This window comes from Arthrobacter sp. 135MFCol5.1, assembly GCF_000374865.1.
In the GTDB taxonomy this organism is placed as follows: Bacteria; Actinomycetota; Actinomycetes; order Actinomycetales; family Micrococcaceae; genus Arthrobacter.
On record NZ_KB895463.1, the window covers coordinates 55,496 to 109,552 of the forward strand.

Genomic DNA, 54,057 nt, shown 5'->3' on the forward strand with positions numbered 1-54,057 from the left:
TGATGGGCGATTTCATGGACGACGGTCACGGCCACTTCGTGGATCACATCATCCCGGGAGCCGCAGATCTCCAGGATGGGTTCGCGGAAGATGGTGATGCGGTCCGGCAGGGAACCGGCATCCCACCACGAGTCGCGTTCCGTCAGCGGCACCCCTTCATAGAGGCCCAGCAGGACGGCGTCCGGATCTTCCCCGGGGCCGGGAACATAATCGTCTTCGATGAAGACGGCCACGTTGTCCATGGCGCGGGCCAGGCGGTCGGGAATACTGTCCAGGGCATCCTGGACGGCGGTCTCGAACTCGTCCGGGGACATGGCGAATCCGGAGGGCGCGTCCGCAACCGGTTCGTTAGGGGCTGCTCCGTCCGGACTCGAGGGGACAATCGGCAGGCCCGGTGGCAGGCTGGCTGGCATAGTTCGACTCTAGCCCCGATGCGGGCGGCGCCGCCCGCCGGGCGCCCGGGTCCTGCGCCGGGTCAGGCCGACGCCCACGAGGCACACCAAGCCACCTGCCAGTCCCCAGGCGGCAGGAATCTCGCCCAGCAACAGCCAGGAGATAAGGACGGTGGTTCCTGGTACCAGGTACGTGGTGGCGGCCAGCTTGCCGGCATCCACCAAAGACAACGCGTAGGCCCATGTGGTGAAGGCGATAGCGGTGGGGAAGACCCCCAGGTACACCAGCCCCCAGGTGGCCTGCGGCGGAGCTGCCTGTACTTCGGCCGCGAGCTGCCCGGCGAAGGGCAGGCAGCACAGGGCACCCACCACGATTCCGAACCAGGTGGCCTGGGCCGCGGGGAACTTCCGCACCACCGGCTTCTGGATGATGACGCTGACTGCGGCGAGCACCGCGGCAAGGAGGCACAGCGCCACGCCGGCGAGGTCCGCCGTCGTACTCCCGCCCGGGGTGCGCGGCTGCCCGGAACCGATGGCAATCATCGCGACACCGGCAAAGGCCACCGTGCTGCCGATCAGCAGCCAGCGTGGAAAACCTTCCTTGAGGAAGATGCCGGCCATGATTGCCACCAGGATGGGATTGACGTTGATCAGCAGGGCGCTGGTGCCTGCGTCCAGGATGTGCTCGGCAGCGTTCAGCGCCACGTTGTAGCCACCGAACCACATCACTCCGTAGGCAAGGATGGGCAGCCACTCCCGACCCCGGGGCACCACGCGGCTTCTGAGGAGTTGCGGCAGCACCAGGATGGCCAGGACGACGGCGGCAACCGCCAGCCTGCCCAACGTCAGGGAGCCGGGGGAGAAATGCGGGCCGATCGCGCGGATTCCCACGAATGCCGAAGCCCACAGCAGCACGGTGACCGCCATGGCCGCCACGCCGAGGGCCCTCACCGGGACAGCCGCGGGAGCTGGGGGAGTGAGTGCTTTGGGTCCGGGGCTGGATGAGGGCATGAACCAAATGTAGCGGCGGCGGAGGCGCCCGGCTGGCGGGAATCGGACAACGAGGTACGGCGGTTGGGGGACTCCCCGGTGCCCGGCGGGGCCGGCCCTACGGGGCTGCGGCCCAGGCCAGCAGCTTGTCCGCCGGCCAGGTGGTGATGATCCGCTCAACGGGTACGTTGTTTCGGGCCGCCCGTTCGGCGCCGTACTGCAGGAAATCCAGCTGCCCGGGTGCGTGGGCATCGCTGTCGATCGAGAACAGGCAGCCGGCCTCCAAAGCCAGCTGGATCAGGGCGTCGGGCGGGTCCTGCCGCTCCGGCCGGGAGTTGATCTCCACGGCGACGTTGTGCTCTGCGCAGGCGGCAAAAACTTCCTTGGCATCGAATTCCGACGGCGGCCTGGTCCCTCGCGAGCCCTCCACCAGCCGGCCGGTGCAGTGGCCCAGGATGTTGGTCCGCGGGTCGGTGATTCCGCCGAGCATCCGCGTGGTCATGGTCTTGCGGTCAGCACGCAGCTTGGAATGGACGCTGGCCACCACGATGTCCAACCTGTCCAGCAGTTCCGGTTCCTGGTCCAGCTCTCCCGATTCCAGGATGTCCACCTCGATGCCTGCCAGGAGCCGGGTGGGTCCGCCCTTGCCGTTGATGCCCGCCACCACGTCAAGCTGGTCGCGCAGGCGTTCGGGCGAGAGGCCGTTGGCGATCGTGAGGTTGGGGGAGTGGTCTGTCAGGGCCACGTACTCCCTGCCCAGCACCTCCGCGGCGGCAAGCATCAACTCGATGGGGGAGCCGCCGTCGGACCATTCGCTGTGGCTGTGGAGGTCGCCGCGCAGCGCCTCCTGGATGTCCCTGCCGCCGGGCGCCAGCGGCTGCGCTCCCTTCTCCCGGAGGTCCGCCAGGTACTCGGGAACTTGTTCGTCCACGGCCTCCCGGATCACGGCGTAGGTCCGGTCGCCGATCCCCTTCATGGACTTCAGCCGCCCGGACCGTGCGCGGGACGCCAGTTCGTCCGGGTCCAGGGCGCCGATGGTGGCGGCGGCCTTGCGGAAGGCCTGCACCTTGAAGGTGGCAGCGCGCCCGCGCTCCAGCCAGAAAGCAATCTCGTTGAGGGCTGCGACGGCATCCATCCGTCCATCTTGGCCCCTGCAATGGCGGAATGGCGGTGTTTTTGGCCGATTTTGGATAATTCCTGCGAAGGCCCTATAGTTGTTGAGTCCAGTTCGGAGAAACGCAAAGGGCAAAGACGGAAAGCATCGCTTGACGCCTTTTATTTTGTGCCGAATGGGTTCTGGCCCCCATCGTCTAGCGGCCTAGGACACCGCCCTTTCACGGCGGCGGCACGGGTTCGAATCCCGTTGGGGGTACGCAAGGAACTGGTCAGGCAGGCAGAAAAAGTCTGGTAGGCTGGAAGCCTTGAAAAAAGCGGTAGAGATACTGTGAAAGCAAGAAACGCAAGGCCCTGTAGCGCAGTTGGTTAGCGCGCCGCCCTGTCACGGCGGAGGTCGCGGGTTCAAGTCCCGTCAGGGTCGCTCTGATTGTTGGAAGAAATTCCGGCTCTCATGGTGACTAGTCACCTAGGCTCTGTAGCTCAGTTGGTAGAGCGTTCGACTGAAAATCGAAAGGTCACCGGATCGACGCCGGTCGGAGCCACCACTGGGAAGCATCAGTTCTTCGGAACTGGTGCTTTTCTTCGTTTAAGGCGTGGCATCGTGCGCCATCCACGGGCATCAGTGCGACCCGCATCTTCGCGTCGCCAAGGGCCTATGGGGCGTGCAGATAAAGATCCGCGGCCCGTATGGGGCCCGGCCCGGAATCCCGGCCTCGAACGCTGCGCCCAAGTGTCCGGCATTGCCCCACTGGCTGCCCGGCCTCGAACCCGGCACGCGATTCTCCCCCAAGGGGCCCGCCGCAGAGGCGCTCTGGCTTCGGCTCAGCCAGTGGCCTGCGCAACATCCGGGCAGGTTGAAACAAAAAAATCGACCATGCCACGAAACATTTGACCTGCGCCAAACCGTTGTGGCACGCGCGCGCATTGGATTGCGTAAGCGCTTGCACCTTACCCGCCGGTAGGTCACTCGGAGCGCTGAAACAGGGTTTGAAATGGCTGCGGGATGCCCCATAGCGTGGATCGCGGCAAGGGGAAGCATGCTTCCCATCTGCCCGGGGCCCTACCCAGGCCCTGTTGATTCCCGACACACAAAGGCGTCTCCGACGGCACCTGAGGTGTTGCCGGGGCCGCGGATGTTCTCGGGGCAATGGGCATATGCCCGTCTTCCACGAACAGTTACAACTCCGCGAGAAGAGCAACAATGCACAAGCACCCCCAAAACCGGATGCTGCGGTGGCGCCCCGCCGCCGCAGCATTGGCCGCGGCCGTCGCCGCCTCGGCCTTCCTGGCCGTCCCCTCGGCACAGGCGAACGAGCCGTCCGATCCGCCCGCCGTGCAGCAGATGCCGGCACCCGCTCCGGGCTTCCCCCTCCCGACCGGACATACGCAGCAGGCGTTCGATCCGGCGTCGGACTTCACGTCCAAGTGGACCCGTGCCGACGCCAAGCAGATCATGGCCCAGAGCGACTCGACGGTCACTCCGGGTGAAAACTCCATGAGCCCCGACGTCACCATGCCGGAGATTCCCCAGGATTTCCCCACCATGAACGACGACGTCTGGGTCTGGGACACCTGGTCCCTGACCGACGAGAATGCCAACCAGATCAGCTACAAGGGCTGGGATGTCATCTTCTCCCTGGTGGCTGACCGCCACGCCGGCTACGGCTTCGACCAGCGCCACTGGAATGCCCGGATCGGTTACTTCTTCCGCAAGACCAACGCTGACCCGGCCAAGGACAAGTGGAACTACGGCGGCCACCTGTTCCTGGACAACACCTCCATCGGCAACACCGAGTGGTCCGGCTCCACCCGCCTGATGCAGGGTGACCACGTCAACGTGTTCTACACGGCCACCACGTTCTACGACATCGCCCAGCGCAATGCCGGTGGCGGCGGCATTGCCCCCGATGCTGCGATCGCGAAGGCCCTGGGCAACATCCATGCTGACAAGAACGGCGTCACATTCGATGGGTTCCAGCACACCAAGCTGCTGGAACCGGACGGCAAGATGTACCAGACCAAGGCGCAGAACCCCGGTTTCGCGTTCCGCGACCCCTACACGTTCGTTGACCCGGCCCACCCCGGCAAGACCTACATGGTCTTCGAAGGCAACACCGGCGGCACCCGCGGCGATTACAAGTGCAAGGACGAGGACCTCGGCTACAAGCCGGGCGATCCCCACGCCGAAAACGTCAGCGACGTCCAGAACAGCGGCGCCTACTACCAGACCGCAAACGTTGGCCTCGCTGTGGCCGACAACAAGGACCTGACCAAGTGGTCCTTCCTCCCGCCGATCCTTTCGGCGAACTGTGTGAACGACCAGACTGAACGGCCGCAGATCTTCATCCAGAATGAGGGTGGGAAGAACAAGTACTACCTCTTCACCATCAGCCACCAGTTCACCTATGCAGCCGGTATGCGCGGTCCCGACGGCGTTTACGGCTTCGCGGGCGACGGCATCCGTTCCGACTTCCAGCCGATGAACAACAGCGGCCTTGCCCTGGGATCCCCGACGGACCTCAACCTGGCAGCCAACGCACCGGAGAGCCCCTCCGCGAAGCAGAACGGGCGGCAGTTCCAGGCCTATTCGCACTACGTGCAGCCCGGCGGCCTGGTGCAGTCGTTCATCGACAACGTCAACGGCGTCCGCGGCGGCTCGCTGTCGCCGACCGTGAAGATCAACTTCCGCAACGGCGTCTCGCAGGTTGACCGCAGCTTTGGCCGGAACGGCCTTGGCCCGTTCGGTTACCTGCCTACCAACGTGCGGGTAGGCGGCGAGGGCCTCTACAAGTAGGCCTTTTTTGATCCACCGCCGGTAAATTCCGGCCGTATACCGCCCAGGCGGGGATGTCCTTGGGGGCTTCCCCGCCTGGGCCTTTTCCGTCGGGCAGAAGCTTGGGCGCGGCGCCCCGCAGTGTTTCCGGCGCATCTGCCGCAGGCTGGGGATAGGGTGGAATCAACAGAAGGGGGAGTGCCTGATGGAATACCAGAACCCACAACCCGTGGTGCCAAGCCGTCCTGCCGCCAGCCCGGTGACGAGTCCGGGGCCCGGGCGCACCGTAATCTCCGAAACCGCCGTGGCCAAGGTGGCGGGAATCGCGGCACGGTCCGTTCCCGGCGTCTATTCCCTTGGCTCGGGTCCGTCCCGTGCGCTGGGTGCCATCCGTGATGCCGTCGGCAGTTCGGACCATGCAGCCGGAGTCCACGCGGAAGTGGGCGAAACGCAGGTAGCCGTGGATATCACCCTGGTGGCAAGTTACGGGACCCCCTTGCACTCGCTGGCCAATGACGTCCGCGCCGCCGTTTACCGCGCCGTCGAAGAACTGGTCGGCCTGCAGGTCATTGAAGTGAATGTCGAGATCACGGACGTGTACGTGCCACCGCCGGTCAAGCCGGCGGCGCCGGCGGCTGTGGACCGGGAGGCGTTGCTGTGAACCTCACCGTTGCGGGTACGGCCATGGGCGCCTTCGTGGCCTTCATGTCATTGCAGTTCGGCTTGTGGGGATTCATCGCGTCCCTGCTCTTCATGGCTATCGGTGCCGTCCTGGGCCGCGCCGCCGAGGGGAAGCTGGATCTGCGCGGCGTGATCGATGCCATCATCGGCCGGCGTTCATCCTCATGAGTTCACCAGCGCCCGTTGCGAGTGGGCAGGCGCTCAGCGGCCACAACCGGATCAGTACACAGGCATTGACCAGCCTCGCCAAGGCGGCCGCCGCACAGGCCCTGGGCGTCGAGGCGCAGGACGTGCGGGCGGATTGGACGGACGACGACGGCCTGCTGGCCTTGTCCCTCGTGGCGCCCATCAGCATCCCGCCTTTGGAATCGGTTGTGCTTGATCCCGCGCGGGTCCAGGGATCCGGTGGATCCATCTGGGACCGCACGGTCAAGGCGAAGGCGGCCATTCTGCAGACGGTCTCGGAGCTCAGCTGTTCCAGGCTGAGCCGGGTGGATATCCGCATCAGCGGGGCAAAGATCAGCACAGGAGGGCGGGTGCAATGAGCGGCAGCGTGGAAAACCGCCGTGCAAGGGCTGGTGCCCGGGGGAACGACGGGCCGGACATGCGCCGGATCACCTACCGCGAGACGCATTCGACGCGCGCCGCGGTCTCGATCGCAGCTGCCGCCCTGGTCCTGGTGCTGGCCGGTTACGGCGTCCTCGAATCCGGTGTCCATGCCGTCGGGCAGCCTGCCTGGCTGATTGAGCCGCAGGTGGCGGCCCAACGGATCGTGGATCTGCCGTCCGGCGTACCGCCACTGCTGCTGGGAGCGATCGGCGGGGTGCTGGGCATGCTGGGTGTCATTTTCTTGCTCAACGGGATACTTCCGGGACGGCGGGCGCGCCACCAGCTGGCCGGCGTCCGTCGTGGCGGGTCCTCGGCCGCGGTGGTGGACGATGAAGTCGTGGCGTCCTCGATCGCACGCCGTGCCCGGCTGGCTGCGAATGTCACGCCGGAGCAAGTCATGGTGGTGGTCTCCCAGCGCCAGGTCCTGGTGAACGTCCGGCCCACCTCCGGTGTTGCGGTGGACCAGGGCCGCGTCCTTGCCGCAGTCAGCGATGAACTGGACCAGATGCAGCTGGAACCTGCCCCCGTTGCCCGCGTCAACGTGGCCCCGTCCGGGGTGATCGGCGCATGACCAGTACCCCTGCCCTGCTGAACCGGATCCTCCTCACTCTGCTGGGCGTTGTCCTGCTGACAGCGGGCCTGCTGCTGGTCTTGCTGGCAGTTGTGCCCGCAATCGGTCCGTGGTGGCACGCTTGGGCCTCCGGGGCGTGGGAAGGCATTACCCAGGCCTTCAATTCCACCCGTTTCCCCGGACAGCAGGAGAGCTGGCTGTGGATCGCGGTGGCCTTGGCGCTGCTGGTCCTCATGGGACTCATGGTGGGCTGGATTGCGCAACAGGGAAAGGGCCGGGCCAACGTCCTCGCGGCCGAGTACGACCCCGGTGATGTTCCCGGCGATGTCCGGATCGGAGGCGGCGTCGCCGAACAGGCGCTCAAGCAGGCCCTTGAGGGGCGTCCAGACCTTGCCGGTTCCACCGTCACCACCTATGACGTGAAGGGCTCGCCCGCGCTCAAGGTCCGGCTCTTGCCCCGCCAGGGTGTGGCACCACACCTGTTGGCTGCCGAGGTATCGGGGCTCCTGGACGCCTTGGACGCCGTGGTGGGCAAGGAGATTCCGGTCCTCATCCACATCGGTGCCGGGGCGCGGACGCGCTTCAGCCGGGCTGAGCGGGTCCGCTGAACTGCATGCGGGCCCGACTGTCAGTCCTCCTGCGGGTCAGTCCTCAAGGAGGTAGACGGTGCAGTCCACGGGAACTTCCCGCATCGCTGCCCGGTCGCTGGCCGGTTCAGGCCCGCTGGACAGCGCTACGGTGTAACCGTTGGGCACAGGTGCCGAGGCGAAGCCCAGGTTGGACAGGACTATGACATCTCCGTTCCGGAATGCCAGCAGCCCACTGTCCGGCGCGTGCTCATCTGTCCATTCAACGGTTCCCCTGCCAAGGTGGCGCGCCGACCTGAACGCAAGAGCGGCCCGGTAGAGCTCAAGGGTTGAACCTTCCTCGCCGTCCTGCTGGTCCGCAGCCAGGGGGCCGAAGCTGTCCGGCTGCGGGAGCCAGGGCGCCTGGCCGGAGTCCCCGCCGGAGAACCCGAACCCCGGTTCGCCCTGGGCCCATGGCAGCGGGACGCGGCACCCGTCGCGGCCGATCTCGGCGCCCTGGGTCCTGAAGAATGTCGGATCCTGCCTGGCCGCGTCGGGAAGGGTGGTGTGCTCCGGAAGCCCCAACTCCTCCCCCTGGTAGAGGTAGGCCGAACCCGGCAATGCCAGCGCAACCAACGTGGCGGCGCGGGCGCGGGCAAGGCCCAGGGCAGCGTCCGGTTGTTCGTCACCGGCGCCTATGCCCTTCGGGAACGTGGTCGGATCCTTGAGTCCAAACCTTGTGCTGTGCCGCACGGTGTCGTGGTTGCTGAGCACCCACGTGCACGGAGCGCCCACGGACGCGGCCGCTGCCAAGGACGCATTGATGGCGTCAGCCATCCGCCCGGCATCCCAGCCGGCCAGCAGGAAATCAAAATTGAAGGCCTGTTGCATCTCATCCGGCCTGACGTACCTGGCCAGGCGTTCGGCGGGTTCAACCCAGGCTTCCGCCACCATCATCCGGTCCCCTCCGTATTCGGCCAGGACCCGGTTCCAGTCGCGGTAGATCTCATGCACGCCATCCTGGTCGAAGAAGGGCGATGGCGGGTACATCGGCGAGACGGCCCGGTGCGGCTCCTCGGCATCGGTGTGGGCGTGGGGAGCGTCCCCGGGCAGGTGGCTTTCCCTGCGCGGACCCGTTGTTCCTTCCACCATGGCCGCGGCTCCGTCCCAGTCAGGAAGGCCTGCCTCTTTGACCAGTCCATGGGCCACGTCCACCCTGAAGCCGTCCGCACCGCGGTCCAGCCAGAAGCGCAGCACGGAGCGCATCTCCTCCTGTACTTCCGGGTTTTCCCAGTTCAGGTCGGGTTGCCTGGTGTCGAACAGGTGCAGGTACCACTGGCCGGGTGAGCCGTCAGCGTTGGTAAGGCGGGTCCATGCCGGTCCGCCGAAGATGGATTTCCAATTGTTGGGCGCCAGCCGGCCATCCCCCGATCCCGGCACTTCGTCCTTGCCGTCACGGAAGATGTACCGTTCCCGTTCCGGGCTTCCCGGGGCTGCCCGCAGCGCCGCCTGGAACCAGGTGTGTTCGTCGGAAGTGTGGTTTGGGACCAGGTCCACGATGACCTTCAGGCCGCGGCGGTGAGCTTCCTGCAACATCGCGTCGAAGTCCGCCAAGGTGCCGAAGAGCGGATCCACCTGGCGGTAGTCGGCGACGTCGTAACCGCCGTCGGCCTGGGGCGACTTGTAGAAGGGGGAGAGCCAGACAGCGTCCACGCCCAGCTTTTCCAGGTAGGGGAGCCGCAGCAGGACGCCCCGCAAATCGCCCATCCCATCGCCATTCCCATCGGCGAAGGACCGGGGGTAAATCTGGTAGACCACCGCGTCCGCCCACCATGCGGAGGGTACGGGACGGGGTACCGGAACGGATAGGTTGGGCATTTGGTTCCCCTAAGATAACTTTTTGATGTAAACGCTTGCATTCGCGACAGCAACCTTACTAGTGTGATGGTCACCACATCAACCTCACCTACAAGCGCACTGTCGACTTACTTGTCACTCAGCGAGGAGCTTCAAGCTAATGAAAACCCCGAGATTCCTGCTTCCGGCCGCCACGGCCGGCATTCTGGCCCTGACGTTGTCCGCCTGCGGCGGCGGCGGAGGGGGCACCACCGGCGGGGGAGGCAGCGATGCTGATGCCAACCTCGACGGCCGCGGCCCCATCACGTATGTCCAGGGCAAGGACAACAGCAACGTCGTCCGTCCGCTCATTGACAAGTGGAATGCCGCGCACCCGAATGAAAAGGTCACCTTCAAGGAGCAGACCGACCAGGCCGACCAGCAGCACGATGACCTGGTCCAGCACTTCCAGGCCAAGCAGTCCGACTACGACGTTGTTGACGTCGACGTTGTCTGGACCGCGGAGTTCGCGGCCAAGGGCTGGTTGCAGCCGTTGAAGGACAAGATGGCGATCGACACCAGCGCCATGCTGAAGCCCACCGTGGACAGCGCCACCTACAAGGGCACCCTTTACGCGGCCCCGCAAACCTCTGACGGCGGCATCCTGTACTACCGCAAGGACCTGGTTCCCACGCCTCCCAAGACCTGGGACGAGATGATGAGCATGTGCTCCATCGCCAAGCAGAACAACATTGGTTGCTACGCCGGCCAGTTCAGCAAGTATGAAGGCCTGACCGTCAACGCATCCGAGGCCATCAACTCCGCCGGCGGCTCAGTCCTGGACAAGGACGGCAAGCCCAGCGTAAACACGGCGGAAGCGAAGGCCGGCCTGGGCAACCTGGCCAAGGCCTACGCTGACGGGAACATCCCCAAGGAAGCCATCACCTACAAGGAAGAGGACAGCCGCCAGGCGTTCCAGAGCGGAAAGCTCCTGTTCCTGCGCAACTGGCCCTACGCCTTCAACCTGATCACCACCGAAGGATCTTCGGCTGTGAAGGACAAGACCGGCCTTGCGGCACTGCCCGGCAAGAGCGGCCCTGGTGCGTCCTCGCTGGGCGGCCACAACCTCGCCACCAGCGTGTACTCCAAGAACAAAGCCACCGCACTGGACTTCATGAAGTTCATGACCTCTGCGGAGACCGAGAAGTTCTACGCCACCCAGGGTTCCCTGGCTCCGGTCCTCGGCTCGCTCTATGAAGACCAGGAACTGGTTGCCAAGCTGCCCTACCTGCCGGTCCTGAAGACGTCCATCGAGAACGCCGTACCGCGTCCCGTAACGCCTTTCTACCCGGCTGTCACCAAGGCAATCCAAGATAATGCCTACTCCGCTATCAAGGGAGAAAAGACAGTGGACGCTGCACTTTCCGACATGCAGAACGCCATTCAATCCGCCGGTGCAGGATCGTAGTCCTGCCATGGCAACCGAACTAGGCCCGACGCCGGTTAAGTCACCGGCGTCGGGCGCTGCCCCTGTCCATCACGCGCCCAAGGGCGTAGGGGAAGACAACAGGATCGCAAGCCAGGGTCGCTGGGCGTCCTGGCTGCTCGCCCCGACCATCGTGGCCTTGGGCATTGTGATCGTGTACCCCATCATCAGCGCGATCGTGATGTCCTTCCAGAAGGACGCCGGCCTCGATCCCGCCACCGGCCTGTTCACGGCAGGCGGCTCGGCCGGCATCCAAAACTACGTCAACTGGCTGGCGCAACAGTGTTCCGCGCCCGCCGGCGGTACCGTCGCCTGCCCGCCGGGCACCTTGGGCGGCCAATTCTGGTCCGCCACTGCCACCACGTTCTTCTTCACAATCGTGACGGTGACGCTGGAAACGGTGCTGGGTTTCTGGATGGCTGTGATCATGGCCCGCACCTTCCGGGGCCGGAGCCTCGTCCGCGCGGCCGTCCTGGTGCCGTGGGCCATCCCCACGGCTGTGACGGCAAAGCTCTGGTTCTTCATCTTCGCTTTCGAGGGCATCGCCAACAAGCTGTTCAACACCACCATCCTGTGGACCGGCAGCGAGTGGCCGGCCAAGTGGGCCGTCATCATTGCCGACGTCTGGAAGACGACGCCGTTCATGGCACTGCTGATCCTTGCGGGCCTGCAGATGATTCCGGCCGAAGTCTATGAGGCGGCCAAGGTGGACGGTGCGTCCGCGTGGCAGCGGTTCCGGCTCATCACCTTGCCGCTGGTCAAACCGGCGCTGATGGTGGCGATCCTGTTCCGTACCTTGGATGCACTGCGCATGTTCGACCTGCCGTACATCCTTACCGGCGGCGCGAACAACACCACCACGCTGTCCATCCTGGTCATCAACCAGATCAGGCAGGGCTTCAATTCCGCGGCGGCGTTGTCCACCATCACGTTCATCATCATCTTCCTGGTCGCTTTCATCTTTGTCCGCTTCCTCGGGGCAAATGTGGTTGAGCAGAGCGGCGCAACCGGAAAGGGGAAGAAATGACCACGGCAACAGCAGACGCCACCGCCTTGCGGGCACGCCAGGACAAGGGTCGCAAAACTGCCCAGAACCGGGAGAAGTGGGCCCAGGGCAGGACCTACATCAGTGCCGTCGTCGTCCTGATCTGGTGCCTCGCACCGGCCTACTGGATGGTGGTCACCGCCTTCCGCGAGGTCGGGTTCACGTACGACACCTCGATCCTGCCCACCCATGTCACCATGGACAACTTCATCACCGCCTTCGATACGTCCTTCGGCAACAGGTTCGGACAGGCACTGCTGAACAGCGTGTTCATTGGCGGCGTGGTGACGGTCGTATCGCTGGTGATCGGCGTGTTTGCTGCCTACGCCCTGGCCCGGTTGAATTTCCGGTTCAAGTACCTGGTGCTCGGTTTCATCCTGGGTGCTTCCATGTTCCCGGGCGTTGCCCTGATCACCCCGCTTTTCCAGCTGTTCACCAACATCGGCTGGATGGGCACCTACCAGGCGCTGATTATCCCCAACATCTCCTTCGTGCTCCCGCTGACGGTCTACACCATGACCTCGTTCTTCCGGGAAATGCCGTGGGAGCTGGAGGAATCGGCCCGCGTTGACGGCTGCACCCAGGGGCAGGCATTCCGCAAGGTCATCATGCCCCTGGCGGCGCCGGCAATCTTCACCACGGCAATCCTGGCGTTCATTTCATCCTGGAATGAGTTCCTGATTGCCAGCCAGCTGTCCAGCGACGCAACCCAGCCGGTCACGGTGGCAATCGCCAACTTCGCCGGTGCACAGCCCAACCAGATCCCGTACACGGCCATCATGGCCGCCGGCACCATTGTCACCATTCCGCTGGTGATCCTGGTCCTGGTCTTCCAGCGCAAGATCGTCGCCGGCCTCACGGCAGGTGCGGTCAAGTGACGGATCACGGTGCCCGCCCCCGCACACCAGCGGGGGCGGGCAACCGCAGCCGGCTGGTCAGGTCGGGCGAGGATTTCGACATCATCATCGGTTTCCTTGGTTTTTGGGCAGTGGTCCTCCTGGTGGTCACTGTGTGGATGGAAATTACCGCGCAGCCGGCCATTGGCTGGGCCTTGGGCCTGCTGGCAACCCTGCTGGCCCTGTACGGAATGGTGCGCCTGCGGCGTAGGCTGCCGGCCCGCAAGTAGGCGCACTTAAAAACAGCGGTCCCCGCCACAGTTACCACTGCCCGGCCGCGGAATGGAAAAATACGAGGCTTGGGGGTAGACGCAGGGCCAGCCGGCTCTGCGCCGCGCAGGAGTTATGAGGGGACACGGTGGCACGGACAACGGAAAGGTCCCAACGGGGCGGCCATAATGGCGTCAGCATCGAGGACGTGGCAGCGGCCGCCGGAGTCTCAACCGCAACCGTCTCCCGCGCCGTCCGTGGGTTGCCCCGCGTCTCGCCGGCCACCAGGGAGAAAATCCTCGAAGTCGCGGGAAACCTGGGCTACGTGGCATCGTCCTCTGCTTCCGGACTGGCCACGGGACGCACCAAGACCATTGGCGTCCTGGCGCCGTTCGTGAGCCGCTGGTTCTTCTCCAAGGCCATTGAGGGTGCGGACCGCGAGCTGCACGCCCGGCATTACAACCTCTCCCTGTTCAACCTCGGCGGCCACGGCAGCAACCGCGAGCGGCTCTTCAGCAAGACCATGGTCTACAAGCAGATCGATGCCCTGCTGGTGCTCTGCATGGCGCTCAGCCACGAAGAAATCGAACACCTGCAAAAAATCGACATCCCGCTGGTGGTGGTGGGCGGCCACGTCGAAGAGTGCCCCTACATCGGCATTGACGACTACGCGGCAGCCTCAACGGCGGTCCGGCACTTGATCGACCTGGGCCACCGGGACATCGCGTTGCTGCACGGCGACGACGAGACCGACCTCAACTTCGACGTCCCGAGGGTGCGCATCCTGGCGTTCAAGGACGTCATGGCTGCCGCAGGCCTTGCCACCCGGCCGGAGTGGGACGAATGGGGCGACTTCACGGTGCGCAGCGGCCAGGAAGCCTTCCGCCGCCTTTGGTCCGGTTCCGGGCCGAAGCCCACAGCAATCTTCTGCGCGTCTGACGAAATGGCCATGGGGGTCATCTTCGAAGCCAACCGCCTCGGCGTTAACATCCCCGGCGAACTGTCAGTGGTGGGGATCGACAACCACGACTTCGCGGAGGCCATGGGCCTCACCACCGTTGGGCAACGCCCGGATGAGCAGGCCGAACTGGCCACCAAGATGCTCCTGGACGAACTGGACGGGGACATCGGGTCCGTCCGGTCCGCCGTTGCTCCGCATGAACTGATTATCCGGCGCACCACCGCGCCGCCCAAGGCGTGAAACGGCCTCAAGAAGCGCGGGCAAGCTGCCGGATAGGGATCCAGCGCGAGGCGAGCCTGCGATAGGCGGCCGCGGCGCCGGTCATGTCGCCCTCAGCCAGGCACTCGATGCCCAGCCTGATGTCCATGGGTGATTCGTCCGGGTACACCTTGTCTGCGACGGCACCATAGTCCAGCTCCACCATGGAGTTCACGTGGAACAGCTCCAGCCATTCGGTCAGCTGTGCCAGGTCGTCAAGCATGTCAAGGTCCGGGGCGGCCAGCGCCAGGTTGGCCACGGCGTAGCGGGCCCGCTCCAAGGCGTCTGTGATCGGGGCCCAGACGCGGACCGTAAGGATGCGGCCGGCGGCTTCCACGACGTCCTTGCGGTCGGACTCCATGAACAGCGAGAACCAACTGAACGGGATGCCCCAGGTGGAGGCCCGCGTGTGCACGCGGACGGATCCGTCCCGTGCCTTCACCAGGTCGATCCGCTCCTGGTGCCGGTCGCGCTGTTCCTCAGGGATCAGCAGCTCCGCCAGCGGGCCGTGGATCCCTTCCATCAGGGCGTTGGCGGCCAGCCCGGCGCGCAGGACCAGCTGGCTGGGGCAGTACAGCAACACTGGCGCGGTGCCGGCGGCAGCGCCGTCGTCGGCCGTTCCGCCGTCCGGTGCCGGCGCGGTGGTGACGCGCACCAGGTCGGTGCGCCCGGTGGGAAATGGATCACCGCCGGAGCGGGTGATCCGTCCCAGCGAGGCCAGCAGTTCAGCGTTTTCGACGGCGGCACGGGACGCGGCGCGCTCGCCGGCGGCCTGGAGGGCGGGTCGTTGTTCCGCCGGAAAGGCGTCCAAGGGTTCGTAGACGCGCAGTGTGGAGGAAAATGGCAGGCCTGCCTGGCCCCGGTAGAGGTTTCCCGTCATGACGGTCTCCTTGGATGGGCGCAGGGGGCTGTCATCAGTCCGCCAGCTCCACCAGCACGGGAGCGTGGTCCGAGGCGCCTTTGCCTTTCCGTTCCTCGCGGTCGATCGAGGCGCCGGTGACCCGGGCTGCCAAGGCGGGGGAGGCCAGGATGAAGTCGATCCGCATGCCTTCCTTCTTGGGAAACCGGAGCTGGGTGTAGTCCCAGTACGTGTAGACGCCCGGGCCGGGGGTATAGGGGCGCACAACGTCGGTGAAGCCGGCGGACTCGAAGGCATGGAACGCCGCACGCTCCGGCGGACTGACATGGGTGTAGCGGTTGTTGACGAACAAGTCGATGTCCCAGACGTCGTCGTCGAACGGGGCGATGTTCCAGTCGCCCATCAATGCGACCTGCGCCTGCGGGTTGTCCGTAACCAGGCCCTGGGCGTGCGTTTTCAGGCTTTCCAGCCACTTGAGCTTGTAAGGCATGTGTTCGTCGTCCAGGGAACGCCCGTTGGGGACATACAGGCTCCAGACCCTGACGCCGCCGCAGGTGGCAGCCATGGCGCGGGCCTCCTGGACGGGGTCCTTGCCGGCCTTGCCGAACGAGGGCTGGTCCAAGAATGTCCGCTCCACGTCCTCAAGTCCAACGCGGGAGGCGATGGCCACGCCGTTCCACTGGTTTACGCCGAAGTGGGCAACCTCGTAGCCCATCCGTTCAAAGAGCTCCCACGGAAAGTTCTCGTCCTTGCACTTGGTCTCCTGGATGGCCAGGACGTCGCAGTCGCTGCGCTGGAGCCAGGCTTCAACACGGTCGGCGCGGGCACGGAGCGAATTCACATTCCAGGTAGCTATCTTCACGGTTCCTAACTTACCTTGGCAGCTGCGCGCCGGGTAAAGCCTCCCGCCAGTCCGGGCGGCACCGCACGCGGTTGGTCCCCAGCATGACGCGGCGGGTATATTCGCAACCAGAATGACCTGGATCACTCGTCCGGCCACCATGCGAAGGAGCAGCCAGCCGATGACCGCAGCCAAGGGAATGGATGGTGCCGCCGGCAACGGGCACCCGGAAGTACTGTTTGAGCGCCGCGGCCGGCTGGGCCTGGTCACGCTCAACAGGCCTAAAGCCGTGAACGCACTCACCGCCGGAATGGTGGACCTGATGCTCCGGCAGCTCACCGCGTGGGCCGGGGACGATGACGTCGCCACCGTCCTGGTGCAGGGCGCCGGGGAACGCGGCCTCTGCGCCGGCGGCGACATTGTGGCCATCTACGAGGACATGTTGCACGGCGGACACCGGACGGCAGGTTTCTGGCAGGCAGAATACCGGCTGAACTCCCTGATCGCCCGGTATCCCAAGCCGTACGTGGCCCTCATGGATGGCCTGGTCCTCGGCGGCGGGGTGGGGATCTCCGCGCACGGGAGTGTCCGGGTGGTCACGGAGCGGACCAGGACGGGCATGCCGGAAACCACCATCGGATTCGCCCCGGACGTTGGTGGCACCTACCTGCTCTCGCACGCACCCGGCGAGGCCGGAACGCACGCTGCCCTGACCGGCGCGCATCTTGGCGCCGGCGACGCGGTGTTCCTTGGCCTTGCGGACCACTACGTACCGTCAGGATCGCTGACGGACCTGGCGGCCGCCCTTGTGGACCATGACGCGGAAGACGTCGTCGAACGGTATACCCAGCCGGCCCCGGACTCGCTGCTCGCCGGGCACCGTGACTGGATCGACGCCTGCTACGCCTCGGATGACGCAGCCGGGATCGTCCGGCGCCTCCGGGAGTGGGCGGGGCCCGGGAGGGAGGCTGCGGTGGAGGCGGCCGACACGATCGAAGCCAAGTCACCCACCTCTGTCAAGGTCACCCTGGCGTCGCTGCGCCGGGCCGCTGGACTGACCCTGGATGAAGCGCTTGCCCAGGAGTACCGTGCCGGAATCCGGTTCCTGGCCGGTCCCGACTTCCGCGAAGGCATCCGCGCCCAAGTTGTGGACAAGGACAGGAATCCGCAATGGAAACCGGCAACACTGGCTGACGTGCTTCCAGGACAGGTGGACAGGTTCTTCGAACCGCTGGAGGGCCGGGAGTTGGACCTGCACCCGGAACGCGCACCCGAGGAGGCGGACCATGCCTGAGACGGGAACCGTGGCTTTCCTCGGCCTGGGGCACATGGGCGGTCCCATGGCCGTGAACCTGGTCCGGGCCGGCTATGCGGTGGTTGCTTTCGATGTGGTGCCTGTCGCCGTCCAAGCGGCACGGGAACATGGTGTGCCGGTCGCGGCCAGCGCGGCTGGCGCCGTAGCGGAGGCCGACGTCGTGCTGACCATGTTCCCCAGCGGTGGACACGTCCTGGACGCCTACCGCGGCAACGCCGGACAACCCGGATTGCTGGCTGCGGCTCCGCCGGGCACCATGTTCCTTGACTGCTCCACCATCAACGTCGATGAGGCACGGGAGGCCGCGCGCCTGGCCGGTGAAGCAGGCCACCGTTCGGTCGACGCGCCCGTTTCGGGCGGCGTGGTGGGCGCCGAAGCAGCGACGTTGACATTCATGGCCGGCGGCGAAGCGCAGGACTTCGAGTCGGTGCGGCCGCTCCTGGAGGTGATGGGCAAACGCGTGGTCCATTGTGGCGGCCACGGTGCGGGCCAGGCTGCCAAGATCTGCAACAACCTCATCCTGGGCGTTTCCATGATCGCGGTCAGCGAGGCGTTTGTCCTCGGCGAAAAGCTGGGCCTGAGCCACCAGGCCCTGTTCGACGTCGCCTCCGCGGCCTCGGGCCAATGCTGGGCGCTCACCACCAACTGCCCGGTACCGGGACCCGTCCCCGCCAGTCCGGCCAACAGGGACTACCAGCCGGGTTTTGCGGCGGCGCTGATGGCCAAGGACCTCAACCTGGCGGTCAATGCCCTCAACAGCACGGGAGTGGCAGGACAGATGGGGGCGCTCGCCGCCCGCATCTACGATACGTTTGCCGCGGAGGGCGGCGCCGGCCGCGACTTCTCCGCCATCATTACTGATATCCGCGGCAGCGCGGAACCGGCTGCCGCGGACACCACGGCGGCGGCAACAGGAACGGACGCAACGGGCCGGAGCCGGACCACGGCAGCACACGACGATGGGAGCCCCGAATGACTGAATACGCCAACATCCTGGTGGAGCAACAAGGCAGGGTTGGGCTGGTGACCCTCAACCGGCCATCGGCGTTGAATGCGCTCAACAAGGCCACCATGGAGGAACTGGTCGCCGCCGTGACCGCGATGGACTCCGATCCGAACGTAGGCGCCGTGGTGATCACCGGCTCGGCCAAGGCGTTCGCGGCGGGCGCCGACATCAAGGAAATGGCTGATCAGGGCTACATGGACATGTACACCGCGGACTGGTTCCGCGGCTGGGAGGACTTCACCCGGCGGCGGATCCCCACCATCGCGGCGGTGTCCGGGTTTGCCCTGGGTGGCGGCTGCGAGCTCGCGATGATGTGCGACCTCATTATTGCGGGGGACAACGCCAAGTTCGGCCAGCCGGAAATCAACCTTGCCGTACTTCCCGGGATGGGGGGCTCGCAACGGCTCACCCGCGCGATCGGCAAGGCCAAGGCCATGGACCTGATCCTCACCGGCAGGTTCATCGGTGCCGAGGAAGCGGACCGGTGCGGACTTGTCTCCCGGGTCGTACCGGCGGAGGAAGTGGTGTCCGAGGCCCTCAAGGCAGCCGGGCTGATCGCCGCCAAGTCGAAGCCCGCTGCCATGGCGGCAAAGGAAGCCGTGAATGCAGCTTTCGAAACCGGGCTGGCCCAAGGGGTCCTGTTTGAACGGAGGCTTTTCCACTCGCTGTTCGCCACCGAGGACCAAAAGGAAGGGATGGCGGCGTTCGCAGAAAAGCGTGAGCCGCAGTTCAAGCACCGGTGACCCCGGGACGCGCTTCCCGGGACCTTGGGGCGCTCGACGAATTCCGCGGCCCGTATTGTGGACATGACGGGTAACGGACGGCCATGCCAGCGAACGGGGACAGACGTATGTGGACAACCATGACCGGTGCAGCCAGCCCCACCGACGGACTCACGGGCATCGTGGGCTTCGCGGCGAGGGCTATCGACACCCTGGGCGAGTGGGGCGTGGGTGCCTTCACGCTCGCGGAGACGGTGGTGCCTCCCATCCCCAGCGAGGTGATCCTTCCCCTGGCGGGCTACCTTGCCAAGCAAGGTTCCCTCAACCTGCTCCTTGTCTTCGCGACCAGCACCCTGGGCGCCTACCTGGGTGCCCTGCTGCTCTATTGGCTCGGCGCAAAACTGGGCCTGGAACGTTCAATCCGCTGGCTGTCCAAACTGCCCTTGGTGGACCGGGAGGACTTTGAAGAGGCAGCGGCCTGGTTCCGCCGCCACGGAAGATCGTCCATTTTCTTCGGCCGCCTCCTCCCAGGCATCCGCAGCCTGATCTCGCTGCCGGCCGGGGCCGCGGCGATGCCACCGGCCACCTTCAGCCTCTTCACCCTCGCCGGCAGCGGTCTGTGGAATGGAGCCCTCATTGGCCTCGGCTACCTGCTGGGCACCCAGTACCAGCTCATCGAGAAGTATTCACATGTCCTGAACTACGCTGTCTACGCTGCGCTCGCCGTGGCCGTGGTCCTGCTCATCGTCCGGCGGGTCAAGAGGGCCAGGCGGGTCAACGCCAACCGCTGACAGGTGCCCCTAGAGGTGCTTCTCCGCAAAAATGCGCAGGGCGCTCCGCACGAAGGCGGCCCCGTCCATGCCCCCGTAGTTGGCGGCAAAACGCGGATCCGCAACATACATGTCAGCGAGTCCGGTGACATATCCCTTGATGTCGCCGCCGGCGGCCGCAGCGGGGGTTCCGGGAATGGACTGGAGCCAGGCCACGTGCCTGCGTGCCAGGTCCTGGGCCTCCGGTCCATCCGCCGTCACCCCTGAAGCGCCGGCCGCGATCCAGTCCCTGCCCAGTTCCTCCACCCTGGACTTCCACGCCCGCTTTTCCGCGGCGTCCATCCCCCGCCACCACGCATCAGATGCGGCGTAGGCCTCCTTGCCCCAGCGTTCCTCGACCTCCTCCCGGTACTGGGTATGGTCGAAGCCGTCAAACATCTTCTCAGCCATCAGTTGGCCTCCTGCCTTCACTGTTTCGATGGTTTGCTGCACGGACTGCGCCTGCCGGGCCAGCCGTTGTTGCTCCTGCGCCAGCCACTCAAGGTGGCGGGAGAGCTCCGCGACGGGGTCGGCCTGGCGCTGGAAGACTTCGGCGATGGCCTGCAGCCCCAGGCCCAGCTCCCGCAGCAAAAGGATCCGCTGCAGCTGAAGGAGGGCGGCACCGTCGTAATAGCGGTAGCCGTTCCCGCCCACCCGGCTGGGCTTCAAGAGCCCGATGTCGTCGTAATGCCTGAGCGTGCGGCTGGTGGTGCCGGCCATCCTGGCCACATCCTGGATGGGCCAATCCCTCGAGCCGTTGCCACGGATTTCTTCCATGACCTTGAGCCTAGGGGTTGACGCTGCGTCAAGGTCAAGGGTGCTTGTCGGGTTACTTGGCCTGACCGTTTCGCGGTGTCCGGTGCCGCGCCTGGGCGACGAGCCGCGTGAAGGCAAAGACAAAGATGGACTCGAACATCAGCATGAGCCCCACCAGCAGCCACTGCTGCCGGGCGATGAACACGATGCAACCCGTCAGGGCCAGGAGGGTGCCCAGGGCCAGGGCGTAGACGGCAAAGCCGACGGCGACCCGGGCGCTGCGTACGCCGGTGCGGAATCCGAAGCCGTGGGGTTCGCCCCCGGGCTGGCCCGGGACGCGGTCGGGTGCGGCGGGCCCGAGTGCGTCGAACTCGACCCACGGATCCTGGTCCTGGTCCTTTCCGGTCATGGATCAATTATCCCCAACCCGCAATGCCGTGAAACACAGCGCCGCCGAAAACAAGCGCCGCCGAAAACAAGCGCCGACGAAACAACGCCGGCAAAAAACAGCGGCCCCTCCAACGTTCGTTGGAGGGGCCGCTGTACGGGGGGCCCGGCAGTTGCCGGAGCCGCCGAAGACTTAGAGCGGGCGGATGTTCTCTGCCTGCGGACCCTTGGGGCCCTGGGTCACATCGAATTCGACCTTCTGGTTTTCGTCCAGTGAGCGGTAGCCGCTGGTGGCGATTGCCGAGTAGTGGGCGAATACGTCAGCGGACCCGTCATCGGGGGCAATGAAGCCAAAACCCTTTTCGGCGTTGAACCATTTAACTGTGCCTGTTGCCATGGCTGCATTCCTTCATGTGACTCTGATTCTCTCCCCGGAACCGTCCCGGGGTGCGCGGGAGTTAGTCCCCCACAGTCCCCAACGTACGGGGCGCGGGCCCCGGGTGCAAGGGTAGCGGCCATAATGTGCGGTTAACGCATGCCTTCGCGGCGGATGGCGGTGGCAATAGCGGCCGCCCGGGTATCCACTCCGAGCTTGGCATAGATGTGTGCCAGGTGGGTTTTCACCGTGGCTTCGGAAATGAACAGCCGCCGGCCGAGCTCGCGGTTGCTGAGGCCCTCAGTGAGCAGGCTGAGCAGCTCCGCCTCGCGGGGAGTGAGGACCTCGTCGGGGTTGCGCATCTGCTGGAACAACCTGGAGGCCACCGGCGGGCTCATCACGCTCCTGCCCTGCACCGCGCCCCGGATGGCGGCGAAGATCTCCTCCGGTGCCGCATCTTTCAACAGGTAGCCCATGGCCCCGGAATCAACAGCGCGGACAATATCCGCGTCGGAGTCGTACGTGGTGAAAACCAGGACCGATTGTCCGGTGCCGAGGTTTCGAATCTGCCTGATGGCTTCAATACCATCCATGCCCGGGCCCATGGCAAGGTCCATCACCACCACCGCCGGGGCGTGCGAACGGACCAGCTGCAACGCCTCTTCACCCGACGACGCCTCCGCGACGACATCCATATCAGGCTGGGTCGCAAGCAACGCACGCAGGCCGCTGCGAACCACCAGGTGGTCGTCCACCAGAAGGACCGTAATGCCGCCCATCTATGGCCCCTCCAAAGGAAGTTGCGCGGCCACGATGGTGCCCTCGCCCGGGGTGCTCTGCACCGAGAAGCTCCCGCCCAGCTGCTCCACCCGTTGCCGCATTGCTCGCAGGCCGTACCCACCCGAGGCCGACGGCGGGGCTGCCGCCGCCGGGTCAAAGCCCGCACCGTCGTCGTAAATGTCCAAGGTGACGGTGTCCTGCAGGAAACCCAACGTCAGCGCGGCCATCGAAGCCGAAGCATGCAGCGCGATGTTGGAGGAGGCACTCTGCACAACCCGCAGCAGGGCGTGCCGCACCTCCGGGGGAACGGGGCCCGGTTCGCCCGTCACCGCCAGGGTGGCCGCCGGCATGTACCGCCGGGCGGCAAGCAGCAGCGAGTCCGGCAACGGCGTCGATTCCAACCCGGGGGAGGCGAGCTCGTGGACCAGGCTCCGGGTGTCCGCCAGGTTCGCGCGGAGCAGGTCGGTGGCCTGGCGCAGACCGTCCCGGGCTGTCGCATCCGGCCACCCGCGGCCCGCTGCTTCGAGCAGGAGCAGGCTGCTGGCGAGCCCTTGGGTGACGGTGTCGTGGATTTCCCGGGATACCCGGTCCCGTTCGGCGATGGTGCCGGCCCGGCGCTCACTGGCCGCGAGCTGCCCTTGGGCCAGGGAAACCTGCGCGTTCAGGCGGCGCTGCTCTGCGGCGTCGTTCTGGATCCTGTCATAGATGAGCGTCAGCATGGTCCCGACAGCCAGTGGACCCAGCAGCATGGCGATGTCGGTGCCGTTACCGAGCCGGAACAGGCCGGCGGCTGTTGCCAGGGTGATGACGGCCGCCAGGATGTAGGCGGCAGCGCCCCGCAAAGCACTCCTGCACAGGAAGAACAGGGCAAAGGAACACCACGCGAAGCTTGGCGCCGCCACCACAAGGACCGCCCACACGCCAACCAGCGCCACCACCCAGGCGACGCTGTGCCGGTCCCGAGCCGACAGCAGGGCTACGACGGCGTACAGCAGGCTGGCGGCGGCAGCGAGTCCCAGCACCAGCATGTTGTCGGCCGGTGAGTGCCGCAGAACGTACCGCACCACGGAGGCCACCAGGAGCACCGCGAAGCCAAGATGGACCGCGGCCTCGATGCCGCCCAGGCGGCCGTTCGCCGCCGGCGCACGAAGCGACCGGCGGGCGTCGGGGCCCTGCGCGGCGCCGGCCGCCGGACCTGTGGCTGGTAGGGCATCTCTGGTGGGCATGCGGGATCCGGTTCTGATGGGTGGCTCTGCACTCCATGCTAGGCGTCCCTGCCCTGGCTGCCCTCAGCCTTTTGGCTGATATGGCCGGCCTTTCGGGGTAGCCAGGAACAGCCCATCAACCGATGCCGCCGCAGGACGCGGCCGGAAGGATGGAACCCGGAAGCAGCACCCCCAACCGAAGGAAGCATTATGAAGACGTCGCACAAAGCACTCACCGCCGCAGCAGCCGCAGCGATCCTGGCCACGGCCGGAGCGACGGTGGCCGCGAACGCCGGTACCGGCGGGGCGAACGGCGCGGAAGCTCCCGCCGTCGTACCGGCCGTTGATGTCCGGCCGGCTCCGGAAACAGTGGTGCAGCAGAACCGGATCACTGCCGGAGCGTCGGCCCAGGCCGTGACTGCGGCGCTCGCCAAATGCCAGGCAGACAAGCTGCCCTTCGTCACGGTGGCCGTCGTTGACCGCTTCGGCACGGTCCAGGCTGTGCTCCGGGGAGACAACGCCGCCGCCCACACCATTGAGGCCGCCAAGCAGAAGGCCTACACGGCCGCAGCCTTCGGTGCACCCACCAGCGAACTCGCCAAGCGCGTCAATGGCAATGGTCCCTCGATCGCCGACCTGCCGGGCACGCTGTTCCTGGCAGGCGGTGTCCCGTTGAAGGTCAATGGCGTTTCTGTTGCCGGCATCGGCGTGGGCGGGGCACCTGATGGCGCCCTGGATGAAGCTTGTGCCACCGCCGGCGCCGATGCTGTTGCGGGTGCCGCGAAGTAAGCAGGACGGGGCTGCCCCCGTGCGCTATGTCAGGCAGCCTCAAGGATGCTGACGTAGTTGGCGATGCCGACGCCGCCCATGTTCTGCACCGCAGCCCTGCGCGGGGCCGCCAGCTGCATATCGCCGGCGGTCCCGGTGAGCTGCATCGCAGCAAGCACATGCTGCGAGACTCCCGTGGCGCCCACCGGATGGCCCTTGGCCTTGAGTCCGCCGGAGACGTTGACCGGCAGCTTGCCGTCCTTGTACACCCAGCCTTCCTCAAGAGCCCGGGCGCCTTCGCCGGGGGCGGTCAGGCCCATGGCTTCGTACATGAGCAGTTCCGCGATGGTGAAGCAGTCATGGACTTCGGCCAGGTCCAGGTCTTCGAGCCCGACGCCGGCCATCGCCAGGGCGCGCTGCCAGGAGGCCCGGGTGGCCTCGAACGCCGTGGGGTCGCGGCGGTCGGTGGGGAAGAAGTCGTTGGCTTGGCCGAAGCCGGCAAGCCGTACCGGAGCCGTGGCACCGCCGGTGGGGGAGACGGACAGCACGACGGCGGCTGCACCGTCCGAGACGGGGGAGCAGTCGGTGCGGCGCAGCGGGTCGGCCACCATCGGGTTCTTGTCCGAGACGGTCCGGCAGAACTCCTCGCCAAGGTCCTTGCGGAGCTGGGCGTAGGGGTTGTCCACGCCGTTGCGGTGGTTCTTCGCTGCGATGCTGCCCAGTATGTCTCCCAGGCTGCCGGCGGCGTCGTAGCGCTTGGCGTAGTGTTTTGCCACTTCGGCGAAGAGCCCGGTGAAACCTGTGGTGGACTGTCTCCCGGCCATGTCGTAGTCCGCCCCGAGAAGCGCGGCGCCCACCACGTCTGCCCCGGCGTGGGTCATCTTTTCCGCGCCAATCACCAGGACCGTTTTTGCGGTACCGGCCAGCAGCGACTTGGTGCCCTGCTGGAAGGCGGCCGAGCCGGAAGCGCACGCGTTCTCCACACGGGTGGCCGGGACGTTGGCCAGGTCCGGGGAAACCTGCAGGGCCAGTGACGAGGGGAAGGCCAGCGGCATCATGCCGGCGTTGAACTGGCCCACGTAGACCTCGTCTATCTGCGACGGTTCAACGCCCGCGGTGCTGATGGCGTCCGTGGCCACCTGGACAATCAGCGATTCGAGGGTCTCGTCCGCCAGCTTGCCAAACCTGCTGTGCCCCCAGCCGGTGATCAGGACATCCTTGCCAAACTGGTCTTTCAGGCTCACGCTGCCACTTCCTCGTTCTCAAGCCGGACATCGAAGCCGGCGTCGGTCTTTTCCCGGATCTCCTCTTCGGTGACGCCTGGCGCCAGCCGGGTCAGCGTGAGCTGCCGTCCGCCGTCGCCCGTTTTGTAAAGGTCAAACACGGCGAGGTCGCTGATGATCCGGTCCACGCAGCTGAGCCCCGTCAGCGGGAGGGTGCATTGGCTGACGATCTTGGCGCTGCCGTCCTTGGCGTTGTGTTCGGTCAGGACCACCACGCGCGGTGTTCCGGCCACCAGGTCCATGGCGCCGCCCATGCCTTTGACCATCTTGCCCGGGATGGTCCAGTTGGCCAGGTCACCATCGCCGGAGACCTGCATGGCGCCCAGGATCGCCACCTTGACATGGCCCCCGCGGATCATGCCGAACGAAGTGGCGGAATCGAAGATGCTGCCGCCGGGCAACACCGTGACGGTCTGCTTGCCGGCGTTGATCAGGTCCGCGTCCTCTTCGCCCTCGAACGGGAACGGCCCCATGCCCAGCAGCCCGTTCTCGCTCTGCAGCACCACCCGCACGCCCTCGGGCAGGTTGTTGGCCACCAGTGTGGGGATGCCGATCCCCAGGTTGACGTAGTCGCCGTCATTCAGTTCCCCGGCCGCAATCGCAGCCATCTCATCCCTGGTCCAGGCCATGGCGAAACTCCTTTTTCCTTCTCGCAGTATTCGGGTGTCTGTAGTCAGTTGGGTATTACCGGCGGCACGAATTCGAATGTCATTCCCAGCAGCCAGGCCAACAGCAGCACAACCGGCAGGTGGAACAGGAACTGCTGGAACGTGAAGCCCACCAGGTCCCGGGCGCGCAGGCCCAAGACGGCCAGCAGCGGCAGCATGAAGAACGGGTTGATGAGGTTGGGCAGGGCCTCGGCCATGTTGTAGATCTGCACGGTCCAGCCAAGGTTCATGTTTACGTCCGTCGCGGATTGCATGACGTAGGGTGCCTCGACCAGCCACTTGCCTCCGCCGGAAGGGACGAACATCCCCAGGAAGGCCGTGTAAAGGGCGATGATGACCGCGAACGCCCCGTTGCCGCCGATGCTGGTGAAGAAATGGGCCAGATGCTCGGACACCGAGAGGCCGCCCGCGCCCGTCGCCTTGGTGAGGATGGCCGCCATCGCCGCATAGAGCGGGAACTGGACCAAAATGCCTGCGGTTGCGGGCACGGCCTTGGTCACGGACTGGAGGAATTTGCGCGGGGTTCCGTGCAGCACAAGCCCCAGCATCAGGAAGACCAGCAGGTAGCCGTTCAGTGAACTGACCACGCTCAGGATGGGCAGGGTCAGGAGCTGGGACACCAGCCAGCCGAGGGTGAGCACCCCCGCCAGGATGGGCAGGACCCTGCTGTATTCGAGCCACTCGCCGGGGCGCGACTTTTCGGCCGGCGGTTCGGGCTGGTCATCAAGGTCGACGCCGAGGTCGGCCGCGGTTTTGACGGCGCCGCCCGTGGGGGCGGAGAAGTGGGCAATGACGGTGGTCAGCACCATCAGGATGACCAGGGTCAGCAGGGACTGCCAGGTGAAGATGGTGGTGCCGAAGTCCAGGACGCCGGTGATCTTCAGGAGCGCCGGCGGAATGGAAGCCTTGGTTGCCTGGAGCTGGGCCGCGGAGGAGGACATCCCCAGCGCCCAGACTGCGCCCAGCCCCATGAACGCCGCCGCGCCGAGGGCCCGGTAGTCGACGTGAAGGTCCCCCCGGCGGGCCACGGCACGCGCCAGGAGGCCGCCGAAGATCAGGCTCAAACCCCAGTTCACGAACGACACCGACATGGAGATCACGGCAACAAAGCTGACGGCGGTCCGCGCGGAGCCGGGAACCTGGGCCAGGCGTTCAATCAGCCGGGCCACAGGGGGCGAGGTTGCCACGACGTAACCGGTCAGGACAACCATTGACATCTGGAGGGTGAAAGCGGTCAGGTCCCAGAATCCGTTGCCGAAGGAATCCACCACGGCTTTGGGCGAAGCGCCTGCCGCCAACGCTGCGACGGCGACGAGCAGCACCCCGGCCAAGGCGAAGATGTACGCGTCAGGGAACCATTTCTGTGTCCATCCGGCCAGCCTCTCCGCCATCCGGGCCAGGCCTTTCTGGCGGATATCGAGGTCATCGGGTTGCGTGGTAGTCATAAGGTGGTGCTCTCCTTTGAGTTCCCGGCCACGGCTCAGACGGCCAGCGCTTCGGCGCCGGCAGCCACAGTGCGCTGGCGTACCGTCCGCTGCTCGATGTCCTTTACCCGGGCCGTGGCCTGGACCAACCGCTGGACAAAGACCCCGGGGGTGACGATGTGGTTCGGGTCCAGTTCGCCGGGGGAGACGATGACCTCCGCTTCGGCGATGGTGAGGACCGCTGCGGTGGCCACCACCGGGTTGAAGTTCCGGGCAGTGAAACGGTAGGTGAGGTTGCCGTCCGTGTCCGCGGTGTGCGCGTGGACCAGTGCGACGTCGGCCTTGATGGCGCGCTCCTGGACGAAAGTCTCGCCGTCGAACACCTCGTGCGGCTTGCCCTCGGCCACCAGGGTGCCCACGCCTGTTTTGGTGTAGAACGCCGGAATGCCGGCGCCGGCGGCGCGGAGGCGTTCCGCCAGTGTTCCCTGCGGGGTGAACTCAACCTCGAGTTTCCCTGCGAGGTACTGCTCCGCGAAGAGCTTGTTCTCGCCAACGTAGGAGGCGATGACCTTGCGGACCTGGCCGGCTTCGATCAGGATGCCCAGGCCCTTGCCGTCCACGCCCATGTTGTTCGAGACGACGGTGAGGTCCTTGACGCCGGAGTCGCGCACGGCTTCGATCAGGTCAGCGGGGATGCCGCTGAGGCCAAAGCCGCCCACGGCGAGGGTCATCCCGTCCCGCAGCGCGCCCGCCAGGGCTGCGATGGCAGAAGGCTGGAGTTTTTTCATGACGTCTCCTCGTTGAGAGCAGTAAACGTCCACTTAGTGGACGCAGGATCTGCTTCCGGAGACTACGGGCGGCTCATTGAACCTGTCAAGGACACAATGCCAAGGAATTACAGTGTGGACGATATGCTCAAACGTATCCATATTGTGGACATTAGGAGGGTTTGTGACCATGACGCCGGTGCAGGGCGCCCAGGTGGTGACGCGGATTGCCGGGCTGCTGCGGCTGGTAGGTCGAAGCGCGGAGGGCATGCCGCTGGCCGGGCTGGTGCGCGAATCAGGACTCACCCGCCCCACGGTCCACCGACTCCTTTCGTCCCTTGCCGCTGAAGGCTTGCTGGACCACGATCCCACCACCGGCAACTGGGTGCTCGGCCCGGAGGTGCTGCTCATGGGGTCCGTGGCCGCGGCACGCTTTCCGATGGAGGACATTGCCCGCCCCAGCCTTCGACGACTTGCCGAGGCCACGGGGGAGAGCGCCTTCTTTTCGATCCGGCGCGGCGCTGAGACGGTCTGCCTGCTGCGCGAGGAAGGAAGTTTCCCCGTGCGTTCCTTCGTCCTGCACGAGGGCGTGCGGTTCCCGCTGGGTGTTGCGTCGGCCGGCACGGCCATCCTGGCCTTCCTGCCGGAAAGCGAGCAGGAGGAACTGCTGGACCGGTGGACTGACCACGCGGGGGCATTCGCGGCAAACCACACCGCCGCCTTGGTCCGGAAAAACCTTGCCCGCACACGGCTGGCCGGATACTCGGTAAACCCCGGGCTGGTCCTGGAGGGAAGCTGGGGGATGGGTGCGGCGGTGTTCGACCGATCCGGCAAGCCGGCCTGGGCTTTGTCGTTGACCGGCATCGAGCCGCGCTTCAAACCCGAACGGCAGGAGGAACTTGGTGGCCTGCTGATGGCGGAGGCGCACCGGATTACGCAGCAGCTGGGCGGCGCGGACAGGCGGCGTACCCGCTAGAGTCCGGCGCGGGGCTCCTCCGGGCCCTGGTCCTTCCACCAGGTGTCAAAGATGGTCACCGGAACCGTGCGCTTGTGCCGGGTGCGGAGGAACTTCTGTTCGATCGATTCGGCCACTGTTTCCGGAACGTCGCGGCCTTCGAGGTAGTCGTCGATCTGGTCGTAGCTGATGCCGAGTTCGTCTTCGTCAGTACGGCCAGGACGGTCATCGAGGAGGTCGGCGGTGGGCACCTTCTCCCAGATGCGGGCCGGCGCTCCCAGTTCGGCCAACAGGGCCCTGTTCTGCCGCTTGTTGAGGCCGAACAGGGGCAGGATGTCCGCGCCGCCGTCGCCGTACTTGGTGAAGAAGCCGGTCACGGATTCGGCGCCGTGGTCTGTGCCGATCACCAGGTAGTTGAATTCCCCAGCCAGTGCGTACTGGGCGATCATGCGGGTGCGGGCCTTCGTGTTGCCCTTGTGGAAATCGGAAATCTCCGAGCCCACCGTTTTTTCGAACTCGTCCTCGAAACCGTCAACCGCTGCGGAGATGTTGAAGGTCCACTCGGTCTTGGCCTTGATGAAGTCCAGGGCTGCCTGCGCGTCATCCTCATCATGCTGCACGCCGTACGGCAGCCGTACAGCCACGAAGTTCGCTTCCACGCCCTCGGCCTGGAGTTCCTCCACCGCCAGCTGCGCAAGGCGCCCGGCCAAGGAGGAATCCAGCCCGCCGGAAATGCCCAGGACGAAGCCCTTGGTATGCGTTGCCTTCAGGTATTCCTTCAGGAATGTGACGCGCTTGCGCACCTCCCCTGCGGGGTCGATCCGGGGCAGAACGCCCATTTCTTCAATGATCTTGGCCTGGAGTTCGCGCATGTGGTCCAGCCTAGCCAGCGCTGTCAACAACCCTCAACTGTTCCGGACGCGCGGCGCCCGGCGTAGCGTAACTGCATGGAACGGACGGGGTGTGCAGTGGTGGGCGGCGGCCCGGCGGGAATGATGCTCGGACTGTTGCTGGCCAGGGCCGGGGTGGACGTGGTTGTCCTGGAAAAACACGGCGATTTCCTGCGGGATTTCCGCGGCGACACGGTGCATGCTTCCACGATCCGGCTGATGGACGAGCTGGGCCTTGGCCCCGGATTCCGTGCCCTGCCGCAGAGCCGCCTGCAAAATGTGGCATTCCCGGTGCCGGGCGCCGGCCTGGTTACCCTGGCTGACTTCGACTCCTTGAAACCCCCGTACAACTATGTGGCCATGATGCCGCAGTGGGACTTCCTGGATTTCCTTGCATCCGCCGCCAAGGCTGAACCGACATTCACCCTCCTGATGGAATGCGAAGCCACGGGATTGGAGTTCGACGACGGCGGACGCGTCACCGCGGTGCGCTACCGGTCCGCCGGCGATACCGCGGCCGGCGGGGAGCAGGTGCTTCACGCCGACGTGGTGGTGGCGGCTGATGGCCGGCAGTCGGTGCTGCGCCGGGCCGCGGGGTTGTCCCCTAAGGAGTATCCGGTGCCGTTTGATGTGTGGTGGTTCAAACTTCCGCGCCGGACGCCAGGAAGGACTGGGGCGGCCGGGGTGGTCCCGGCCATAGGTGACCGGGAAGCGATGATTGCACTGAACCGCACTGACTATTACCAGATGGGCTACCTCGCCCCGAAGGGTGCGGACGCCAGGATCCGGGCCGAAGGTGTGGAGCGGTTCCGCCGGCGTGTGGCCGCACTCCGACCCGACCTGGCGGACAGTGTCGGTTCGATCAGCAGCGTGGAAGACCTGCACTGGCTCGATGTCAGGCTGAACCGCCTGCGCCGGTGGTATGCCGGCGGTTTCCTCTGCATCGGGGATGCCGCGCATGCCATGTCACCCGCCGGGGGCGTAGGAATCAACCTGGCCATCCAGGACGCGGTGGCAGCGGCGAAGCGGCTGGCGCCGGACCTGCGCCGCGGACAGGTGCGCACCGCCACCCTTGCTGCGGTCCAGCGCCGCCGCTGGATGCCCACCGTGGTGGTGCAAACCGTGCAGCGGATCATGCACCGGGCCGTGTTCGTTCCGTTGTTCGCCGGGAAATTTCCTTCAGCCGATGCAGCCGGAAACACGTCCAGGCTCCGCCAGGCGCTGCTGTTCGCTATCAGGCACAACCCGGTCTTGAGGCGGATCCTGCCCCGGGTCATCGCTTTCGGTCCGCTTCCGGAGCACGCGCCAGGCTTTGCCCGCCCGCTCACCCACTAAACTGGAGCCCATGACTTCGCCCACTCACGCTGCGCCTGACGCTGCCGCTGCCCGCGCCCGACTGCTCGAACTGATCAAGGAACTCGCCGTTGTCCGCGGCAAGGTGATCCTTTCCAGCGGGGCCGAGGCCGACTACTACATCGACCTGCGCAGGATCACCCTGCACCACGAAGCCTCCAAGCTGGTGGGCCAGGTGATGTTGGCCCTGGCTGACGACGCCGGGATCGACTTTGAGTGCGCAGGCGGGCTCACCATGGGCGCAGACCCGGTCGGTACCGCGGTGATGCACGCCGCGGTTGACGCAGGCCGGTCCGTTGACGCTTTCGTGGTCCGCAAAGCCCAGAAGTCTTACGGCATGGGCCGCCAGGTGGAGGGTCCGTCCGTCGAAGGTCGGAAGGTGCTGGTCCTGGAGGATACGTCCACCACCGGAGGATCGGCGCTGACGGCAGTGGAAGGCGTGCGGAAGGCTGGCGGGAACGTAGTGGCCGTTGCCGTCATCGTTGACCGCGACACCGGCGCCAAGGAGAAGATCGAGGCCGAAACGGGTGTTCCCTACCTGTTCGCGTTTGGCAAGGACGAGCTTGGCCTTGCCTAGTACCCGGTAAGGGCGGCGGCAGGGCGCTGCCCTGGGCGTCCGGCCGGCTCCGGCAGCCGCTGCTCCGCCCTGGTGTTGGATCCAAAGTGGTGGCCCTGCCCGAAATAGTGGCGGAACGTATAGAACAGCGGTTGCCATGCGCCGACGTCCACATGTCGTGCGTCGAGGGCAAGGTCCTCCCTGACGTGGACTTTGCGCACCCGGACGTGCACGGCCTCCATATCCGTGTCCAGGGCCAGACTGTTTTCCAGCGTTGCCTCAATGTGGACGGGGCATTCGGCGATCCGGAGCGGCGAAACTTCCATGCTCGGAAGGCTGGTCCAGCCGGTAAGGGCCCATTTGTCGGGTACGTACCGGTACAGCCGCTTCTTCTGGGGCGGTAACGGGTCCATTCCAGTAGTCATGGCAATCTGCTCTATTTGCCCGGCCAGGCGCGCCTCGGGAAGGTTGAGTACAACTTCGCGGCTCCGCATTAAATTCGCGTGGCCCTGGTTGGCGGTGCCGAGCCCCATGACGTAGTGGTCCCCCAGGGACCATGCAGAGGATATGGGTGTGATGTTCGTGCTGCCATCGGGGTTCGCGGTGGTCAAAAGGACAACGAGGGAGCCAAAGTAGTGGGCGCCCGGGGTGATGGCGGTGAACATGCCCCAATAGTCGCCCCTCAACAGTTTGGTGCCGGTCAAACCATCTCCGTGGAAGTATTGGAGCATGGCACCACTCTGGGCAGATGACTTGGCTTTGACGGCACGGGCCATGGCTGAGGAGTCGAGGGCCAGGATGCTGATCTCCCTCATGGACGCGCGGGCATGGACCGCGGCGGAACTGGCGGAGAGCGCTGGCATCACCCGCGGGACCGCCACGGTTCACCTTAACAAACTCACTGACGCGGGGTTGGTCGAGGACGTCCGCCAGGGGCGGCACAGGTATGTGAGGCTGAAGAACCGGAACGTGGCCGACGCGGTGGAGGCGCTGGTCCGGCTGAGCCCGCATGCAGAACCCGTGGTGCCCCGGTCCTTCCGGGCTCAGAAACATAACCATGAACTGCAACAGGGCCGGACCTGTTACCGCCACCTGGCCGGGGCCCTCGGAGTTGCAGTGACCCGGACTTGGCTGGACAAAGGGCTCCTCTCATCCGACTGGACGGTTACTGGCAACGGCCGGGCCTGGGCCCGGGACGTTGGGATGCCGTTACCGGAGAACCCCACCCGTGCGCTGGCACGGCCATGCCTGGACTGGACCGAACGGGTAGACCACGCGGCCGGACTTTTTGCCGAACTGTTCGCAGCAGGCGCGCTGGACCGGGGCTGGTTGATCCGTGGCTCGCACCCGCGGTCCGTCCGACTGACCGCCTTCGGCTCCGAAGAATTGCGTCGGTTCGGACTGGGGTCCGCACTTGGTCAGGGCCAGCGGGTGACCTAATATTTGCCTTATCACCCTTCAGTTGCTTGGAGACCCTACACTTGCCCACCCAAGAACAACCTTTGAGCGCTACCGACAAGGTCCAGAACCTGATTCTGGACAGCGCTGACTTTGAGGACTTCCTCAACGAGCTTGCGCGGTTTTCCGCGCACCAGATGGCAGGCGACGGCGACGACGCCCTGTGCGGAATCACACTGCTCCGTGACCGGAAGGCAGCCACGATCGGCTGGAGCAGTGACTCGGCCCGGGAAGTGGATGAAATCCAGTACTCCCTGTCCCAAGGGCCGTGCCTTACCGCGGCAAAGGACGAACGTGAGGTCTATGTTCCGGACCTTTTCGAGGAGGACAGGTGGGGGCCGGACTACGCCAACGCTGTTGCGTCCCACGGGCTGCGTTCGGTGCTTTCCCTGCCCTTCAACCTGCAGGGCGAGGCCAAGGCTGCCTTGAACCTCTATTCCGACGTCCCGCACAAGTTCGATGGCGGGGCGGCTGCCCGTGCGCGGGACTTCACCAGGGAGATTTCGCAGGCACTGCGCCTCGCGGTCAGGTTCTCACTGCATGCGGACAGCGCCTCAAATCTCCGCGCGACCCTGGAATCGCGGACCATCATCGACATCGCCATTGGCATTGTCATGGCGCAAAACCGCTGCAGCCAGGCGGCCGCCGTCGAAATCCTCACGGAGGCGTCCAGCAACAGCAACACCAAGCTGCGCGACATCGCCAGGTCGCTGGTGGATTCCGTCGGCGGGGCAGGCGCGCACACCCACTACCAGGAGCCGGGAAGCGTCAGGCCGGGCCAGAGCGCCTGAGGGACGGCTTGTGCGGGGCTCCCGGTGGAGGTTACGCTTGCGGAGGTTGAGCCGTCGGCCATAGAACCTCTTTTGGAGTACCTATGGACCGCGCGCTTGACGCACTAGTTGACCTCGATGTCTCAGCTGACATCGTCCGGATTGAAGTCCGGGGAACCCTTCGCCACGACACCCGTGCGGAACTCGTCCACATCATTCGACGCGTCCGGCGGATGGGCCTGCGTTGCCGCATTTGTGTTGATCTTTCGCAGGCTGCCCTCATCGAATCATCGGCGCTCGCCGGGTTGCGCGCCGACCTGAACGCCATGGACACCAACTCCCTGCCGGGCCTTCCCTCCGCCGGGGTGACCCTCCAGCTTGTCACCGCCAGTTACGACCGCAATGCCGACGGCCCGTCGACCACCCAACCGCTCCTCATGGACGACGATGTCACGGAGTTGTTCACCGGCGGCGGTGATTTTGCCGAGGGACTCCCTCAGTTGCCGGTGATTTTCTTCGAAGTACTCTACGGCCGCCCGCTGACGGAGTACTCGGACGAAGAACTGCTCCACGCCAGCGATTCCGTCTTCGCCCTGCTGGATAACCCGCAGGCGTTCGACGGCGCGGACCTGCTGGGCCGCTACAACGACATCGGCCTGGAAATCGCCCGCCGGCAGCAAAAACCCCAGGCTCCGTTCCCCGCCACGGAGGGCCAGGCGGCCAGCTGACCGCCGCGTCGCGGAATGGTTACATACCGGTCCTTGCGGCGTTTACTTCAGGTGTGCTTACGGTAGGGGTGTGCCGTATGAGGGGGAGACAGGTCCGCAACACCGGCGCGGGGTCCCCCAGGCCCGGCTGCTGGCGGAGGCGGCTGCCCTTAAGCGCTTTTCCCGCCGGACGTTCCTCGCCGGTGCCGGGGCCTCCGGGTTGCTCGCTGCGGACATGCTGCTGACCCGTGAAGTGCAATCGCAGCGCCAAACCACAAAGATCCTGCCTGTTGCGGATGATTTCGCCGATGCCTACTACCCGGACGCCTGCTGGTTCCTCTTCCCCGGGTACAAAACCAGCTGGGAAGAGGCCCAGTGGATCCTCAACACCCTCCGCGGCTCGCTGAACAAGCGCGCCCGGCTCGCCGCCGTCGGGTATTCCAACCTGGGCCTGGATGTCACTGACGTGGTCCGCGCGATCTCCGAGTACGTCGCGGTGGAGAAAATCACCAAACTGTTCTTCTACGGGCACAGCTTCGGCGGCATGCTGGCCACCCAGGTGGCCGCCCGGCTCCTTGCCGTGGCAGGCATCCAGGTGCAGTTCATCCTGCTGGACTCGAGCCCCTACAGTGCGCATGACGTCCTGGACCAGAGCTGGTTCGACGGCGTGGTGTTCCTGTACGAGCGCGGTTTCAGGTTCCCGTCCACCCTCCGCGGCGGCTACGAACTGGGGGAGCGGATCATCCACAAGGACGAACGGAGCTGGCGCCAGATCCTGGACCAGACGCTCGAACAGCTTTCGCCGATAGCCCCCTCCAGTGTGCTCATCCAGACCGAGTCAGCGTACATCTACCACTTCGAGGGCGGCCAGTTCGCGGGCCAGCTTGGAACGGCCAAGATGGCCTATGTCGGCAACCCGAAGGACCAGACCGTCGACTACGAAACGGCCTCGGAGACCTGGGCCGTGGCTTTCAAGGACAACATGGTCTCCAGTGGCCTGCAAACCATCGGGGCCGCGCCGGCCCACGCCAGCCCCGGCTGGAACCCGCAAATCTACCGGCCCCTCCTGACGGAGCTGCTGGATGAATACTTCCCCTTGCCCCGGGGCGGCTCCCGGGTGAGTATCTTCTAGATCTGGTTCTTCAGGTCCGCCACGGAGTTCAGCACCTGGTTGGGCCGGAACGGGTAGGCCGCAATATCGTCCTTGTGCGTGATGCCGCTGAGCACCAGCACCGTGTGCAGGCCCGCCTCCATGCCGGCGATGATGTCCGTGTCCATCCGGTCACCGATCATGGCGGTGGTTTCGGAGTGCGCGTCGATCTGGTTCATGGCAGAACGGAACATCATGGGGTTCGGCTTGCCCACAATGTACGGCTCGCGGCCGGTGGCCTTGGTGATCAGGGCGGCAATGGCGCCGGTAGCGGGCATGGGGCCGTCCTTGGACGGGCCGGTGGCATCCGGGTTGGTGGCGATGAACCGCGCCCCGCCCAGGATCAGCCGGATGGCCATGGTGATGGCCTCGAAGGAGTACGTCCGCGTCTCGCCGAGCACTACGAAGTCCGGATCCTGGTCGGTGAGGATGAAGCCCGCCTCGTGCAGCGCCGTCGTCAGACCCGCCTCGCCGATGGTGTAGGCGCGATTTCCGGATTCCGAGCCGCGCACCTGGTCCTTCAGGAACTGGGCCGTGGCCAGCGCCGAGGTCCAGATATTTTCCTCCGGGATCTCCAAACCGGAGGAGCGCAGGCGGGCAGCGAGGTCGCGCGGGGTGAAGATCGAATTGTTGGTCAGCACCAGGAACCGCTTGGATGTATCCACCCAGCGCTGGATCAACTCGGCAGCGCCCGGAATAGGCTGGTTCTCGTGGACCAGGACGCCGTCCATGTCCGTCAGCCAGCATTCAATTTCCTGGCCGCTGCGGTAAACCGCGGGGTTTCCTGCTGCCTGGACTTCTTCTGCCACGTCTACCTCCACCGGTGATGAATGCTCCAGTGGTCCAGTCTAGTGTTGAAGGGTGAATCAAACGCCCGGGATGACCGACGAACCCAACCACGAGCCCGGGGACGCCGAACCCGCCAAGGCCGAGGTCGGCGTCGGGCCCTGGGAAGGCGAATGGCCGGAAGGCGACCACTGGGACCCTGACCTCCTGGCGGACGGGGACCGGCGCAACGTGCTGGACAAGTACCGCTACTGGAAACACGAGGCGATTGTTGCGGAGCTGGACTCGCGGCGGCACAACTTCCACGTGGCCATCGAAAACTGGCAGCACGACCTCAATATCGGCACGGTGGTGCGCACCGCCAACGCCTTCCTCGCCAAAGAGGTCCACATCATCGGCCGACGGCGGTGGAACCGGCGCGGTGCCATGGTCACCGACCGCTACCAGCACGTACGCCACCACCCCACCGTGGCGGATTTCGTCCAGTGGGCGAACGGGGAGGGGCTCGCCATCATCGGGATCGACATCTTCCCGGACTCCGTCCCGCTGGAGACCTACGAGCTGCCCCGGGACTGCGTGCTGGTGTTCGGACAGGAAGGCCCGGGCCTGACGCCGGAGGTCCACGAGGCAGCCGTCGCCACCCTGTCCATCGAGCAGTTTGGCTCCACCCGGTCCATTAACGCCGCCTCCGCAGCCGCCATCGCCATGCACGCCTGGGTCCGCAGGCACGTCTTCGGCCAGCAGGTCTGAGTATTACCAACCCGTGACCCGAAACACCCGGCCTGCCCGGGAATGGCTAGGATGGTGCCTAGCCGTAAGCGGTCTACTTGAGGGTCATCCACCCACAGACGAAACTCAGCAGAGGAGCCAGCATGCCCATTGCAACCCCAGAGATCTACGCCGAGATGATCGACCGCGCGAAGGCGGGCGGATTCGCCTTCCCCGCCGTCAACGTCACGTCCTCGCAGACGCTGAACGCGGCACTGCGAGGCTTCGCGGAGGCGGAGTCCGACGGCATCGTGCAGGTCTCCACCGGCGGCGCCGCCTACTGGTCCGGCGCGTCCACCAAGGACATGGTTGCCGGCTCCCTGGGTTTCGCAGCCTTCGCCCGCGAAGTTGCCAAGAACTACAACGTCAACATCGCCCTGCACACGGACCACTGCCCCAAGGACAAGCTGGACGGCTTTGTCCTGCCGCTGTTTGAGGCTTCCGAGGCCGAGGTCAAGGCCGGCCGCAACCCGCTCTTCAACTCCCACATGTGGGACGGCTCCGCCGAAACCCTGCAGGAAAACCTGCGCATTGCCCGCGACCTGCTCCAGCGCACGGCTGCCGCCAAGATGATCCTCGAGGTGGAGATCGGCACGGTCGGCGGCGAGGAAGACGGCGTCGAAAACGCCATCAATGACAAGCTTTACACCACGGTCGAGGACGCCCTGGCCACCATCGACGCCCTGGGCGCCGGCGAAAACGGCCGCTACATCACCGCACTGACCTTCGGCAACGTCCACGGCGTGTACAAGCCCGGCGGCGTCAAGCTGCGCCCGGAGATCCTCAAGGACATCCAGGCCCAGGTGGGCGCGAAGATCGGCAAGGACAACCCGTTCGACCTCGTGTTCCACGGCGGCTCCGGATCCTCGGACCAGGAAATCGCCGACGCCGTCTCCTACGGCGTGATCAAGATGAACATCGACACCGACACCCAGTACGCCTACACCCGCCCGGTGGCCGACCACATGTTCAAGAACTACGACGGCGTCCTGAAGGTCGATGGCGAAGTGGGCAACAAGAAGACCTACGACCCCCGCGTCTGGGGCGCTTCCGCCGAAGCCGGCCTGGCGGCCCGCGTGGTGGAAGCCACCAAGCAGCTCGGTTCGGCCGGAAAGACGTTCTAGATGTCGGATGAGTTCCGCAAGAACCTGATGGGACCTGAGCCCACGCTCCTGCCTGCCGAGACCGAGGTCAATGCGCAGCTGGAAGCCGGGCACGAGGCCCTGGACCTGGTGGAAAAGCACCCCACGTCCTCACTGTTGTGGGCGATCCTGGCTGAGGAAGCGTGGACCGAGGGCCGGACCATCGACTCCTACGCGTACGCCCGAGTGGGCTACCACCGCGGACTGGACGCGCTGCGCCGCAACGGTTGGCGCGGCGTCGGGCCCATCCCGTGGGAGCACGAGCCGAACCGCGGGTTCCTCCGTGCGCTTTACTCGCTGGGCAGGGCTTCGTCGGCTATTGGGGAAGCGGACGAGCCGGAGCGGATCGAGAAGTTCCTGAACGACTCCGATCCCGCGGCGAAGGCAGCCATCGAGGGCTAGATACGACTAATTACGACGACGGCAGGTCACCTTCCCAGCGAAGGTGACCTGCCGTCGTCGGTGGTTGAGCCGCGTCGAAACCCTAGGCCTGGTGGGCGATGCCGGTGCGTGCCATGGCATCGGCGTACGCCGTGTGCATGTCCGCGAGGAACTCCTCCTGGCGGGCCGGTGAACCGGCGAAGGCGCGGCCACTCAGGGAGCGGACCTTGTAGGTCTTGAGGCCGCGGCGCCACAGCAGCGGGACTTCGGTCTTCAGCAGCAGGTTGGCCAGGCGGTTTGCCTCCGTGCCGTGCGCCACGATCACGGAGGCGCGGGGGACCAGGGCGAGGAACTTCAGCAGCGGCTTCAAACCTGCCTGCACCTGGTCCGGGGTGAATTTTCCGTTGGCCTCCCCCGGGACGTGCCACGGGTGGACGTTCCAGGGCATCACGAATTCCGGGCGCAGGCCCAGCTTCCACTGGATGCCCAGCATGCGGGTCGCGGCGTCCTGGTCACCGGCAGTGATGAAACCGGACTGGTCCATCTCGCCAATATTGGAGTACAGGCTGATGATGCGGCATTCCTCAACATCGTGCATGGGGTCCACGTAGGGCACCACGGTTCCGGGCTTCGCTTCCTGCAGGGAATCGCACAGCTCGTTGACAGCGGCAACGCTGGGCTCGTAACGGCGGCTCATGAGCTGTTCGTGGAATGTTTCGGGGGCCAGTGCGGTCATGAAGGGCTGGTTCTCCTGCGGGGATTGATGTTGCGTCCACCGCCGAAAATGGGCGCACGGTGGCGCAGCTCATCAACGGTGGTTAGTTGGGGTGGGCCGATTCCGGGTCGGCCTTTGCCAGTTTACCAAGCCCGGAGAAACGAAACGCCGGTCCAGCGCACCTCATTCATGGCGCAGTGGACCGGCGGTCATTCCCGGAAGGGGCGGATAACTACCAGAGGCGCCCGGTGGCGCGGCGGGCGCCCTCGCCAAGAGCCTCCAGCTTGGCGAATGCGATCTGCGGATGCACCCGGCCGCCCAGGCCGCAGTCGGTGGACGCGATGACGTTCTCGCGTCCCACCAGCTTGGCGAAGCGGACAATCCGGTCCGCCACCAGGTCCGGGTGCTCCACCACATTGGTGGCGTGGGAGACGACGCCGGGGATGATCACTTTGCCCTCAGGAAGGGCGGTGTCCTCCCAGACACGCCATTCGTGCTCGTGGCGGACATTGGCCGCCTCGAAGGAGTACGCGCCGGCGTTGACCTGCAGCACTGAGCCGATGATGTCGGCGAATGGGATGTCCGTAGTGTGCGGACCATGCCAGGAGCCCCAGCAAACGTGCAGCCGGACCTGTTCCTGCGGAAGGTCCCGCAAGGCCCAGTTGGTGGCCTCGACGCGCAGCTGAATGAACTTCAGGTAGTCCTCCAGGGACGGCTCCGGGTTGATCTGGTCCCAGCTCTCGGCCAGGGACGGATCGTCGAGCTGGACCGTCAGGCCGGCGTCGATGATGGCTTTGTATTCCTCGCGCATCGCATCGGCGCAGGCGTAGACCAGCTCCTCATCGTTCTTGTAGTACTCATTGGCGACGCGGGCGCAGGAACCGGGGGAGAGGGACGCCACGAATCCTTCGCTGAGGCCTGCCGCGGCGAGCCCGGTCTTCAGGTTCTTGATGTCCGAGGCCACCAGGTCATGGCCGGTATATGTCAGGGGCCCGGCGATCTTGGGTTGGGACACGCTCTTCCGGTGCGCCAGGATCCCGGAGGAGGGATCGTTGTACGCCTCATTGAACGCCTGCCGGTCCCGCCGGTCGGGGAAGGACGTCAGGACAACGTTTCCGGGGGACGACCGCCGGACTTCGGCTTCAGCCCACCGGTCCACGGTGGTCGGCTCCAGGCCGCCGAGCCGGGCGAAGGAGTAGTTCCACCAGGCCCCGTAGTCCACGGAGTTGGACATCGTATGCCCGTACTCGCCGTCGTTGGGGATATCGATGCCCAGGTCCTTCTGGCGCTGGACCACGCCCACAACGGAGTCTTCCAGGAGCTCCAGGAACGCCGGGGTGATCCCGTCGGATTCCTTTGCGGTGTTGGCTGCGATGAGTTCATCGGTGCGAGGCAGGGACCCGGCGTGGGTGGCGCGAATATGGTCGGTGTTGAGGGGCATGCTGGAATCTTCCTTCCATCGGTCCTGGCAGTAGCACCTTCGGCCGGCAGCTTTCCTGCCGGACCGTGGTTGCTGCGGCGTCATTGAGCCAGGTCTCTCAGCCGCTCCGGATGGTCCACTCTTACCTAAAGCGACAGCGTGGCGGCGGGGCAAATCGGTTTCATATTGTGGCGCGGCAGCGTCAGTCGGAGCTCGTCCGCACGATTCCGCCGAGAGAAAGCGGTACTTGATAACATTTAATACACCGACTTGACTTTAATTAGTAAGTGATGGTGATCTAGAAACATCGGTTTTTGGGGGAAATACCGATAATCCCCCATACCCGTGTCCCGGTCTTACCGTTCGGGGTTTAATTCTAATTTGGGGGAAATCATGGTTGGATCAGCCACCGCTAAGCCGCGCTCGCAAAAGGCTAATAAAGTCCGCGCTATTCTTGCCGGCGGCCTTGTCTTGGGGATCGGCGCGGCCTTCACTCTCGCGGCGTGGACGGACAACGAGTGGGTCTTCGGCCAGAGCGACAACGGCGGTGGCCCGGGGACCAAGGTGTACCAGATGCAGCAAAACACGTGGACAGGCACCGGTGGAACAGCAGCATGGAGTGACCAGCCGGACCGGAACGGCGGGGCGTTGACCTTCAGCGTCAATGCGGACAACCTGGTGCCGGGCAGCACCGTTTACGCACCGATGCAGCTGCGGGCGGTGGCCGGATCCGAAGCCCTGGTAGCCAGCTTGACCGAGGCGGAGCAGTCCCTTCCCATAGACGGGGTCACCAACACGTCCCAGCTCTATTCGGCACTGAGATACGAAGCCAAGCAGGGTGTGCCGAGTTCGTCATGCAACGCTGCAGGATTCGGTCCCGTGCAGAACGCAAATATTATTCCTGCGGGCTCAACCCTCAACACCATCTCTGTCCCCGGAGCCGCGACCAATATCAGCCTGCCCAGGGGTGACAACGCCACCCCTGGCACCGCGGTGGATATCTGCTTCGCCCTGACCCTTCCCACGGATGCCCCGTCATCCCTGCAGGGGCAGAAGACCGTCCCGCTCTGGAAGTTCTCAAGCACAGTGGGCCTGCCATAACCCCTCCGATGAGGCAGACAGCGTCCCGGCGCAAGCCCGGGTTCCGGTTGCCGGGATTGGCGTCCGATCCCCGGGCCCGGCCGGCTGCCCTCCGTGTGGCCAGGGGATTCCGCGAAGCTTTGCTCACCGTCGTTGCCCTGTTGGGGCTGGCGTGCATCCTTGTCCTGGTCCTGGGCTTCTTCTTCAAGGCGTCCTTCGTCGTCTTCCGTACGGGATCGATGGAGCCGCTCTATCCAGTCGGTGCGCTGTCCCTGACCGTGCAGGTCACCGCCAAGGATCTCGTCCCGGGCGACGTCGTGTCGGTCCGCCGGGAGGCGGCGACCGCCCTGGTGACCCACCGCGTGGTGGCAGTTTACCCGCCCAGTGTGGAGGGGGCCACAGCGTCGCTAAGGCTCCGCGGCGACGCCAACACTTCGGATGATCCGTTGCCCTACGAGGTGGCCACGGCGCAGAAGGTGCTCTTCACGGTTCCCGGGTTGGGAACCTGGATCATGGCCTCCCGGGGGCCGGAGTTCCTGGGCGCGGCAACCCTGGCGGTGGCAGCACTGGTCACGTGGGCCTACTGGCCGCGGCGCCGGGCCGCGGTCCAGGCAGAGATCTGCGCCACCGGGGCGAAACCACAACAGTAAGGTCGTAGATGACATGGCGGGACCCAGCACCAGGGACGTCGTACGGGCCGCGGGGGTTGTCGCGGTTTTGCTGGTGGGCGCTGCGCCTGGCGCAGCCGTGGCGGACGAGCAGCTGATTCCGGTACCGGAGACGGGGGCGGCCGGCTTCCTGTCGCTCTCCTCGTCGGTCTATCCACTGACACTGCCGGTGCTGTCAGCGGGGGAATCGTTCAGTTGGCAAATAGGCATTTCGCTGGACCAGCCCAGCGGCGAGTCCACCCTGCAGGTCACCGCCGACGGTGAGATCGCCGGTACGGACACCTACGTTGTGTCCGTGGACGAATGCGATGTCCCGTGGCAGGGAAGCAGCGGCTTGGGCGGGGACCTGCGTTGCCCCATCGGCTCCACGCCGCGGATAGCGCCGGTAACGCTCGTTGAACATCGCCAGGATGTGCTGGTTCCCTTGCGTGATCTGCGCATCGGATCCTCGCCCTACCTTCGATTTGTCTTGTCCCGGCCCGCGGATTCGCAGGACCCGCCGGACACCGCGCTGACGCTGGGTATTGGGGTCACCGCTGCCGGGAACGACCACGCCGTGGTCCCGTCCGGCCAGCGGCCGCCCGCACCGTTGGCCAATACCGGGGCAGCGGTAGTGCAGGGGCTGTTGGCTGGCGGCGGCCTGTTGCTCCTCGGCGCAGCGGTGGTGGCTGCAGCCCGCCGGAACATGACCCGGAGGGGGGAGGCATCGTGAAGACCGCGCGCGAGAACCTGCTGCGACGCGGGGCAAGGAACCCACGGACATCCGTTGCCATAGCGGCAGCGGCCGCAGTCTCCCTGGTGGCGACCACCACCGTCACCACGGCGGCATGGGTGGACAACGAATGGGCCGGCGGTTCTGTCGGCGTTGGTTCCCCGGGGGACTGTTCCACCAACACCCTTTTCAGCGGCCAGGCGTCCGCAACCCAGCTTTCCGGCAGGGTACTAGGAACGGACCTCAATTCCATCGCGGGAGTTGAAGGCCTCACCGTCACCAACGCCGGCGGCGCAGCGTCGCCGCAGCCGCTGTCGGCTACTCCGGTGACGGGGATTCCGGACGCCTTTATCAGCAAGCTGCCTGTCACGGCCCTGGGGACCAACCCTGTGACCGTGGGCCTGGGCCTCGGCGTTCCGGTAGGAGGCCTGGGCACGTACACGCAGTGGGCGCAGGTGCAGGACAGTGGACAAACCCGCGCCGCCGCCGGACTGGTCACCGACCAGTCCGGGGCTGTCGACGTGGGCGGAACGGCCACTGGAGCTGCCACCTCACCCCAGTCGGCCACCGTCAGGCTGGACAACCTTGTTCCCGCGTCACTGGCCGGGGTGACACTGGACATAGGTGCTGTGGCGTCGTCCGCGTCCGTCCAGAGATGCGACCTGATCAACGGCTGGCCGACGCTGGCGGCAAACCCTGCCGTCACGCGGGAGTACGGCGTCGCCAGCCTGAACCTGGGCACGAATGTGCCTGCAGCCGGATCAATCATTAGCACCACGAACGCCGCGCTCGGCAGCATCCCCGCACCGCAGGCCCTGCAGCAAAACCTCATCAGTGCACTGGGTCAAGCCGTTCAGAACGCGCTGGCGCCTCTGGGCCTGGTTAAGACCACCACATCAGCCGACGTGGGAGCCGTGAATCTCGATGAAGTCCGGAAGGTGCTTACCCAACCCCAGGCACGAGGTGCTGTCACTCTCAACCTTGGCGCGGGCCGCCTCAACGTGGATCTGGCCAAGCTTCCGGGAAAGGATCCGCTCGCTAACGGGCGGGACGCTAACACGCCGGTGTTCCTGACGGAGGCGGACATAACGCAATTGCAGGCGGACGCGCGGGCTCTGCTGGCACAGATCACCACGCACCTGCGGACGGCTGTTGATGCCGTGATCGCGTCTGCGACTGTCACGGCGAGCGTTGAGGTCCCGCTCACTGGCGTTTCGTTGGGCAGCACCAGGATTGAGATCGCCGGAAGCGTGGGGCAATTCAGGGCAGGGACCGTTCAACCAACCGTCATTCCCTTGGGGCTAAACCTAAGCTCACCGTTGACGTCACTGCTGGTGAACGGGGTTGTGTCTGCCGTCACCAACTCCGTTGCGGTGCCACTGGACACGGTGGTGTCCAACCTGGAGGCAACGCTGGCCCCAATCGTCGCAGGCGCGCTTACCGATGCCGGAACTGTCGTGACGGCGTTCGGCTCCCTTGTTTCCATCCACGTCAACGTCCAGCCTGACAAGCCGTGGCAGGGCGTAAAACCAGGCGACGTCTCAGCGCGAGCCGGTGAATATAAAGTTTCTGCCGTCCGCGTTGGCCTGATTAATCAGCCCGGACTATTGACCCTTTACCTGGGTACTTCTGCCGCCGGAGCGGTTAGTTATCGATCGTCATAATTTTCTACTCCAGCACGAGGAACTTTTTCGACTTTCCAACCGTTATTGGCGTTGGTGTGCGGTACGTTCCAGCATTAAATGCAAGCTGTCAAATTAATTGACAGAATTTCACATTATTGCTTGTATTTTGTCACAGCCCGCGATGGGGGACATGGCGGCTGGAACCACTCAATGCACTCGAAAGAGGTACCGCACGTGAAAAAATCCCTGGCTGCTTTCAAGGCCCTTACGGCAGCAGGCGCCCTGTCGCTCGCTGTCGTCGCCGCACCCGCGCCGGCCCTGGCAGTTGGCGAAGGCCCCAACTACGGCGGCAACGGCCAGATCACCACAAGCAAGCTGGCTACGTACAGTCAGATGGTCTCCTTCCTTAAGGACCAGGACGCCAAGCAACCGGCCATGGAGCTGGAAGTGATCGGCCAGACGGTCAAGGGCCGCGATATCCACCTGGTCAAATACATCTCTGACCCGGCCAAACCCACCATCCTCTACCTGACCCAGCAGCATGGCAACGAACAGCTCACCACCGAGGGCGCCATGGAGTTCATCAAGCACTTGGGCACCGGCAAGTCGTCCGGCATCCTGGACGGCGTCAATATCCTGATCGTGCCCATGCTCAATGCCGATGGCGCCATGGGGGACGTGAATTTTTCCTTGGACGACTACCTCGCCAAAGGCGACCGCCACCTGACGCGTTACAACGCGGAGGGCGTGGACCTGAACCGGGACCACGTGGCCAAGGTCCAGCCGGAGACCCAGGCCCTGCACAGCAACGTGATGCGCAAGTACCGCGTCGATTACATGATCGACCTGCACCACCAGGGCACCCGCGCTGAACGCGACGGCAAGCTGGTGTCCGGGTCAATCCTGTACCCCACCACCCCGAACGCCGATCCCGCCGTCGTCGAGAAATCCAAGCGGCTCGGCGCCGTGGTCTTCAACAACGTGGACTCCACCGGCTGGGGCCACCTGGGCAAGTACCAGGGCGGCAGTGCGGAGACCATCAGCCGCAACGGCATCTCCGTGGAATACGGAATTGCCACCCTGCTTTTCGAGATGCGCGGCATGTCCGACCATTACCTGGACGGCTACGCGCTGGGGCAGCGGAGCAACGGCTACCTGATCAAGCAGACGGTCACCACCCTGACCTCCACCGCCGCGGCGATCGCGGACGGTTCCATTGCCGACGCCGACACCTCCTTCTGGGACACTCTCGCCGAACAGACGTCCCGGCCGGCCGGGGAAGCCGAGGACGAGTAAGGGACCAGGCCCGCCGCAGTCCCTTGCGGGGCCGCGGCGGGCCCATCGAGTGGACAAAGTGCCTGATCCGCTAAACTTGGGTGGTAAGAGCCCCGGAACTCTTGCATCGCTGAGCCGCCCCGCGGTCCGGCGACGGCCGGTCTGTTCGGGGCATTCTCATGAACGGCGCTGCGCAGGTCCGCTCCCCGCGGCCGGACCCGGGCAGCCCGAACGAATGGGGGAGGATCCCATGCCAGCAATTGTGATCGTAGGAGCCCAGTGGGGCGACGAAGGAAAAGGCAAGGCCACCGACCTTCTGGGCGGCCGTGTTGACTACGTCGTCAAGCCCAACGGCGGGAACAACGCCGGGCACACCGTCGTCGTAGGCGGTGAAAAGTACGAACTCAAACTGCTGCCCGCAGGCATTCTCAGCCCCAACGCGGTGCCCATCATCGGCAATGGCTGCGTGGTGAACCTCGAAGCCCTTTTCCAGGAGATCGACGGACTCCAGGCCCGCGGCGCCGATACCTCGCGGCTCCGCGTGTCCGCCAACGCCCACCTGGTGGCCCCCTACCACCAGGTGCTGGACAAGGTGACCGAACGTTTCCTCGGCAGCCGCGCCATCGGAACCACCGGCCGCGGCATTGGCCCCGCCTACATGGACAAGGTGGCCAGGCTGGGCATCCGTGTCCAGGACGTCTTCGACGAATCCATCCTCCGCCAGAAGGTGGAAGGCTCGCTGCGCCAGAAGAACGAGCTCCTGGTCAAGGTCTACAACCGCCGCAGCGTTGTGGTGGACGAGATCGTTGATTACTTCCTGTCCTTTGCCGACCGCCTCCGCCCGCTGGTCATCGACAGCACCCTGGTCCTTAACACCGCCCTGGACGAGGGCAAGGTGGTCCTGATGGAGGGCGGCCAGGCCACGTTCCTGGACGTGGACCACGGCACCTACCCATTCGTGACCTCCTCCAACCCCACCGCCGGCGGCGCGTCCGTGGGCTCGGGCATCGGCCCTACCCGGATCTCCCGCTCGATCGGCATCATCAAGGCCTACACCACCCGCGTTGGGGCCGGACCGTTCCCCACCGAGCTCTTCGACGAGATGGGGATGTACCTGCAGAAGACCGGCGGTGAGTTCGGCGTCAATACCGGCCGCCCGCGCCGCTGCGGCTGGTACGACGCCGTCCTGGCCCGCCACGCCTCCCGCGTGAACGGCTTCACGGACTACTTCGTCACCAAGCTGGACGTGCTCACCGGCATCGAGCAGATCCCTGTGTGCGTGGCCTACGACGTGGACGGCGTCCGCCACGATGAGATGCCCATGACGCAGACCGAGTTCCACCACGCCAAGCCCATCTTCGAATACTTCGAGGGCTGGACCGAGGACATCACCGGCGCCCGCACCCTCGCGGACCTCCCGGAAAACGCCAGGAACTACGTGCTGGCGCTGGAGAAGCTGTCCGGCACCCGGTTCTCCGCTATTGGCGTTGGCCCGGACCGGGACCAGACCATCGTGGTGAACGACCTCATCAACGACTGACACGTCCCTCCGGAATACGGTAGACGACGGCGGCGGGCCACCCATTGTGGGTGGGCCGCCGCCGGCGTTTGGGGGCGTGGGCAGTAATTTACACAGGCTTAACGCAGCTGGTCTTGTACCCCTGCAGCCGCGGCGGCCAGACTCGTTAACACCATTTGAACTGATCAGCGGACGGTCCCACTATGCGTTTGGCGGTGCAGGGATGCACCCAGCGAAGAGCCGTCGCCGGTCGAAAACACCAGACCGGAAGGACATGCCGTGGCAGGAAACATTGAAGTCTTTCTTGATCCGGAGCTGCTCTACAGGTTCCGGCTGCTGGGGCCCGATGGGTCGGTCATGGCCGTCTCGCAAGGATTCGAGGACAAGGCGGCGGTAGCTGCCGGTATCGCGGCCGTTCGTGAATGTGCGGGGACGGGCCTGGTCACCGATCTCAGCCCCGCCGGGGCAGTCTCCCGTCCCGCCGCTGTACCCGCTGCCGCCGGCGTCGCAGCTCCTGGCGACCTGCCCGTCGTCGTACCGGCGTGTGATGACCGGCGGCTGCCGGTGAGGCTGCACGCCTATGCATTGGCGAAAACAACGCGCAGGCAGGCCGCGCCGCGTTGGGCCAGCGCAGCTACCCGTTGAGGACGGGATGAATAAAATCAAAAAAACTTTCACAAGGGCGTAACCCTTCGGGGGTCCGCAGCGATTACCCCTGTGAAGTGCCGGTCTGGAACCTGTCCCCCATCACGTTCCAGGCCGGCTCTTTTGATCTCTTGGCAAGGCCGCACGCGGACGGAGTTCCGTGGCGCTCACCGGTCGGGAAGGTTACTGAAGGGTAAAGTAGGACCAGCGTTCCGGAATCCCGTGAGACGCTTCCCTTGCCGACGCCCTTTTGATTGAAAGCTCCACGTCAGTGACCGATGCACAGACAGATGCGGCCCCGGACCACGCCGTCCCCGGGCCTGCTGCCTTCAGCCTCGTCTACAAAACGTACGCATCACAAGTCCTGGGCTATCTTGCCGCCCGGGGAGTCGACGATCCGGAGGCGGCCATGCAGGAAGTGTTCCTTTCCGTCCTGCCCCGCCTCGACACCGTGCGGGGAGGCGAAGCGGGGCTGCGGACCTTCATCTTCAGCGTTGCCCATGCCCGGATGGTGGACGATCGCCGGCGCCAAAGCCGTCACCCGGTAAAGCTGCCGTTCGAGCCCCAGCTCGACCAGCGCGAAGACACCTCCGCCGAAAAGGAAGCCCTGCGCAACATCTCGCCCGGCGAAGTCCTGGAACTTTTGTCCGGGCTGCCGCAAGACCAGCGCGAAGCGCTCTCGCTTCGCCTCGTGGCCGGCCTGACCGTGGAACAGGCGGCGGAGGCCATGGACAAGAGCCCCGGGTCCGTGAAGCAGCTCCAGCGCCGCGCGCTGCTGAAACTCCGGGAGCTGGCGTCAGTGAAGGAGTACCTCGCGCCATGACACAACCATCAGGCAACCTCGTGTCCCTTGTCGACGACATGCTCCGGGACGCCGGCTGCGGCGATGACCCGGAATTTCGCGACGTCCTGCTTTCGCTCGGTTCGCTGGCTTCGCTGCCCGCTCCGGCACCCAGTGCGGAGCTTGCCGCCTTGCTGGCACCAGCCGCCGGCACGCCGGTGGCGGGAGGCGCCTTGGAAGACCCTCCTGCCGGGGAGCAGCCCGCCGATGACCTCGCGCGCCGTCGGCGGCGCCACCGCCCGACCGCCCTGGGCCTGGTCCTGGTGGCCGCAATGGGATTGGGGGTTGGCGGGGTTGCCGCCAGCTCCTCCGCACCCGGAAGTGAAACATTGCAGCACGTGCTGGCTGACTGGACTCCACCGTGGGGCGCGCCGTCCACCACCAATGCTTCGGCCGCAGGAGGCGGCTACCGGTCCCCGGTCCCCGCCGCCGATGGGGAAGTCCCGGGCACGGTTTCGTCACCTTCACCCGCCGCGGCCGCACCCGGCAGAAGCCACGCGACCCGCCTTTTGGAGGACGCTGCCGGAGCGACGGGCCGTGGGGCCGTGCGAAGCTGCGGCGGAGCTTCCACGCACGACGACGGCGGCAGGCCGGTAGCCTGCGTGCCGGCCCGGCTGGGGGCTGCTTTTCCCGCCGCGCCGGGAGGCGGGACGGACGGGAACGGCCGCGGCCGGGACGACGGCGGCGTACCACCGGCGGCAGGCGCCACGCCTCCGGGGACGCCGGCAGCAGGCAAGCCGGACGCGCCCGCGGCGAAGGCTCCGGCAGTGGGCCAGGACGGCCCCGGTGCAGCCACGCCCAAGTCGGCTGATGCGCCGGGACCAGTGGGCCAGTCGCCGGGCCAGGGCAGCGGCAGGAAGGCTGAATCCCCGGCGAAGTAGTCAGCGGGCGCAGCCGGTGCCTGGCATCAACGGCTCCGGAGAGTGCGGCGTAGGCTGATCGCATGGGCCACACCAACGATCCCGCAGTCATTGAACGCCTCATGCGCACCAAAGGGCGGTGGGCCATCGTGGGCCTGACCACCAATGAGTGGCGCGCCGCCTACGATACGTCGCTGTTCATCCGGGACAAGCTCGGCATGGAAATCATCCCCGTCAACCTGCCCGGCGAACCTGTCCATGGCGAGACCGGGTACCGCACCCTCGCTGACATTCCGGCGGAAAAGCGGCCTATCGACGTCGTGGACTGCTTCGTGAACTCGCAGCGGGTGGGTGACGTGGTGGACCAGGCCATCGCCACCGGCGCCAAAGCCGTATGGCTGCAGCTGGGGGTGATCGACGAAGCCGCCGCGGAACGCGCCAAGGCGGCGGGCCTGGACGTGGTGATGAACGCCTGTCCGGCCCAATGGGCCTGGAAGTACAACCTCTAGCGCTTCATCAGCTCCGGATAGTGCCGCTCGGTGACGTCCGGATGGGCGCGCATGCGTCCTTTGAGCATGTTCATGCCAAAGGACGCCAACAGGGGGTTGGCGGGATCATCAGTGATGCCCCGTGCCGCGGCCTTCAGCTCCGGAGCCAGGGGGACCGGCTGGATCACCGCGTCCAGCCGGGGCGACCAGAAGAACGGTACCGAGTAGCGGTCGACGCCAGGAGGCGGCGCCTGGACCCGGTGGATGGTGGCCGCAAGGTACCCCTCGGTGGCTACCTCCAGCATCTCGCCCAGGTTCACCACCAGGGCCCCCGGCAGCGGTTCCACCGGCAGCCAGCGGCTGGTACCAGGGGGCAGCACTTCAAGGCCGCCCACATTGTCCTGCAGCAACAGGGTTACGAAGCCGTAGTCGGCATGCGAGCCCACGCCCTGGTCGCCGGCGGATTCCACCACACCGCCCACGTAGTGCACCAGCTTGCCCATCCAGGCGGGAGCATCGCGGAATGGTTCGTCGAAGTAGTCTTCGGGAAGTTGCAGCGAAACGGCAATGGCCCTGAGCAGTTCCATGCCCACACCGGACATCAGCGCGGCCCACTCCATGGCGGCCGGCCGGAGTTCGGGGAACGCCTCTCCGGGCCAGAGATTGGGGCCCTGTAAAAGCCAGTACGGCTGGTCTGCCGGAACCTCCGGAACCGGCTCGCGGTCCGGCGAATAATCGATCTGTTCCCGGGCGTCCGCGCGCCCCTGGGTGACTTCGGTACCCATCCGCGTGTAGCCGCGGAAGTGCGGTGACAAACGGTTGTCCAGCTTCATCCGTTCGTCCAGCGGCAGGTTGAAGAAACGCCGGATGATGTCCAGAAGCTGTTCGGCCTGCCCTGGCCTGCCCCCGTATCCCGTGATTTGGAAGAACCCGACATTGTGGGTGGCGTGCCGCAGTTGTTCGATGAATTCCGGGCTGAAAGAGCCGTCCGCCTGCCGTGCGGAATGCAGGTCCAGAACAGGTATGGGGCCCTGGTCGAGTGACATGCTCGCAGACTAGCACCGCGCAGTCCGGCTTTATAGGCTTCCTTCATGGACCCAACTGAGCTGAGGACGATCTGCCTTTCGTTCCCGGGAGTATATGAGGATTTTCCGTTCGGACCGGAAACCTCAGTCTTCAAGGTCCGTGCCCATATCGCCGGGGGCGCCCGGCACGAGGCCAAGTTGTTCGCCGTGTCCACCATGGACGAGCGCGACTTTTCGGTGAGCCTGAAGTGTGAACCGGCGCTGGCGGTACAGTTGCGCGCAGTGCACCCGGAGATTACCGGTGCGTGGCATATGAACAAGACCCATTGGAACGGGGTGCGCCTTGATGGCAACCTGCCGGCAGCGATGATCCGGGACATGATGGAGGATTCCTATGACCTGGTGGTGGCCGGCCTGAGCCGGAAGCAGCAGGAGCAACTGGGGTGGGCGCGCCTCGAAAGGGCCGGAAGCGATGATTGAAGAGGGACACCCCGGGGGTGGCCTGAACTACCCCGGCGCCGGAAGCACTGAAGCCGGCACGGCTCCGGCCGGGTATGGCCGCGTCCTCAGGGAGGCTTACCTTGGCTCCGGGACCACAGTGTACCGGCACGTCGCGGACGGCATCCTTGGCTGGGAGCTGCAGCGGCGGGCCGGGCTGCGGGTCCGTGCGGGGTCACCGAGGGCGGCGCCCGGCGTTCGCGTGGTGAGCGGATTCGGCGTCGGGCCCTTCCGCCTGAATGCGCCGTGCCAGGTGGTGTGGGTCCACGAACCTTCGGACCTGGACGGGCCGCAATCGGCCGGCTTTGGCTACGGTACGCTTCCCGGCCATCCCGCCCGTGGCGAAGAGTCCTTCGAAGTGGAGCTTGATGGGGAGGGGAAGGTGTGGCTTCGGATCCGCGCCTTCAGCAAGCCCGCCAACTGGTTCTACGCCGCCGGCGGACCAGTCACCCGCGCCGCACAGCGGCACGTTACTTCCCGGTACATTGAAGGGGCACGCTCTCTCGCCGCGGAAGGAACATCCCAGTGATCTTTATCGTCGTCAAGTTCAAGGTCAAGCCCGAATGGTCTGAACGCTGGCCGGACCTCGTTGCGGACTTCACCCAGGCCACCCGGCAGGAACCGGGCAACCTGTGGTTCGACTGGTCCCGCAGCTTGGAGGACCCCAACGAATACGTCCTGGTGGAAGCCTTCAAGGACGACGCTGCCGGCGACCACGTCAACAGTGACCACTTCAAGAAGGCCATGGCGGACATGCCGCAAGCCCTTGTGGAAACACCGAAAATCGTCAGCCGCCAGTTCGACGGCGAAGGCTGGGACCTGATGGGTGAACTCACCATCTGACCCTCGATAGCATGAACCCATGTGGATCGGTTGGATCGAGTTCGACATACTGCTGGGGCCGGTCCACAGCCTCAAGGAGAAGCGCTCGGTTGTCAGGCCGCTGCTGGCGGAACTGAGGCGCCGGTTCGATGTCTCGGTGGCTGAGGTGGGGGACCACAGCCAGTACCGGCGCACACAGCTGGGCGTCGGCTTGGTTTCTGCTGACCGGGCGCACCTCGTGGAGGTGCTTGCCGCCGTCGAGCGCTTCGTGGCAGCCCTGCCGGAGATTGAGCTGCTCAGCGCCCGCCAGCGGGAGCTCCACAGCGAGGACTGAACCGGTCCTTAAATGCGGACGGACACCCAAAGCCCTCTCTATGGGCTTGAGTGTCCGTCCGCGTTCTGTGGGGCCTAGCCGAAGTACTTCGGCAGTGTCCCTTCGTGGGCTTCGCGGAGTGCGTCGAGGGACAGCCCCTCCACGCCGTTGATCTCCAGCTTGCCGCTGGCCGCATCCACCACGCCGATGCGGGTGTGGGCAAAGCCGCGGGCGGTGCACATGTCCGTGAAGCGGACCTCCTCGGAACGGGGAACGCCT

62 protein-coding genes, 3 tRNA genes and 1 riboswitch (2 of these 66 only partly in view) are annotated in these 54,057 nt (G+C 65.6%); of the genes, 43 read left to right on the forward strand and 22 right to left on the reverse strand.

The features are described 5' to 3' along the window. The 3 genes from C563_RS0116020 to C563_RS0116030 form a co-directional block, all read right to left on the reverse strand. Positions 1–413, reverse strand: the 5' portion of a protein-coding gene (locus tag C563_RS0116020; RefSeq protein WP_026264962.1) for a metallopeptidase family protein. 46 nt of this gene lie to the left of the window's left edge; the window shows 413 of its 459 coding nt (coding positions 1–413); its start codon is at positions 411–413; the stop codon falls past the left edge of the window. 9 nt (positions 414–422) lie between these two features. After that, positions 423–1,403 carry a DMT family transporter gene (locus C563_RS0116025; RefSeq protein ID WP_051083553.1) on the reverse strand — a complete coding sequence of 327 codons (981 nt, stop codon included), beginning with the start codon at positions 1,401–1,403 and terminating at the stop codon, positions 423–425. A gap of 97 nt (positions 1,404–1,500) precedes the next feature. Next, a complete protein-coding gene (locus tag C563_RS0116030) occupies positions 1,501–2,517 on the reverse strand; it encodes a PHP domain-containing protein (protein WP_018763089.1) in 1,017 nt (338 codons plus the stop codon). Between the two features lie 164 nt (positions 2,518–2,681). Between C563_RS0116030 and C563_RS0116035 the strand changes: the two genes are divergently transcribed. From C563_RS0116035 to C563_RS0116075, 9 genes are all read left to right on the forward strand, one after another. Next, a tRNA-Glu gene (locus C563_RS0116035) sits at positions 2,682–2,754 on the forward strand. A 91-nt stretch (positions 2,755–2,845) separates the two neighbouring features. Further along, positions 2,846–2,919, forward strand: a tRNA-Asp gene (locus C563_RS0116040). Between the two features lie 48 nt (positions 2,920–2,967). Beyond that, positions 2,968–3,043 (forward strand) — tRNA-Phe (locus C563_RS0116045). 656 nt (positions 3,044–3,699) lie between these two features. Beyond that, on the forward strand, positions 3,700–5,292 hold the full coding sequence (locus C563_RS0116050; protein WP_018763090.1) for a glycoside hydrolase family 68 protein: 1,593 nt from the start codon (positions 3,700–3,702) through the stop codon (positions 5,290–5,292). Between the two features lie 184 nt (positions 5,293–5,476). After that, positions 5,477–5,932, forward strand: coding sequence for an Asp23/Gls24 family envelope stress response protein (locus C563_RS0116055; protein ID WP_018763091.1), 456 nt, complete (start codon positions 5,477–5,479; stop codon positions 5,930–5,932). Next, on the forward strand, positions 5,929–6,120 hold the full coding sequence (locus C563_RS0116060) for a membrane protein (protein ID WP_018763092.1): 192 nt from the start codon (positions 5,929–5,931) through the stop codon (positions 6,118–6,120). The genes C563_RS0116055 and C563_RS0116060 overlap by 4 nt, the downstream gene beginning before the upstream one ends. Then, positions 6,117–6,497, forward strand: coding sequence for a hypothetical protein (locus C563_RS0116065; protein WP_026264964.1), 381 nt, complete (start codon positions 6,117–6,119; stop codon positions 6,495–6,497). The genes C563_RS0116060 and C563_RS0116065 overlap by 4 nt, the downstream gene beginning before the upstream one ends. Continuing rightward, entirely contained in the window at positions 6,494–7,132 is a 639-nt protein-coding gene (locus C563_RS0116070; RefSeq protein WP_018763094.1) for a hypothetical protein, read from the forward strand. The genes C563_RS0116065 and C563_RS0116070 overlap by 4 nt, the downstream gene beginning before the upstream one ends. Further along, positions 7,129–7,740, forward strand: coding sequence for a hypothetical protein (locus tag C563_RS0116075; protein WP_018763095.1), 612 nt, complete (start codon positions 7,129–7,131; stop codon positions 7,738–7,740). The genes C563_RS0116070 and C563_RS0116075 overlap by 4 nt, the downstream gene beginning before the upstream one ends. A 36-nt stretch (positions 7,741–7,776) precedes the next feature. On the opposite strand, the gene C563_RS0116080 is transcribed toward C563_RS0116075, so the two are convergent. Continuing rightward, a complete protein-coding gene (locus C563_RS0116080; RefSeq protein ID WP_043424316.1) occupies positions 7,777–9,576 on the reverse strand; it encodes a glycoside hydrolase family 13 protein in 1,800 nt (599 codons plus the stop codon). A 139-nt stretch (positions 9,577–9,715) separates the two neighbouring features. On the opposite strand from C563_RS0116080, the gene C563_RS0116085 reads away from it, so the two are divergent. The 5 genes from C563_RS0116085 (at position 9,716) to C563_RS0116105 (ending at position 14,372) form a co-directional block, all read left to right on the forward strand. Next, positions 9,716–11,002 (forward strand): ABC transporter substrate-binding protein, encoded by a 1,287-nt coding sequence (locus C563_RS0116085; RefSeq protein WP_018763097.1) that lies wholly within the window; start codon positions 9,716–9,718, stop codon positions 11,000–11,002. A gap of 7 nt (positions 11,003–11,009) precedes the next feature. Then, on the forward strand, positions 11,010–12,047 hold the full coding sequence (locus C563_RS0116090) for a carbohydrate ABC transporter permease (protein ID WP_018763098.1): 1,038 nt from the start codon (positions 11,010–11,012) through the stop codon (positions 12,045–12,047). Next, on the forward strand, positions 12,044–12,943 hold the full coding sequence (locus C563_RS0116095; RefSeq protein ID WP_018763099.1) for a carbohydrate ABC transporter permease: 900 nt from the start codon (positions 12,044–12,046) through the stop codon (positions 12,941–12,943). Before C563_RS0116090 ends, C563_RS0116095 begins: the two co-directional genes overlap by 4 nt. Next, entirely contained in the window at positions 12,940–13,191 is a 252-nt protein-coding gene (locus C563_RS0116100) for a hypothetical protein (RefSeq protein ID WP_018763100.1), read from the forward strand. Before C563_RS0116095 ends, C563_RS0116100 begins: the two co-directional genes overlap by 4 nt. A gap of 128 nt (positions 13,192–13,319) precedes the next feature. Further along, on the forward strand, positions 13,320–14,372 hold the full coding sequence (locus tag C563_RS0116105; protein ID WP_018763101.1) for a LacI family DNA-binding transcriptional regulator: 1,053 nt from the start codon (positions 13,320–13,322) through the stop codon (positions 14,370–14,372). A 7-nt stretch (positions 14,373–14,379) separates the two neighbouring features. Here the strand turns inward: C563_RS0116105 and C563_RS0116110 are convergent, their stop codons facing one another. After that, complete coding sequence (locus C563_RS0116110; RefSeq protein ID WP_018763102.1) at positions 14,380–15,270, reverse strand: hypothetical protein; 891 nt, start codon at positions 15,268–15,270, stop codon at positions 14,380–14,382. Between the two features lie 34 nt (positions 15,271–15,304). Beyond that, complete coding sequence (locus C563_RS0116115) at positions 15,305–16,111, reverse strand: exodeoxyribonuclease III (RefSeq protein ID WP_026264965.1); 807 nt, start codon at positions 16,109–16,111, stop codon at positions 15,305–15,307. A 160-nt stretch (positions 16,112–16,271) separates the two neighbouring features. On the opposite strand from C563_RS0116115, the gene C563_RS0116120 reads away from it, so the two are divergent. The 4 genes from C563_RS0116120 (at position 16,272) to C563_RS0116135 (ending at position 19,924) form a co-directional block, all read left to right on the forward strand. Beyond that, entirely contained in the window at positions 16,272–17,384 is a 1,113-nt protein-coding gene (locus C563_RS0116120) for an enoyl-CoA hydratase/isomerase family protein (protein WP_018763104.1), read from the forward strand. Continuing rightward, a complete protein-coding gene (gene mmsB, locus C563_RS0116125) occupies positions 17,377–18,381 on the forward strand; it encodes a 3-hydroxyisobutyrate dehydrogenase (RefSeq protein ID WP_018763105.1) in 1,005 nt (334 codons plus the stop codon). Before C563_RS0116120 ends, mmsB begins: the two co-directional genes overlap by 8 nt. After that, positions 18,378–19,154, forward strand: a complete 777-nt coding sequence (locus tag C563_RS0116130; RefSeq protein ID WP_018763106.1) for an enoyl-CoA hydratase — start codon at positions 18,378–18,380, stop codon at positions 19,152–19,154. Before mmsB ends, C563_RS0116130 begins: the two co-directional genes overlap by 4 nt. 107 nt (positions 19,155–19,261) lie before the next feature. Continuing rightward, positions 19,262–19,924, forward strand: a complete 663-nt coding sequence (locus tag C563_RS0116135; protein WP_018763107.1) for a VTT domain-containing protein — start codon at positions 19,262–19,264, stop codon at positions 19,922–19,924. 9 nt (positions 19,925–19,933) lie between these two features. On the opposite strand, the gene C563_RS0116140 is transcribed toward C563_RS0116135, so the two are convergent. From C563_RS0116140 to C563_RS0116160, 5 genes are all read right to left on the reverse strand, one after another. Further along, positions 19,934–20,719 (reverse strand): MerR family transcriptional regulator, encoded by a 786-nt coding sequence (locus C563_RS0116140; RefSeq protein WP_018763108.1) that lies wholly within the window; start codon positions 20,717–20,719, stop codon positions 19,934–19,936. A 52-nt stretch (positions 20,720–20,771) separates the two neighbouring features. Next, the gene (locus tag C563_RS0116145; RefSeq protein WP_018763109.1) at positions 20,772–21,107 is read right to left on the reverse strand and encodes a hypothetical protein; all 336 of its coding nucleotides are present in this window, start codon (positions 21,105–21,107) and stop codon (positions 20,772–20,774) included. Between the two features lie 171 nt (positions 21,108–21,278). Then, positions 21,279–21,482, reverse strand: a complete 204-nt coding sequence (locus C563_RS0116150) for a cold-shock protein (RefSeq protein WP_009357211.1) — start codon at positions 21,480–21,482, stop codon at positions 21,279–21,281. Positions 21,483–21,613: 131 nt separating this feature from the next. Next, positions 21,614–22,240, reverse strand: coding sequence for a response regulator (locus C563_RS0116155; protein WP_018763110.1), 627 nt, complete (start codon positions 22,238–22,240; stop codon positions 21,614–21,616). After that, positions 22,241–23,467 (reverse strand): sensor histidine kinase, encoded by a 1,227-nt coding sequence (locus C563_RS0116160; RefSeq protein WP_018763111.1) that lies wholly within the window; start codon positions 23,465–23,467, stop codon positions 22,241–22,243. A gap of 189 nt (positions 23,468–23,656) precedes the next feature. Between C563_RS0116160 and C563_RS0116165 the strand changes: the two genes are divergently transcribed. After that, a complete protein-coding gene (locus tag C563_RS0116165) occupies positions 23,657–24,235 on the forward strand; it encodes a GlcG/HbpS family heme-binding protein (protein WP_018763112.1) in 579 nt (192 codons plus the stop codon). A 29-nt stretch (positions 24,236–24,264) separates the two neighbouring features. On the opposite strand, the gene C563_RS0116170 is transcribed toward C563_RS0116165, so the two are convergent. The 4 genes from C563_RS0116170 to C563_RS0116185 are packed head-to-tail and all read right to left on the reverse strand — an operon-like array spanning position 24,265 to position 28,377. Then, positions 24,265–25,458 carry an acetyl-CoA acetyltransferase gene (locus tag C563_RS0116170; protein WP_018763113.1) on the reverse strand — a complete coding sequence of 398 codons (1,194 nt, stop codon included), beginning with the start codon at positions 25,456–25,458 and terminating at the stop codon, positions 24,265–24,267. Then, the gene (locus C563_RS0116175) at positions 25,455–26,126 is read right to left on the reverse strand and encodes a CoA transferase subunit B (RefSeq protein ID WP_018763114.1); all 672 of its coding nucleotides are present in this window, start codon (positions 26,124–26,126) and stop codon (positions 25,455–25,457) included. Before C563_RS0116175 ends, C563_RS0116170 begins: the two co-directional genes overlap by 4 nt. 44 nt (positions 26,127–26,170) lie before the next feature. Further along, positions 26,171–27,610 carry a short-chain fatty acid transporter gene (locus tag C563_RS0116180; RefSeq protein WP_018763115.1) on the reverse strand — a complete coding sequence of 480 codons (1,440 nt, stop codon included), beginning with the start codon at positions 27,608–27,610 and terminating at the stop codon, positions 26,171–26,173. A gap of 35 nt (positions 27,611–27,645) precedes the next feature. Beyond that, positions 27,646–28,377 carry a CoA transferase subunit A gene (locus tag C563_RS0116185; protein ID WP_018763116.1) on the reverse strand — a complete coding sequence of 244 codons (732 nt, stop codon included), beginning with the start codon at positions 28,375–28,377 and terminating at the stop codon, positions 27,646–27,648. Between the two features lie 169 nt (positions 28,378–28,546). Between C563_RS0116185 and C563_RS0116190 the strand changes: the two genes are divergently transcribed. After that, a complete protein-coding gene (locus tag C563_RS0116190) occupies positions 28,547–29,332 on the forward strand; it encodes an IclR family transcriptional regulator (RefSeq protein WP_043424350.1) in 786 nt (261 codons plus the stop codon). On the opposite strand, the gene nadE is transcribed toward C563_RS0116190, so the two are convergent. Next, positions 29,329–30,183 (reverse strand): ammonia-dependent NAD(+) synthetase, encoded by an 855-nt coding sequence (nadE, locus tag C563_RS0116195; protein ID WP_018763118.1) that lies wholly within the window; start codon positions 30,181–30,183, stop codon positions 29,329–29,331. The two genes, C563_RS0116190 and nadE, sit on opposite strands and share 4 nt — an antisense overlap. Before the next feature lie 75 nt (positions 30,184–30,258). Between nadE and C563_RS0116200 the strand changes: the two genes are divergently transcribed. Continuing rightward, complete coding sequence (locus C563_RS0116200) at positions 30,259–31,536, forward strand: FAD-dependent oxidoreductase (protein WP_026264969.1); 1,278 nt, start codon at positions 30,259–30,261, stop codon at positions 31,534–31,536. A 10-nt stretch (positions 31,537–31,546) separates the two neighbouring features. After that, positions 31,547–32,131, forward strand: coding sequence for an orotate phosphoribosyltransferase (gene pyrE, locus C563_RS0116205; RefSeq protein ID WP_018763120.1), 585 nt, complete (start codon positions 31,547–31,549; stop codon positions 32,129–32,131). Here the strand turns inward: pyrE and C563_RS21485 are convergent. Further along, positions 32,128–32,841 (reverse strand): flavin reductase family protein, encoded by a 714-nt coding sequence (locus C563_RS21485; protein WP_196803362.1) that lies wholly within the window; start codon positions 32,839–32,841, stop codon positions 32,128–32,130. The genes pyrE and C563_RS21485 overlap by 4 nt on opposite strands. On the opposite strand from C563_RS21485, the gene C563_RS0116215 reads away from it, so the two are divergent. The 4 genes from C563_RS0116215 to C563_RS0116230 all read left to right on the forward strand — a co-directional run bounded on the left by C563_RS0116215 (position 32,840) and on the right by C563_RS0116230 (position 36,177). After that, the gene (locus C563_RS0116215; protein WP_026264971.1) at positions 32,840–33,550 is read left to right on the forward strand and encodes an ArsR/SmtB family transcription factor; all 711 of its coding nucleotides are present in this window, start codon (positions 32,840–32,842) and stop codon (positions 33,548–33,550) included. The two genes, C563_RS21485 and C563_RS0116215, sit on opposite strands and share 2 nt — an antisense overlap. A 62-nt stretch (positions 33,551–33,612) precedes the next feature. Next, positions 33,613–34,359 (forward strand): GAF and ANTAR domain-containing protein, encoded by a 747-nt coding sequence (locus tag C563_RS0116220; RefSeq protein ID WP_018763123.1) that lies wholly within the window; start codon positions 33,613–33,615, stop codon positions 34,357–34,359. Positions 34,360–34,442: 83 nt separating this feature from the next. Beyond that, entirely contained in the window at positions 34,443–35,066 is a 624-nt protein-coding gene (locus tag C563_RS0116225) for a hypothetical protein (RefSeq protein ID WP_018763124.1), read from the forward strand. Between the two features lie 70 nt (positions 35,067–35,136). Further along, on the forward strand, positions 35,137–36,177 hold the full coding sequence (locus tag C563_RS0116230) for an alpha/beta fold hydrolase (protein ID WP_018763125.1): 1,041 nt from the start codon (positions 35,137–35,139) through the stop codon (positions 36,175–36,177). Here C563_RS0116230 and C563_RS0116235 read toward each other — a convergent pair. After that, positions 36,174–37,016: an HAD-IIA family hydrolase gene (locus C563_RS0116235; RefSeq protein ID WP_018763126.1), complete on the reverse strand. Its 843-nt coding sequence runs from the start codon at positions 37,014–37,016 to the stop codon at positions 36,174–36,176. The two genes, C563_RS0116230 and C563_RS0116235, sit on opposite strands and share 4 nt — an antisense overlap. Before the next feature lie 58 nt (positions 37,017–37,074). Between C563_RS0116235 and C563_RS0116240 the strand changes: the two genes are divergently transcribed. The 3 genes from C563_RS0116240 (at position 37,075) to C563_RS0116250 (ending at position 39,293) form a co-directional block, all read left to right on the forward strand. Next, complete coding sequence (locus tag C563_RS0116240) at positions 37,075–37,731, forward strand: TrmH family RNA methyltransferase (RefSeq protein WP_018763127.1); 657 nt, start codon at positions 37,075–37,077, stop codon at positions 37,729–37,731. Between the two features lie 122 nt (positions 37,732–37,853). Further along, positions 37,854–38,873, forward strand: a complete 1,020-nt coding sequence (fbaA, locus tag C563_RS0116245; RefSeq protein ID WP_018763128.1) for a class II fructose-bisphosphate aldolase — start codon at positions 37,854–37,856, stop codon at positions 38,871–38,873. After that, positions 38,874–39,293: a DUF3151 domain-containing protein gene (locus C563_RS0116250; protein ID WP_018763129.1), complete on the forward strand. Its 420-nt coding sequence runs from the start codon at positions 38,874–38,876 to the stop codon at positions 39,291–39,293. 82 nt (positions 39,294–39,375) lie between these two features. Here the strand turns inward: C563_RS0116250 and C563_RS0116255 are convergent, their stop codons facing one another. After that, positions 39,376–40,008, reverse strand: coding sequence for a uracil-DNA glycosylase (locus C563_RS0116255; RefSeq protein ID WP_018763130.1), 633 nt, complete (start codon positions 40,006–40,008; stop codon positions 39,376–39,378). Between the two features lie 211 nt (positions 40,009–40,219). Continuing rightward, the gene (locus C563_RS0116260; RefSeq protein ID WP_018763131.1) at positions 40,220–41,428 is read right to left on the reverse strand and encodes a cobalamin-independent methionine synthase II family protein; all 1,209 of its coding nucleotides are present in this window, start codon (positions 41,426–41,428) and stop codon (positions 40,220–40,222) included. Positions 41,429–41,440: 12 nt separating this feature from the next. Continuing rightward, a riboswitch (SAM riboswitch) is annotated at positions 41,441–41,545 on the reverse strand. Positions 41,546–41,800: 255 nt separating this feature from the next. Between C563_RS0116260 and C563_RS0116265 the strand changes: the two genes are divergently transcribed. From C563_RS0116265 to C563_RS0116310, 10 genes are all read left to right on the forward strand, one after another. Then, complete coding sequence (locus C563_RS0116265; RefSeq protein ID WP_026264975.1) at positions 41,801–42,508, forward strand: SipW-dependent-type signal peptide-containing protein; 708 nt, start codon at positions 41,801–41,803, stop codon at positions 42,506–42,508. Between the two features lie 8 nt (positions 42,509–42,516). Beyond that, a complete protein-coding gene (locus C563_RS0116270) occupies positions 42,517–43,137 on the forward strand; it encodes a hypothetical protein (protein ID WP_018763133.1) in 621 nt (206 codons plus the stop codon). A gap of 13 nt (positions 43,138–43,150) precedes the next feature. Further along, positions 43,151–43,867, forward strand: a complete 717-nt coding sequence (locus C563_RS0116275; RefSeq protein ID WP_018763134.1) for a hypothetical protein — start codon at positions 43,151–43,153, stop codon at positions 43,865–43,867. Then, positions 43,864–45,531, forward strand: coding sequence for a choice-of-anchor G family protein (locus C563_RS0116280; protein ID WP_018763135.1), 1,668 nt, complete (start codon positions 43,864–43,866; stop codon positions 45,529–45,531). Before C563_RS0116275 ends, C563_RS0116280 begins: the two co-directional genes overlap by 4 nt. Positions 45,532–45,702: 171 nt before the next feature. Continuing rightward, positions 45,703–46,788: a M14 family zinc carboxypeptidase gene (locus C563_RS0116285; RefSeq protein WP_018763136.1), complete on the forward strand. Its 1,086-nt coding sequence runs from the start codon at positions 45,703–45,705 to the stop codon at positions 46,786–46,788. Positions 46,789–47,017: 229 nt separating this feature from the next. Further along, complete coding sequence (locus C563_RS0116290; protein WP_018763137.1) at positions 47,018–48,307, forward strand: adenylosuccinate synthase; 1,290 nt, start codon at positions 47,018–47,020, stop codon at positions 48,305–48,307. 258 nt (positions 48,308–48,565) lie between these two features. Beyond that, complete coding sequence (locus tag C563_RS0116295; protein ID WP_018763138.1) at positions 48,566–48,931, forward strand: DUF1508 domain-containing protein; 366 nt, start codon at positions 48,566–48,568, stop codon at positions 48,929–48,931. A gap of 271 nt (positions 48,932–49,202) precedes the next feature. Beyond that, positions 49,203–49,754 carry an RNA polymerase sigma factor gene (locus tag C563_RS0116300; protein WP_026264977.1) on the forward strand — a complete coding sequence of 184 codons (552 nt, stop codon included), beginning with the start codon at positions 49,203–49,205 and terminating at the stop codon, positions 49,752–49,754. Further along, a complete protein-coding gene (locus C563_RS0116305) occupies positions 49,751–50,653 on the forward strand; it encodes a hypothetical protein (RefSeq protein WP_018763140.1) in 903 nt (300 codons plus the stop codon). Before C563_RS0116300 ends, C563_RS0116305 begins: the two co-directional genes overlap by 4 nt. A gap of 62 nt (positions 50,654–50,715) precedes the next feature. After that, complete coding sequence (locus C563_RS0116310) at positions 50,716–51,141, forward strand: CoA-binding protein (protein WP_018763141.1); 426 nt, start codon at positions 50,716–50,718, stop codon at positions 51,139–51,141. On the opposite strand, the gene C563_RS0116315 is transcribed toward C563_RS0116310, so the two are convergent. Then, the gene (locus C563_RS0116315) at positions 51,138–52,166 is read right to left on the reverse strand and encodes an isopenicillin N synthase family dioxygenase (RefSeq protein WP_018763142.1); all 1,029 of its coding nucleotides are present in this window, start codon (positions 52,164–52,166) and stop codon (positions 51,138–51,140) included. The two genes, C563_RS0116310 and C563_RS0116315, sit on opposite strands and share 4 nt — an antisense overlap. A gap of 45 nt (positions 52,167–52,211) precedes the next feature. Here C563_RS0116315 and C563_RS0116320 point away from each other — a divergent pair, with 45 nt between their 5' ends. From C563_RS0116320 to C563_RS0116335, 4 genes are read left to right on the forward strand one after another with little or no spacing between them, the layout of a single operon-like run. Further along, the gene (locus C563_RS0116320) at positions 52,212–52,625 is read left to right on the forward strand and encodes an MmcQ/YjbR family DNA-binding protein (RefSeq protein ID WP_018763143.1); all 414 of its coding nucleotides are present in this window, start codon (positions 52,212–52,214) and stop codon (positions 52,623–52,625) included. Continuing rightward, positions 52,618–53,172: a DUF1990 family protein gene (locus tag C563_RS0116325; protein ID WP_018763144.1), complete on the forward strand. Its 555-nt coding sequence runs from the start codon at positions 52,618–52,620 to the stop codon at positions 53,170–53,172. Before C563_RS0116320 ends, C563_RS0116325 begins: the two co-directional genes overlap by 8 nt. Then, positions 53,169–53,486 carry a putative quinol monooxygenase gene (locus tag C563_RS0116330; protein ID WP_018763145.1) on the forward strand — a complete coding sequence of 106 codons (318 nt, stop codon included), beginning with the start codon at positions 53,169–53,171 and terminating at the stop codon, positions 53,484–53,486. Before C563_RS0116325 ends, C563_RS0116330 begins: the two co-directional genes overlap by 4 nt. Before the next feature lie 19 nt (positions 53,487–53,505). Continuing rightward, a complete protein-coding gene (locus C563_RS0116335; RefSeq protein ID WP_018763146.1) occupies positions 53,506–53,799 on the forward strand; it encodes a DUF503 domain-containing protein in 294 nt (97 codons plus the stop codon). Between the two features lie 74 nt (positions 53,800–53,873). On the opposite strand, the gene purL is transcribed toward C563_RS0116335, so the two are convergent. Further along, a protein-coding gene (purL, locus tag C563_RS21490) for a phosphoribosylformylglycinamidine synthase subunit PurL (RefSeq protein WP_018763147.1) crosses the window boundary here: on the reverse strand, positions 53,874–54,057 show its end. 2,126 nt of this gene lie beyond the right edge of the window; only the last 184 of its 2,310 coding nucleotides appear in the window; the start codon falls outside the window, past its right edge; its stop codon occupies positions 53,874–53,876.

Excerpts from the sequence above, each read along its gene's own strand:
- C563_RS0116155 (WP_018763110.1), bottom strand. The coding sequence starts at position 22,240 with ATGGGCGGCATTACGGTCCTTCTGGTGGACGACCACCTGGTGGTTCGC.
- C563_RS0116050 (WP_018763090.1), top strand. The coding sequence starts at position 3,700 with ATGCACAAGCACCCCCAAAACCGGATGCTGCGGTGGCGCCCCGCCGCC.
- C563_RS0116085 (WP_018763097.1), top strand. The coding sequence starts at position 9,716 with ATGAAAACCCCGAGATTCCTGCTTCCGGCCGCCACGGCCGGCATTCTG.
- C563_RS0116335 (WP_018763146.1), top strand. The coding sequence starts at position 53,506 with ATGTGGATCGGTTGGATCGAGTTCGACATACTGCTGGGGCCGGTCCAC.
- C563_RS0116275 (WP_018763134.1), top strand. The coding sequence starts at position 43,151 with ATGGCGGGACCCAGCACCAGGGACGTCGTACGGGCCGCGGGGGTTGTC.
- C563_RS0116255 (WP_018763130.1), bottom strand. The coding sequence starts at position 40,008 with ATGACCGCACTGGCCCCCGAAACATTCCACGAACAGCTCATGAGCCGC.
- C563_RS0116215 (WP_026264971.1), top strand. The coding sequence starts at position 32,840 with ATGGCACCACTCTGGGCAGATGACTTGGCTTTGACGGCACGGGCCATG.
- C563_RS0116160 (WP_018763111.1), bottom strand. The coding sequence starts at position 23,467 with ATGCCCACCAGAGATGCCCTACCAGCCACAGGTCCGGCGGCCGGCGCC.
- C563_RS0116190 (WP_043424350.1), top strand. The coding sequence starts at position 28,547 with ATGACGCCGGTGCAGGGCGCCCAGGTGGTGACGCGGATTGCCGGGCTG.
- C563_RS0116070 (WP_018763094.1), top strand. The coding sequence starts at position 6,494 with ATGAGCGGCAGCGTGGAAAACCGCCGTGCAAGGGCTGGTGCCCGGGGG.
- mmsB (WP_018763105.1), top strand. The coding sequence starts at position 17,377 with ATGCCTGAGACGGGAACCGTGGCTTTCCTCGGCCTGGGGCACATGGGC.
- C563_RS0116240 (WP_018763127.1), top strand. The coding sequence starts at position 37,075 with ATGACCGACGAACCCAACCACGAGCCCGGGGACGCCGAACCCGCCAAG.
- C563_RS0116120 (WP_018763104.1), top strand. The coding sequence starts at position 16,272 with ATGACCGCAGCCAAGGGAATGGATGGTGCCGCCGGCAACGGGCACCCG.
- C563_RS0116025 (WP_051083553.1), bottom strand. The coding sequence starts at position 1,403 with ATGCCCTCATCCAGCCCCGGACCCAAAGCACTCACTCCCCCAGCTCCC.
- C563_RS0116145 (WP_018763109.1), bottom strand. The coding sequence starts at position 21,107 with ATGACCGGAAAGGACCAGGACCAGGATCCGTGGGTCGAGTTCGACGCA.
- C563_RS0116075 (WP_018763095.1), top strand. The coding sequence starts at position 7,129 with ATGACCAGTACCCCTGCCCTGCTGAACCGGATCCTCCTCACTCTGCTG.
- C563_RS0116055 (WP_018763091.1), top strand. The coding sequence starts at position 5,477 with ATGGAATACCAGAACCCACAACCCGTGGTGCCAAGCCGTCCTGCCGCC.
- C563_RS0116250 (WP_018763129.1), top strand. The coding sequence starts at position 38,874 with ATGTCGGATGAGTTCCGCAAGAACCTGATGGGACCTGAGCCCACGCTC.
- C563_RS0116090 (WP_018763098.1), top strand. The coding sequence starts at position 11,010 with ATGGCAACCGAACTAGGCCCGACGCCGGTTAAGTCACCGGCGTCGGGC.
- C563_RS0116305 (WP_018763140.1), top strand. The coding sequence starts at position 49,751 with ATGACACAACCATCAGGCAACCTCGTGTCCCTTGTCGACGACATGCTC.
- pyrE (WP_018763120.1), top strand. The coding sequence starts at position 31,547 with ATGACTTCGCCCACTCACGCTGCGCCTGACGCTGCCGCTGCCCGCGCC.
- C563_RS0116165 (WP_018763112.1), top strand. The coding sequence starts at position 23,657 with ATGAAGACGTCGCACAAAGCACTCACCGCCGCAGCAGCCGCAGCGATC.
- C563_RS0116110 (WP_018763102.1), bottom strand. The coding sequence starts at position 15,270 with ATGACGGGAAACCTCTACCGGGGCCAGGCAGGCCTGCCATTTTCCTCC.
- C563_RS0116030 (WP_018763089.1), bottom strand. The coding sequence starts at position 2,517 with ATGGATGCCGTCGCAGCCCTCAACGAGATTGCTTTCTGGCTGGAGCGC.
- C563_RS0116095 (WP_018763099.1), top strand. The coding sequence starts at position 12,044 with ATGACCACGGCAACAGCAGACGCCACCGCCTTGCGGGCACGCCAGGAC.
- C563_RS0116315 (WP_018763142.1), bottom strand. The coding sequence starts at position 52,166 with ATGTCACTCGACCAGGGCCCCATACCTGTTCTGGACCTGCATTCCGCA.
- C563_RS0116285 (WP_018763136.1), top strand. The coding sequence starts at position 45,703 with ATGCACTCGAAAGAGGTACCGCACGTGAAAAAATCCCTGGCTGCTTTC.
- C563_RS0116265 (WP_026264975.1), top strand. The coding sequence starts at position 41,801 with ATGGTTGGATCAGCCACCGCTAAGCCGCGCTCGCAAAAGGCTAATAAA.
- C563_RS0116260 (WP_018763131.1), bottom strand. The coding sequence starts at position 41,428 with ATGCCCCTCAACACCGACCATATTCGCGCCACCCACGCCGGGTCCCTG.
- C563_RS21485 (WP_196803362.1), bottom strand. The coding sequence starts at position 32,841 with ATGCTCCAATACTTCCACGGAGATGGTTTGACCGGCACCAAACTGTTG.
- C563_RS0116080 (WP_043424316.1), bottom strand. The coding sequence starts at position 9,576 with ATGCCCAACCTATCCGTTCCGGTACCCCGTCCCGTACCCTCCGCATGG.
- C563_RS0116200 (WP_026264969.1), top strand. The coding sequence starts at position 30,259 with ATGGAACGGACGGGGTGTGCAGTGGTGGGCGGCGGCCCGGCGGGAATG.
- C563_RS0116325 (WP_018763144.1), top strand. The coding sequence starts at position 52,618 with ATGATTGAAGAGGGACACCCCGGGGGTGGCCTGAACTACCCCGGCGCC.
- C563_RS0116135 (WP_018763107.1), top strand. The coding sequence starts at position 19,262 with ATGTGGACAACCATGACCGGTGCAGCCAGCCCCACCGACGGACTCACG.
- fbaA (WP_018763128.1), top strand. The coding sequence starts at position 37,854 with ATGCCCATTGCAACCCCAGAGATCTACGCCGAGATGATCGACCGCGCG.
- C563_RS0116175 (WP_018763114.1), bottom strand. The coding sequence starts at position 26,126 with ATGGCCTGGACCAGGGATGAGATGGCTGCGATTGCGGCCGGGGAACTG.
- C563_RS0116065 (WP_026264964.1), top strand. The coding sequence starts at position 6,117 with ATGAGTTCACCAGCGCCCGTTGCGAGTGGGCAGGCGCTCAGCGGCCAC.
- C563_RS0116310 (WP_018763141.1), top strand. The coding sequence starts at position 50,716 with ATGGGCCACACCAACGATCCCGCAGTCATTGAACGCCTCATGCGCACC.
- C563_RS0116270 (WP_018763133.1), top strand. The coding sequence starts at position 42,517 with ATGAGGCAGACAGCGTCCCGGCGCAAGCCCGGGTTCCGGTTGCCGGGA.
- C563_RS0116225 (WP_018763124.1), top strand. The coding sequence starts at position 34,443 with ATGGACCGCGCGCTTGACGCACTAGTTGACCTCGATGTCTCAGCTGAC.
- C563_RS0116185 (WP_018763116.1), bottom strand. The coding sequence starts at position 28,377 with ATGAAAAAACTCCAGCCTTCTGCCATCGCAGCCCTGGCGGGCGCGCTG.
- C563_RS0116130 (WP_018763106.1), top strand. The coding sequence starts at position 18,378 with ATGACTGAATACGCCAACATCCTGGTGGAGCAACAAGGCAGGGTTGGG.
- nadE (WP_018763118.1), bottom strand. The coding sequence starts at position 30,183 with ATGCGCGAACTCCAGGCCAAGATCATTGAAGAAATGGGCGTTCTGCCC.
- C563_RS0116320 (WP_018763143.1), top strand. The coding sequence starts at position 52,212 with ATGGACCCAACTGAGCTGAGGACGATCTGCCTTTCGTTCCCGGGAGTA.
- C563_RS0116140 (WP_018763108.1), bottom strand. The coding sequence starts at position 20,719 with ATGGAAGAAATCCGTGGCAACGGCTCGAGGGATTGGCCCATCCAGGAT.
- C563_RS0116150 (WP_009357211.1), bottom strand. The coding sequence starts at position 21,482 with ATGGCAACAGGCACAGTTAAATGGTTCAACGCCGAAAAGGGTTTTGGC.
- C563_RS0116290 (WP_018763137.1), top strand. The coding sequence starts at position 47,018 with ATGCCAGCAATTGTGATCGTAGGAGCCCAGTGGGGCGACGAAGGAAAA.
- C563_RS0116180 (WP_018763115.1), bottom strand. The coding sequence starts at position 27,610 with ATGACTACCACGCAACCCGATGACCTCGATATCCGCCAGAAAGGCCTG.